The sequence below is a fragment of the Rhizobium sp. 01L419 genome (genome assembly GCF_056400025.1).
Genome location: NZ_JBFTSM010000001.1, coordinates 729,982 through 784,277, shown reverse-complemented (window position 1 = coordinate 784,277; position 54,296 = coordinate 729,982). Strand labels below are relative to the sequence as shown.

Below are 54,296 nucleotides of genomic sequence, written 5' to 3'. Positions count from 1 at the left end.
CCGCAACAGCCCTCCGGAAGATCGACGGATGGATCGAAGACTATAATGAAATCCACCCACACTCAGCGCTGAAAATGGCCTCCCCAAGGGAGTTCATCAAAGCATTGTCTCAATAGCTGATCTGTCCGGCGAAATGGGGGGCACTCCAGTGTCCAGTTAGCGTGATTTATCGAGAGCGGATAATATCCGGTAACCCCGAGAGCATCTGTGCCTTGGGTACAATATCCGAGACTAACCCCGTTATCGGCGTTTTATCCTACGTAAACTTCGCGACCGCTGATGTTTGGATCAGTAGGCCTCGCCCTCGAACAAATCGACGACAGCAGTGTTTTCTGTCGTAGCTAGGGGTTCCGCTGCTCGTCGTCCATCTCCTCGTCCCAGACTTCACGCCAAATGAGAAAAGTCAGGAGCGGATTCTTGCGTATAAAGTCTCTCTTTACTTTATCCTTGCGTATTTCTCGCCATGACTGGGTTTGCATGTAGCTAATTGGGCCGAGGGGAAATAAGGCAATAATAAAGATCGACAGTATGTTACACAGATACCTGAGAACTCCATGCAGGTTTGCTACCCCGCCGCTTAGTAGCTGCACAACATACGCTCCTGCCAAGCAGACAAAGAACGCGACTAGACAGATCGTGTTCAGGCGTTTTGTCACGTCGTCCTCCGGCAAAACCCACACTCAGGTATGCGAATCACCACGCCCCGTGAAAAAGAGCGCACGCCCCAAGGGGCGAGTTGCAGCACTTGAAGGTGTTACCACTTCCCCCACATCGATCGAAGAGGCGCAACGCTACTTCTTCAAGATAGTTTCCCCTCTCGATATAGAAAAAATATAGAACTGGAGCACTCCGCAATCTGCGCCGACACGAAAGCCCGCCCAGCTCTTCGAGCCGGGCGGCTTTTGCGCTTTGTCGGCGCACTCCTCTTGCCGTTTGCCTGCCGATGCGCTCAATAGGCGCCGACGCCGGCTTTCCCTCACGTGCCGCGTCATCAAAATTCTCAGGATGACGGTAACAAATGCGTGGCCCCGTGCGTAGAGGATAGTGGCGGATGAAATATTCGGCCCGTGAAGAGGAATGGGCGGCCTGGATGCGCGCGGCAATCGCCGGCGACGCGCTGTCCTATGACCGGTTCCTGAAGGCCGTGACACCCTATCTGCGTTCGATTGCGCGCAGGCGCTGCGACCAGTTCGGTGCCCCGCCGAGTGAGGTGGAGGACGTGGTGCAGGAAGTGCTGCTGGCAGTTCACCTGAAGCGCGCGACCTGGGATACATCGAGGCCGATCGGCCCGTGGCTGTCGACCATCGTGCGCAACAAGCTGATCGACAGCCTGCGCCGGCGTGGCCGCCATGTCAGCGTGCCGATCGAGGATGTGATGGAAACGCTGGAGGCCGACCATCAGGAGGACGGCGCCGATCGCATCGATGTCGACCGCATGCTGGACGGTCTGCGCGACCCGCAGCGCGAAATCGTCCGGTCGATCTCGCTCGGCGGCGCCGGTATTAGGGAAACGGCCGAGAGACTACAGATGACGGAAGGCGCCGTGCGAGTGGCGCTGCACAGGGCGCTCAAAGGATTGGCGGCCCTCTATCGGAGCAACACGCGTGAAAACGGATGACCTGATCAACATGCTGGCAAAGGATGCGCGCGTCCGCCTCCGCTTCGGCCGCGTCTTCCTGATCGCGCTCGTGATCGGCGTTGTGATCTCCGCCGTCCTGCTCATCTCGACCATCGGCATCCGCAGAAACATGGCCGACATGATCGAGACCCCGCGCGTTCTCTTCAAACTCGGCATCACCCTTCTGCTCGCCGTCACCGCCACACGCCTCGCCTTCCGGATCGGCAAACCGGGCGTCTCGCTACGCTCCGCGGCGATGGCGCTTGTGCTGCCGCTGGCGGTCCTCGTCATCGGCATCGTCACCGAATTCTTCGTCGTGCCGCAGGCGGACTGGGGAAGCCGTATGGAGGGCCATTTCTCCGCCTTCTGCCTGTTCTTCGTGCCGACCCTTTCGATCGCCCCGCTTGCCGCCATCCTCTATTCGGTCCGCCAGGGTGCTCCGGAAAACCCGGGCACGGCCGGCGCGGTGGCAGGCCTTGCCGCCGGCGGCATTGCAGCCGCCATCTATGCCTGGCACTGCCCCGACGACAGCCCGCTGTTTCTGGCGACATGGTATTCGATCGGCATCCTGGTCGCGACGGCAGCCGGCTTCCTGCTGGGCCGAAAGATCCTTCGCTGGTGACGGCGCGACTTCGACATCAGCCGAGCCGGCGAGACAGCCGCAGAAATAGTCATCAGCGCCGGGAACTTTTGGCGTCGACCTCAGTCTGGCATGCGGACCGTACTGCGCGCTTCATCTGATTAGAACCATGCACCACAAGGCGCGTCGTGCGATCCGGCCTGTTATTTCCCAATAATTTGGCCCGCTTCGGCGGGCCTTTTTGTGCCTCGGCCGCCGGTAGCGATTGCGACACGCTTTAACGCGTCCGCTTTCCCGTCAGCGCCTGCCAGGCGAGCCGCAGCGTATCGAGGCGGGAGCGAATGCGCTCCTGTTGCGGGATGGCCAGCCGGTTGCGGAAATCGGCAAGCGCCTGGGCTTCAAGCCTGCTTCCCACTTTTTGCGGCAGATGCGGCACGGGTGCACCCGTCAGTCGGTCGATCACAGTCCAGTCGTCGTCGGTCCGACGCTCGATATCGTAGCGGTTCATAGCGGTCAGGATATCTCTGAATTAGAGGTGCGGAGGTCAAGAAAAGCGGCTTTCCCGTACACATGCAATCAGCAAAATGTGAGTGAACGTCAGAAAGTCCGTTCATGGTCAAAATTGCGTTGCCAAAGCCGTCGTCACGCGTTCGGTTTCGTGGTTCTCGTCTTGCCGAGACGCTTGCGAACCTTCGGGGGCCTGACCTTCAGTTGGGCCTGCGCATATTTCAAATCCAGGAGCGGCAGGGGACGGGCATTGATCGCGGCAATCTCGGCCTCAAGAGCGGCCAGTCCCACCATGATCTCATCGAACATTCTTGCTTCCATATGCCCATCCTCCGCTGCGGCTCATTTCCAGCCGCTACGGTAGCATCCGATAAAATGGCAGGCCAATGCCACATTGGAGCTAGCCCGAATGAACCTCGATTGCCGTCTTTTCGCCATCGCCGCGACATGCATTCATAGCAATACGGATTTAAGATGCTGCAAGCGTCGGAAAACCAGTCCCTGGAGGATAACCATGCACGAGATGACCCCATCGGAAATGCTGAAAGATCCGCTGATCCGCCAGATGCTTCGCGCCGACAAGATCAGCCTGGCAGCCTTTGCCGCCCTGCTCGACGCTGCCGTCCGTCAGCACGCCCGTCCCTCAAACGACGGCACCTTTGCGACGTCGAGGATGTCGGACGCCTGGACCGTCGATGCCGCGGCCTTTATCTGATCGACCGTTTTTTGCCGATGCCCGTCCGACTCCGGGCACCCCTGAGGCCCGCTCCAAGTGAGCGGGTCCTTTTTATTTGCGACGACGTGAGCCCCGGCTTACCTTCGCATTCCCCCTGGACCCCCGATTTGCTGGAATAGGTCGATGAAGGCGGCAGGCCCTCATGCACGCCTGCCGCCTCCCACCTCCGAGCGTCCGCCGCCCAGCGCTCAAGGAGGGAGGGCCACAATAGCCGGGCATTGTGGCCTTTAGGGGCAGTTGCCCGGAAGATATTCCCGGTGTCATCGGGCGGTAACATCACCCATCTGGAGCAGCCCGATCGCTTTCAGACATATGTCGTTGAAAGCGTTGGGGGAGATCGGACCGCGCCTGTGGATAAGCTGTGGAAACACTGTGGATCAGAGGCCGCATGCGGGCGCAGGTCCGGTGCCGGGCGTTGCCATTTCGTTCCAAATGCAGTCTTCTGATCAGGCCTGCCGTCGGCCTCCGCCGCACCTGAAGCCGACGCAGCCACAGGGCGCTCCGACATGAGTCGTGGAGCGCCCTTTCTTTTGCCGCGGCAAATAAGTCACGTGATCAACATTCACGCATTCCGCAATTCCGAATTTCATAATTCACGCGTATAGTGTGTTCGAGGGTCTCAATCTCCGTGCCTTGAGGGGTCGAGGACAATGAGCTGGAACACGTCATCGGCATTCGCGCCGGTCGGCCTGGTTTTGCGCGGTCGGGAGACGCACACTGTCGTGCGTACGCTCGGCGATGCCGCATACCTGCTGATCCGGGACTGGCCTTTCGATGATGGCGAGGAATATATGATCGCCGTCAAAGCCTGCATCGACGCCATCTGTGGAGACGTTGCCCCGGAACAATTCCGGGAGGCGTTTTTGCGCGCCGCAGACGAGGCTGGTATCGCCGCGTTGACCATCGTTCATTGATGGGCGTCCATTGATGGGCGTCCATTGAGGCAAAAGGCACAGACCGCATTGATTTTCTCGGAAAAACCGTCATCTGCTGCCGGCGGCGCGATGATGCGCGCAGGCTGAAACATCCGAGAAGCAATGAAGACAGCAGCAATCATCGGCGCAATCGCCTGCATGGCCCTCGCGGAGGTCGCAGTCGCCCAGTCGGATCTCAATGCCGCCCCGATCCAGCCGGATTACGTCGCCGCCATGCAGGCGCTCGACAAGGACGGCAAGCCGGTTGATCCGACTGTCACCATTATCCATCACGACGGCATGTTTCTGAGCGAGACGCTGCGCGACGACCGGGCCAGCATCGGCTTCGGACCGGACAGGGACAGCCCCGTCCTGCGCTGGAGCAGGCAGGCGGATGGCGAGGTGACCTTCCTGGAGCTTCTTCTTCTCTACCGCAAACCGGATACCGCGAAAGCCGAAACGCCTCAGGCGCTCGCCGAGGTTTCAACCGTTGCCGGCGAAAACTGCATGTGGCGCGAAACGGCGAGCAACCCGCCCTCATCAGGAACGTTCATTGCGCGCGAGCAGAACTGCATCACCGACGACGGCATTGTTATCGAAACAAAGCTGCTGACGCCGAACGACGCGCCCATCTATCACACCCGCCTCGCCAGACTGGACCGCCGCACCGTCGCTCCCGAAGAGATCTACCCGCCATCGGAGATCCTGACCCCGGAATTCTGGCTGAGACCGATCCGCAGCCACAGTACCGATCCTTCCCAGCCCGATTTCGACATCGCGCTGGAAAGCGTCGGCGGCTCGACGATCCGCTTGCTGCGGCATTATCCCTGGCACTTTTGGGAAAAGCGGGACCGTGGAGGCTCTGTTCGCATCAAGATCTGGAACATACTCGACGAGGCTCAGGGCATCTCCTATCAGCAGTCTGGCAGCTATCGCAGGCTCACGGCCGGACGTCTGGCAGCCGATGGCTCTACCTCTCTCAAATTCGATGAGACAACCGGAAAGGTCTCGCTCGGCAAGAGCGAAACCATCCTCGGCGAGACCTGCGAATGGTTTGATCTGATGCCGGGAGTTGACGATGCCGAAAACAGCGAGTGCCTCACAGGCGACGGGCTGCCGCTCAAGCTTGATATCAGCGGGATGAATCTGGCTTTCCCTTACACGGCCACATCATTCCGCCGCCGCCCTGTCGCTCTCTCGGAGATGCGCTTGCCAGCCGAAGCATTTTCGCTGGAAGAATGGGGATTGCCCGCGGTGCAGTGATGCCGATGCGGGATGTCCTCTTTTACGTCGTGCCGCGGGATATCCCCTATTGCTGCGTTGTAAAAAACCAACAAAGCAGCCTCTTCCCACACACACACACCCAATTTCCATGCGCCCGCTACAAATCGCCTTGCATCCCAGCGACAGCATAAAGACATAGGAAATACGCATACCCGGTGTCGCAATTAGCCCGGCACTTTCGTCTTAAGGCAGAACTCCTTCTTTCAGATATGGATATAGGAACGCCATGACCAGTGAACCTTTGCTTTCAGAGATTGAAGAACAGGCCGAATTGCCGGTCGAGGACCATAGCGCCCGCAACAGGCTGGTGATCGGCCTGCTGCTCGTCTCCGCCTTCGTGGTCATCCTCAACGAAACCATCATGGGTGTGGCGATCCCGCATCTGATGACGGATCTGAAGATTCCGGCGAGCTCCGCCCAGTGGCTGACCTCGGCCTTCATGCTGACCATGGCCGTCGTCATCCCCGTTACCGGCTATCTGCTGCAGCGGCTGAACACGCGGCCGGTCTTCATTCTCGCCATGTCGCTCTTTTCCGCCGGCACGCTGGTTTCCGCTCTCGCGCCCGGTTTCCAGGTACTGCTCGTCGGCCGCATCGTCCAGGCATCCGGCACGGCGATCATGATGCCGCTTCTGATGACCACGATCATGAACCTCGTGCCGCCGCATTCGCGCGGCAAGACGATGGGCAATATCTCGATCGTCATTTCCGTGGCGCCGGCAATCGGCCCGACGATATCAGGCCTCATCCTCTCCTCGCTCGACTGGCGCTGGCTCTTCCTGCTGGTGCTGCCGATCGCGCTGGCCGCCCTTGCCCTCGGCGCCTCGAAAATCGAGAACGTTACCGTCCCGTCAAAGGCGCCGCTCGATATCCTTTCTGTCGTGCTCTCGGCGATCGGCTTCGGCAGTTTCGTCTTCGGCGTCAGCGAACTCGGCGCCCCCGAAGCCGGCGTGACACCTCTCGATCCCCGCGTGATGCTCGTCGCTGGCGCCGCCGTCATCGCCATTTTCGTCTGGCGGCAGATCCATCTGCAGAAATACGAAAAGGCGCTGCTCGACCTGCGCACCCTGCAGACGACGACCTTCACCATTGCCGCGGGCATGATGGCGATCCTGATGATGTCGATGTTCGGCGTCTTTATCCTGCTGCCGATCTATCTGCTCTCGGTGCTCGGCCAGACGACGCTCACGACCGGTCTGCTGCTTCTGCCCGGCGGGCTGATCATGGGCCTCTGTGCCCCCTTCGTCGGCCGCCTCTTCGACCGCTATGGGCCTGCCCGCCTCGTCATCCCCGGCGCCATACTGTTTAGCGGCGTGATGTGGAGCCTGACCTTCATCTCCACGACGACCCCGGTCTGGGTGGTGCTCGCCATCCACATCGTCCTCAGCATCGGCCTTGCCCTGATGTTCACGCCGCTCTTCACCGTCAGCCTCGGCTCCCTGCCGCCGAAACTCTATTCCCACGGCAGCGCCATCATCGGCACCACCCAGCAGGTCGCCGGTGCCGCCGGCACCACGCTCTACGTCGCCATCATGACCTGGCGCGCCGGCATCCTGACTCAAGGTGAGGCAGATGCCGCTACGGCAACCGTTGGCGGCATGCAATCCGCCTTCTTCGTCGGCGCGCTGATTTCGCTGGCGGCCGTGGTGGCATCCTTTTACGTCCGCCGCCCGCCCGGCCGGCCCGAGGGACAGCCGATGGGCGGGCACTGAAGTCATTCACCGAAGCTGGAGCAATTCCGGCAAAACTGTCCGGCGGATTTGTGCCGGAAATTATGTGAAAACAAACAGATAGAGGGTTTCCTTAGTTCGGAGAAAACGGAAATCCTCTAGCGCGCGTAATAGCCGGGCTGATCGAGATCATCAATCAGGCCTCGGCACGTCGGCTGCCAGCCGAGCAACCAGCGTGTATGGGCGCTGGAGGCCGCCATGTTCGTCGCCGCCATATTGGCAAACCAGCCGAAATGTTCGCGGGGGCGAGACTCCACCGGCAGGCCGAGCTGGCGTCCGATCACCTCGGCGATCTCTCGGAACGGCACTGCCTCGTCGGCGACGGCATGATAGGCGGCTTCGGTCACCCCGCTTTCGAGCGCCAGCCGATAGAGGCGTGCGACATCCAGCCGGTGCACGCCCGACCAGCAATTCCTTCCGTCATCCGGATAGGCGGATACACCGGTCTCCCGGGCGATGCGCACGAGGATCGGGACGAAACCGTAATCACCGATACCGTGTACGCTGGGGGCAAGGCGCATCGTGGCCGCGCGTATCCCCTGCCCGGCAAGTGTGCGGGCGGCAACTTCCGATTTGCGAGGAGATGCCGGGTTCGGCAGATCCGCTTCCGTTGCACCGAGCGGAAAGCCCAGCAGACCTGATGTGACGATGAGCGGACGATCCGATCCGGCAAGCGCAGTTCCAAGCGCAAGGATTGCGCGCTCATCCTGTGCGGCATTGTCCAGAAACTTCGAGAAGTCATGGTTGAAGGCGGTGTGGATCACTGCATCAGCCTTGGCGGCCGTCTCGCCGAGAAGGTCGAGATCATCGAGCGAACCCGGCACGAGCCTTGCGCCGATGACCGCAATGGCCTTGGCTTTTTCGATCGAACGGACAAGCCCGCTGACCTTGTGACCGGCGCGGACCAGTTCCTCGACGATGGCGGTGCCGACCCAGCCGGTCGCACCCGTTACGAATATGTGCATTGCTGCGATCTCCATTGCGGGCGCCCAATCGGGCAGCCCGTGTTGACGTTAGGGTGTTGTGCGGGAAGTAGTCGAAGTCAGGCCACGCGCATCGACAGCTCGATGTCGTCGGCAAACGGCGTGGACATGTATCCACCTGCGGGCGAACGGACATGATCCAGATATTGGGGGCAGTAATCGGCATCGTCGGCAATGACGAGCGCACCGGGCCGAAGCCGGCCTTCGACCAATGCCAGCACTTCGGGATAAAGCGACTTCGCGCCATCGAGCAGAAGCAGGTCGATATTGTCAGGAAGATCGGTGCTCAATGTCTTGAGCGCATCGCCTTCCCGGATTTCGACGAGATCGGCAAGGCCGCCTTCGACGAGGTTCTGGCGAGCCCGCGCAACCTTCGAAACCTCGAATTCGCTGCTGATCAGCCGCCCGCCGCCATTGTCGCGGAGGGCCGCTGCAAGATAAAGCGTCGAAAGGCCGAAGGACGTACCGAACTCCACGATGGTCCTGGCATCGGTGCTACGCGCCAGTATGTAGAGCAGCTCTCCCGTCTGGCGGGAAACCGGCAGCCACAGGTCCTTCATGCGTCCGTAGAAATCGAGATATTCGGTCTTGCTGTGCATGAGCCGTTCCCGCTCGTCGCGGGAGAGCGCGGCCATGGCCGGGCTGGTGGCCTTGTCGGCCTCGGCAAACAGTTGATCGAGAAGCGGCGCGAGCGGTGCGCTTGCGAGGGTGTTCATCAGAGAAGTCCTTCATTTCGAGATGGCTTGCTTTCGAAATGAAAATACGAATAATCCGTCGCATTCGCTAATCGCATTTGCGGAACACCTCGATGGCCGATCGCCCAAGTCATGGAATTTCTTCGAGAAAATCGCCCAGACAGGCGCGCTCCAACGAGCTCGTAAACGCCATTCTACAAGCTGCTGTTCAGGTTTTGGCGCAGGAAGGCGCACAGCGTTTCACGACCGCCCGGGTGGCTGAAAGAGCGGGCGTCAGCGTCGGCTCGCTCTATCAATATTTCCCCAACAAGGCCGCCATCCTATTCCGGCTGCAGAGCGACGAATGGCGGCAGACCTCTCATTTGCTGGGCGAAGTCTTGAACGACACCGCCCGCCCGCCCCTCGACCGGCTGCGATCGCTCGTCCACACCTTCATCCGCTCCGAATGCGAGGAGGCAGCCGTCCGTGTGGCGTTGAACGACGCGGCACCTCTCTATCGCGACGCCCCCGAAGCCCAGGAGGCACGGCAGGCCGACGACCCCATTATCGAACAGTTCATGCGGGAAGCACTGCCCGATGCATCGGACGCAATCCGCACCATGGCCGGAGACCTGGTCACGACGACGATGAGCACGGTCGGAAAGGAATTTTCGGAAACAGCGCACAACGAGAGCGAGATCTCGGCCTTCGCAGACGCCATGGCCGACATGTTCTGCGCCTACCTCCGCAGCCTGGGCTGAGTGAGCCGCTCACCGGCTTAATGATATGTCACAACGGGCTCGAACATCCTTTGCAGAAAGGAGCGCTGCGCCGCCTGCGCATATTCCCGGGGAATGTGGTGCCCGCATTCGAAGACGTGGAGCATGACCGGCACTCCGGCATCCGACAGCGCATCCGAGAACCGTTCGGCCTGGACAACGGGAGCACGCTCATCGAGCCTTCCGTGCAGCAGCAAGGTTTCCGCCCGGATTTTCGGTGCGTGATGCAGGGCCGAGCGGGCCAGGAAGGCTTCGCTCGACAGGCCCGCTTCCTGCTCGATCGCCCGCCGCAAACCTTCCCAACTGGCCTCATAGGCAGCTTTGAGATCGTAGACCCCGCTGCGCAGAATGACGGCTCTGAGATCGGGAACCTGGGCTGCGACCATGGCCGAGGCGACCGCTCCCCGGCTGTTGCCGTAGAGGAGGATGCGGCCAGGATCGACGCAAGGCTGTTCCCGCAGGAAGGAGAGCGCGGCCAGGATCGCCTGCTGGGTGTTGGGGCCGCAGAAATCCGCCGGTCCATCCGAAGCCCCGAAGCCCGGCTGCGAGACCGCCGCCGCGGTGACATTCAAACCGGAACAGAACCGAAGCAAGGCGCCTGTATCGACGGCCTCTTTCGCGCCAATGAGACGGCCGCCCTGATTGCCGTGGACGAACAGGATGGCTCCTGCAGGCGTTTTGCTCTCAGGCTGAGCTTGAAAAAGCTCCACACTTGCCCCGTCGCCTCTGTCGATGAGATGTCGTGTCACATCAGGCATTTTCACCCTCGAGTTCCAGCAATAACGTGCAATGAAACTCGCATGTGCGGACAGGCAAGTCTCCTATAAATTTCTGCGGAATTTGTCGGTGCGATGTACCCTTCTTCGTCCTTAGGCCGAGATCCGGCCCTACTGGCCGGATCGCCAAGAGGAGAGACAAACATGAGAAAGATCATCGCCTCGACATTCGTCAGCCTCGACGGTGTCATGCAGGCACCCGGCGGCCCTGAAGAGGATCCCGTCAATGGTTTCAGGTTCGGCGGCTGGGTATTCCACTACTGGGACGACACGCTGGGCGGCGTGATCGGCGAGCTCTTCGCAAAGCCCTTTGCGCTGCTGCTCGGCCGCAGGACCTACGACATCTTCGCCGCCTACTGGCCCTATCAGAAGGATCCGATCGCCGACGCCTTCAATCCAGCAACCAAATATGTCGCGACGCACCGGCCTGAAACCCTCACCTGGCAGAATTCGCAGGCGCTCGGACCTGACGTCATCGCGGCACTACAAAAAATCAAACAGGAGAACGGGCCGGACCTGCTCATCCAGGGATCGGGCAATCTCATCCAGACCCTGCTTGCCAACGACCTGATCGACGAAATGACGGTGCTGACCTTCCCGCTGCTGCTCGGCAAGGGCAAGCGGCTGTTTGCCGACGGCGCAGCAACGCCGGGCGCCCTCAAGCTCATCCGATCGCTTGTATCGAGCACGGGCGTCATCGTCGCGACCTATGAGCGGAACGGCGAAGTCCAGGCAGGCTCATTCGTGTCTGATCAACCGTCCGAGGCCGAGCTCGAACGCCGCCGGAACTGGCAATAGCCGTGCTGTCATGGTCGCCGCGGCCTCCGGCGGCGGGACCCAAGCTTATGCCGATTCCGCCGCCGTCATAATGATGCCGCTGCCTGCCCGGTATCCAGGCCGCTCGGTGCTGCCGAAAAAGTGATTTCCTTCCAACGGCTTCTGTCCTCTATGGGCTTGCCAGAAACGCTTTACGCCCATCTTCTGCCCGAATGTTGGCGTTCTAGTCAGGCTTCACCCTAGACGGGCTGCCCATGCGGACTGAATACGCGCCACGACAGTATTTTTTATCAGGTTTCGAGGACATCAGAATGCCACTGAGAACATCTTCCCGCTGGATCGCACCGCTTGCCGGCCTGCTGGTGCTCTCGGGAAGTGCAATTGCCGTGCGCGCCGAGCCGCAGCCGGCACCGCCGGTCACACAGGCCAGCCCAAGAATCGGCTACACGGTCCCCGCCCGCCGGCCGGCCCATATTTCCAGGCAGGATACGAGCTCCTCGCTGTCAGCACTCTTTGATTCCGCCAGCGGCAATCAGGCCAAGGTGTTGAACGAAATGGGCGGACTGTCGGTCTCGATGAACAATGACATCGCCGATGCGATCGAAGCCTATTACGCCCAGCCGAAGGCAAAGCTCATCTGGATCGATGGCAGGGGGCCCACCCCCAAGGCAGCACAGGCGCTCAGCCTTCTGAAACAGGCCGACGACTGGGGATTGAATGCCGGCGACTATGCCGTTGCCCCTCCTCAGAGATCGGACGCGAAGGCGCTGGCCGAGTTCGAAGTCTCCCTCTCGGCCAAGATGCTGATGTTCCTTCAGGACAATTTCCGGGGCCGCATCGATCCCAACAAGCTGTCGAACTATTATGATTTCAAGCGCAAGCCGGTCGATCTGAAGGGCACGATCGCCCAGCTCTCGGCCACGCCTGATCTGATGGTGGTCTTCGACCGCCTGCTGCCGAGCAACCCGAAATTCGCCCAGCTCGCCGCCGAGCTGCACTATCTGCGCACCTCTGGCCAGGGCGGCGATAGCGCCGCCAACATCAACAAGGTGATCGTGGCGATGGAGGAAATGCGCTGGCTGCCGCAGGAATTCCCGGAGCGCTACGTCTTCATCAACCAGCCGGCCTACATGGCCTACTATTATGAAAACAGCACGCTGACGCTGTCGATGAAGGCCGTGATCGGCCAGCAGGACCACCAGACGAATTTCTTCGACGCCTCGATCAAGACGGTCCAATTCAACCCCGACTGGGGCGTGCCGCAATCGATCATCCGCAACGAGATGCTGCCGCACCTGAAGCGCGACCCCGCTTATCTGGACAAGGAAGGTTATGTGGTCTCGGTCAAGGGCAAGACGATGCCGTCCGCCAAGGTCGACTGGTCGCAGCCGCTCGAAAATATCGGCGTCGTCCAGCCGCCCGGAGCGGACAATGCGCTCGGCCAGCTGAAAATCCTCTTCCCGAATTCGCACGATATCTACATGCACGACACCCCTGCCCGCGGCAAATTCGCCTCGCAGGACCGCATGTTCAGCCATGGATGCGTGCGCCTGGAAAACCCGAAGGCGATGGCAGCCGCAGTCCTGAAAACGTCGGTCGAGTTCGTCGATCAGCAGATCGCCGACGGCGCCAAGAAGGATATGCCGGTTCCGGAACAGGTTCCGGTCTATGTCTCCTATTTCACCGCATGGCCGACCGACGATGGCGTCATCCACTATTTCGACGACATCTATGGCCGCGATGCGGAAACGCTGACGGCAATTTCGGCGACGACCGCAAGCCGCGCTCGATCGTAAATCGGCCGGGGCTATGCAGCCCCCGCATCCTCCATCGCCCTGTCTATCGGTCCTCCGCCGCCACCAGATATGTGCGCTTTACACATATTTGTTGACGGCGTTTTCCGCTCCTGATATATGTGCATTATACACATAATGGAGCGGATATGGCACAGGAAATCTCAACCGGCGCACGGATGTGCGGTGCCGGCGCGGCAGAACCGCGCCTGGCGATCAGGCCGATGGACACGATCATCCGGAGTGGCTCCGATGGCCGCTAGGCTCACGACACGCAGCTGGGCGACACCGCTGACGATCGGCTCCTTCCTGCTAATGGCAGGTACGGGCGTCATGATGTTCTTCGAGTGGGAACGAGGCCTGATGACCGTCGTTCACCAATGGTTTTCCTGGTTCTTCGTGGCAGGCGCCATCGGTCACATCGTCGCGAACATCAAGCCCTTCAAGTCGCATCTGAAGGCACGATGGGGCCGCTACAGCATTGCCGTTTTCATGATCGTGCTTATCGCCTCCGTCTTCAGCTGGGGGCAGATCACCGGGCCGCAGCTGGAGCGGCCGATCGAACAGGCGCTGATCTATGCCCCGCTCTCGGCCCTTGCTGATGTCACCGGGCAGTCATATGCAGAGCTCATCGCAAAGCTCCGGGAAAAGGGCATAGAGGCCGAGGCACATCAATCCGTCGCAGACCTCGCCCGCCTGCACGACATCGATGAGAACCGCGCGCTCGCAATAATCTTCGGCGTCGATGGATAGGCCTTGATCTTACCGCTTATTGCCGACGGCACCCTCACCTGTGCGGCGCCCGGAAACTGTGGCATAACTAGCCGATGGCGATACATGTCTTGGCAGTCCATCGTGATACTGTCGGGACGGAACAGGCGGCAGGCGGTTCGCTTGCAGGGGCCTATTCCGTGGGCGTGCTCTGCTGGCTCCTGTCGGCCGGCATCTATATCGCTGCCAAATGGGTCTCCACGGAAATGCCGCCCTGGGCGCTCTGCTTCTGGCGCGTGCTCATCGCCTTCGCGATCCTGCTGCCGATCGTGCGCCACCATTTTTCCGAGATGCTCGCACTGGTCCGGGCGCGCGGCCTGGAACTGCTTTTCATCGGCGGCATGGGACTGGCCGTCTGTCAGGGCCTGATCTTCGTCGGCCTCGAACATGCCGATGCCACCACCGCCGGCATCATCATCGCGCTGATCCCGATTATCACCATGATCCTCGCCCGCCTGATGCTGGCAGAGCCGATGGGAAGCTGGCAGGTCGCCGGCTCGATCCTCGCCTTCCTCGGCATCGTCGTCATCATCGTTAAGGGCAGTCCGGCAGCACTTCTGCGCCTCGACCTCAATCCCGGCGAACTCTGGATCGTCGCCGGCGCCTTCTGCTTCAGCCTCTACACCGTGCTGCTGCGCCGGGCGAAATTCGATCTGAACCGCCTTGCCCTGCTTGTCCTGCTGCTCGGCGCCGCCGCACTGACCGCACTGCCCTTCTATCTCTACGAACTCGCCTCCGACGAACGCACGACGCTGAATACGAGCGGCCTCATAGCGCTCGCCTATGTCGCGATCCCCGGCGGCGCGCTCATGTATTATCTCTTCAATCGCAGCATCGAGGCTCTTGGAGCCGCCCGCGCCGGCGTGCTCCTCTACGTCCAGACGATCTTCATCGCCGTACTCGCTTACCTGATACTCGGCGAGAAGCTGCAGACCTATCACCTCGAAGGTGCGGCCCTCATCATCGCCGGGCTGTTGCTGATCATCCTGCTGAAACCGAAGGCGAAGACCGCAGCCGCCTAACGCGGCGGGCAAAGAAACCTCAGCTCTTCACGTCAGCCCCATAACGCAGCCCATCCACCAGCAGCGCGATCATCCGCCGGGTCTTGGCCGGATCATCCCCTTGCCCGAGATTGGAAAGCTGTGCGCCGGCGCGGATGAGTTCACTCGCCTCGACATCGCCGCGCGCTGCTCCCGCTGCAACGGCTCTATCCAGCAGGCCCTGCAATGCCGGGATCATGCGCTGATCGAAATAGACCGGCAGCGCCTGATAGGCCGGGTCGCCGGAATGCAGCGCTGCAGCAAGGCCGCGCTTGGCCATGATGAAATCAGCAAAACGCTGCATCCACAGCGAGAGCGCCTCGCCCGGCTCATGCTCGGCGGCAAGCGTCACTGCCGCATCGGCGCAGGCATCCACCTCGTTGCGCATGACCGCCTTGATGAGATCCGAGCGCTGCGGAAAATGGCGATAGACAGTGCCGACGCCGACACCTGCTTTTTCCGCAATTTCACGCACCGGCGCATCCACGCCCGAGGTCGCAAACACCGCCAGGGCAGCTTTCAGCAGCAGATCGAGGTTGCGCCGCGCATCCGCGCGCACCGGCCTTTCATGGCCGCTATTAGCCTCGCGCGCCTCGCCCGGGCTGTCGGTCCCGTCAGTCACATCAACACCTCTTGCAAAACGGAACATTGTTCCGTATAAACGGAACCGCGTTCCGGATGCGCCCTTATACCCTGTTTTCCAGGACTTTGCCAACAGCAAAGCCTGTCCGTCAGGGCTTTTGCCAGATTCAAAACCTGCCCTTATGGGCAGCGCAGGTTCAAGCCTGCCCTCGCGGGCAGCTCAGATTAAAAGAGGAAACGAAGATGCAATACCGTCCCCTTGGCCGCACCGGCATCAAGGTCAGCCCCTATTGCCTTGGCGCCATGATGTTCGGCGCCATCGGCAATGCCGATCACGACGATTCCATCCGCATCATTCACAAGGCACTCGATACCGGCATCAACTTCATCGATACCGCCGACATGTATAGCCATGGCGAATCCGAGGAGATCGTCGGCAAGGCGCTGAAAGGCCGGCGCGACAACATCGTGCTCGCCACCAAATGCTTCATCCCGATGGGTCAGGATCCGAACCAGCAGGGCAGCTCGCGCCGCTGGATCTACCGCGCCGTCGAAGATTCGCTGCGCCGCCTGCAGACCGATTATATCGACCTCTTCCAGATGCACCGCCCCGCCCCCGATACCGATATCGAGGAAACGCTGTCGGCCCTGACCGACCTGATGCGCGAAGGCAAGATCCGCGCCATCGGCTCCTCCACCTTCCCCGCCTCCGATATCGTCGAGGCACAATGGGTGGCCGAAAAGCGCGGCCTCGCCCGCTTCCGCACCGAGCAGCCGCCCTACTCCATCCTCCATCGCGGCATCGAACGCGAGGTCCTGCCGACGCTCGAACGTTACGGCATGGGCGCGCTGGTCTGGAGCCCGCTTGCCATGGGCATGCTCACCGGCCGTTACCGCCGTGGCGCTGCCCAGCCGGACAGCACCCGCGTTGCCTATTTCCCCAAGCAGATGTCGAATGAAAACAGCCTCGATGCCGTCGAGCAGCTCATCCCGCTCGCTGAAGGTGCAGGCATCTCGCTCACCCATATGGCGCTTGCCTTCGTCATCGCCCATCCGGGTGTCACTTCGGCGATCCTTGGGCCGCGCACCATGGAACAGCTCGATGATCTCCTGGCCGGCGCGCAAGTCCGTCTGAGCGACGAACTGCTCGATGCCATCGACGCAATCGTACCATCCGGCACCGAAACCGGTCCACTGGAAGCCAACTACAAGACCCCGGCGATCCAGACCGCGAGCTTGCGCCGCCGTCCGCCCGCCGAACGCGCCGCCGCTTGATCGACAAAGCAGCCTCCGAAGGCTCCGCTATGCCAGCGGAGCCTTCGGCACGACGGCGGATCAACGCTCTTCGGCAGGCAATTGCTGCAGCCTGCGCTGCGCTTCCTCCACCTCGATGGCGAGCTCGTCCAGAAACTCGTCCCACATATCGAGCGCCCTCAAGCCCTCACGCGTGCGAAAAAGATAGTCGGCCGAACTGCCGATGCTGCCCGAAGCCGTTGCAAGCCGTTGAATAGTCGCCTCGCGGGAAAGCCCGCCGGCATAGGTATTTGCGAGCGGGTTCATGGTGAAAGTGATGCCGCTTCCAAAGCGGATACCCCCTTCATCGAGAAGGTCGACCCACCGAGGAATATAGGCCTCGGCCACCATCTCCCGCCGCCACAGCAGCTCGAGTTCGTGCAGAAGATCCTCTTCCTGCAGCCGCAGCGCGACGCCATCGCAGGCTCCGCCCGCATCAAGGCCGAGCACGAGACCTGGATTGTCGGGCGAACCCCGACCGGACGTTGTGGCAAGGCAAAAGGAGCGGCGCCAGCCTTCGATACGGGCTTTCCGGCTTTCGACGCTGAGAATGATCGGATTCCAGATCAGCGAACCATAGGCGAAAATCCAGACATCGCCCGCCGGCCGCTCCGCAAGTATCGATGCGAGAGATGCCTGTCGCTCCTCGTCGCTGAGAAGTTTGAGCGACGGCGCCTCTCCGGCAATCAGGTTTGCGAATGTGCCGCTCAGCAGCAGCTCGCGCGACAGGATTTCCTCGCCACAGCAGGCGATCGCATCTGAGCTTCTATTGTTGATGGTCATGACGCCCCCATTCTCGGCCATGCATATCAGCAATGGCCCTGTTTCGCCGCCATCATCCACGGCTAGCGCGCCGGATAAAGCCTGCCAGCGCAGACACAGTGTCTCCGCAGCCGCAACAATCGACGCATCATCATCCCTCTTTCCGCCACGGAAATGAGCACCACATCGTTTGAAACACACCCTAGGAAATGGGAGCCCGACATGAGCGAAATTGGCCGTCTGCTTGGCGCCGGTAAGGAAGCGGAAGTCTATGAACATGGCAGGCTGGCCCTGAAGCTCTACAGGCCCGGTCGCCCAAAGGCCCCGGCCTTCCGCGAGGCCGCCAATCTGGCGATCGTCGAACGGCTCTCCCTGCCCGCGCCCAGGGTCCACGTCGTCGGCGACTATCACGGGCGCTGGGGCCTGCTGATGGATCGCGCAATCGGCACAAGCCTTGCCGACGAGATGTTGCCGGAGCCGCCGCTGTCAGCCATCAAGGAGATGGCAGCACTCCACCAGTGCCTGCACCGCGAGCCCGGCACCGGCCTTCCCTCATTGAAATCAAGACTGTCGGCAAATATCGAGCGCGCCGAACCTCTGACACCGGACCTGCGCGACCGGTTGCTTCTGGCGCTTGCCGCCCTGCCAGATGACGACAGGGTCTGCCACGGCGACTTCCATCCCTGGAATATCCTGGGCTCCGGTGACGACGCCATGATCGTCGACTGGCTGGACGCCTGCAGCGGCAATCCGGCCGCCGATGTCTGCCGCACCTATCTCCTGATGCGTCGTGTACTTCCGGCGATCGCCGAAGCCTATGTCGTCACCTATGCGAAGGCGGCCGAACTGACACCGGACGAAATCTTCACCTGGCTGCCGGTCATCGCCGCCGCCCGGCTTGCGGAGGATGTGCCCGAAGAAAACGAGGATCTGCTGCATCTTGCAGCACTCGCTCCCGCGGAAGCATAGGCTGGATGCCCCTCACAGACGACTTGGCGTCAGGCCGGTGAGGAATGTCTCGAAATCATCCGCGACATGGCCGATCTGTTCCCACCCATAGCCCCGATCGCCGAAGGTCTTCGCCTTTATGACGATGTAGAGAATGCGGCCATAGCTCTGCGCATTGAGGTCCAGCAGGCAATGCCCGTAGCCGGCGTCGAAGGTGAGCGGGTAGAGTGCCGCGGGCAGCCGCGGACCGGAATTTCCATAGAGCGGGTCCATGTAGCGCTGCCGCGCTTCGATCATGGTGCGTGGATCGGCAACCACGCCGACATCCACCCTCTTTCGCTTGCCGTTCGGGAACGTGGCTTTCGTCTGGAAGCTGAAGACCGTTTTGCTGTTGAACTGCCGCCCGCCGTAGCGCTGCCAGTATTGTTTGAGCGCATCCGGCAACGCCACACCCTCTGAATGTTCGAAGCCCTCGACCTCCTGCGGTGCTACCGGCTCCTCCGGCCGGCCCCATTCATCCGGCGCTTCGAGAAAACGGTAGATTGCTGCATTGGCGACATCCATTCCGCGTCCGGCCTCCTCATGCCGTTGTAGACGGCATGGGAGATAAGGCGGGAAGGCGCGTTGCAAAGCCCCTGCCCGTTTCAGACGCCCGTCTGACAGGACTGCTGATTTCAGTTTCGAAATATTCGTATTCAGTTGCGAATAATTCTCAATTATGCTTTGCTAATGCAAGTGATTAGCAATTGCATTTCAGTCGGCCTCTAGAATCGTTGGTGCGGTCGTGTCCAAGACAAAGGGAATCGATGAAATGACGAGGGACGAGATCGAGCAGCTGCTGCATAAGCTCAGCGACACGCTCCATCTTTCCTCACCGTTCGCCAGCCGGCAAGGTGGCAGCCTCTCGCAGGCGATGGAAAACCTTGCTGATCTGCTGCAGAATTACGAGACCATTTCCGGCGATCCGGACGAAGTCGCAAACCGCATCGCCGAAGCGATCAAGATGGTCGGACAGGCCCGATTTAGCCGCCCCGACGAAGGCACAGTCCACTAAGCAAGGCCAAAAAGCCCTGCTGCCGCTGTTGGTTCACGCAGCACAGGCCTCGCAGGTGCCGCGGATTTCGATCGTCGTCTTCGCCGGCTTGAATTTTTGGCTGCGCACCCAGCCCATCAGGCGGTGATCCACCTCATGGTCGTGGAACTCGATCACCTGGCCGCAGCTTTCGCAGATCGCGAAAGCGACGATGCCATGGCTGTGGCAGTCCTCGCCGGGATGGGCGCAGGCGACGAAGGAGTTGATGCTCTCGAGCCGATGCACCACGCCGAATTCGAGCAGCTTTTCCAGCGCCCGGTAAACCTGCAGAGGCGCGCGGAAACCCTGGTCGCGCAGCTTGTCGAGGATCGTATAGGCGCTGAGCGGTCCCTCGGCCTTTTCGAGCACATCGAAAACGAGTGACTGGTTGCGGGTGAGTTGAGGTGCGTTCATGAGCCTTGTCCTTGCAGGTCCCTGCGCCCGCGCCAGGCGGGAAGCAGGCTCAGAATGAAGAGAATGAGAGCGGCGACGACAATCGACGGCCCGGATGGCGTGTCATAAGTCAGCGAGCCAAAGAGCCCGCCGACGACTGCGACTGCGCCGATCAGCGAGGCGAGAACCGCCATCCGTTCCGGTGTCGAGGAGAAGCGCCGCGCCGCTGCCGCCGGAATAATCAGCAGCGAGGTGATCAGCATGATGCCGACGATCTTCATGGCAATGGCGATGACGACGGCCATCAGCAGCATGAAGAACAGCCGCGCCCGCTCCGGCTGCAGGCCCTCGGCCTCCGCCAGTTCCGGATTGACGGTGGCTGCAAGCAACGGCCGCCACAGCCAGGCGATCGCCACTAGCACCAGAATGCCGCCGCCCCAGATCATCGCGATATCCGTGGTTGAGACTGCCAGGATATCGCCGAACAGGAAGGCGATGAGATCGATGCGCACCCATGTCATGAAGGCGACCATGACGAGGCCGATCGCCAGCGTCGCATGTGAGAGAATGCCGAGCAGCGCATCGGCCGACAGCGCCTGCCGCTTCTGCAGGAGGAGCAGCAGGATCGAGACGGCAGCGGCGACGACGAAGACGGCCAGTGTCAGGTTGAAATCGAAGAGCAGCGACAGTGCGACGCCAAGCAGCGCCGAATGGGCAATCGTATCGCCAAAATAGGCCATGCGCCGCCAGATGATGAAGCAGCCCAGCGGCCCTGTTGTCAGCGCCAGGCCGACGCCGGCCAGGATCGCGCGCACGAAGAAATCGTCAAGCATGGCGGCCCTCCCCGCTCTGGGAGTGGGAATGGGCGTGAGCATGGGCCTCGGCATGCGCATGCCCGTCGTGATGGTCGTGAGCATGGTCATGCCCGTGCTCATGATGATGGCCATCGTCCGGGTGGCAATGGTCCGTTACCGAACCGTCCTCATGCAGAACGCGCCCGTCGGGCAGATGCGTATGATCGTGGTGATGGCTGTAGACTGCAAGCGTCGGCGCCGCGCGGCTGCCGAAGAGGCGCACATATTCCGGGCTCTGGCTCACCGCCTGCGGCGTGCCGCGGCAGCAGACATGGCCGTTGAGGCAGATGACGGTATCCGTCTCCGCCATGACGACATGCAGGTCGTGCGAGATCAGCAGGATACCGCAGCCGGTGGTATTGCGGATCGACTTGATAAGTTCGTAGAGCGCGATCTCGCCGGCGAAATCCACACCCTGCACGGGCTCGTCGAGAACGAGCAGATCGGGCTTGCGGGCAATGGCGCGTGCCATCAGCGCACGCTGGAATTCGCCGCCCGACAGATGCTGTACCTGTGCATCCAGCATATGCGCCATGCCTGATGCTTCGAGTGCCACCATGATATCGGCCTCGGGCAGAGGCCCGGTCAGCGTCATCAGCCGGCGCACCGAAAGCGGCAGCGTCCAGTCCACAGCAAGCTTCTGCGGCACATAACCGACCTTGAGGCCGGCCTTTTTCGTCACCCTGCCCTCATCCGGCTTCAAAACGCCGATCGCAGCCTTGGCGCTGGTCGATTTGCCGGAGCCGTTCGGGCCGATCAGCGTAACGATTTCGCCGCGCGACACGGAGAAATCCACACCGCGCACCAGCCAGCGACCGCCGCGGCGAATGCCGACATTGTCGAGCGAAACCAGCGGTTCGGCCCGGATACTTGCGGCGTTACCAACGGGGTTATCTGCGGGAGAGAGCATCAATTTTTCCGAAAGTGCTGTTGCGTCCTGCTATTGCACACGTTATAGCATAACGCAATTGATGTAATAACATTACAACTGCAATTCAAGCGGAGCATGCTGATGAAACTGGCGATGGGCCTTACCCTCGCAATCCCGGCTTTCCTTTTTGCCGGGTCCCTCCAGGCTGCTGAGGCGCCCGTCGTCGTCACCTCGATCAAGCCGATCCATTCGCTGGTTTCGGCCATCATGCAGGGCGTCGGCAAACCGGAACTGATCGTCGATGGCGCCGCCTCTCCGCACACCTATAATCTGAAGCCTTCCAACGCCCGCGCTTTGCAGGCAGCCAAGGTGATCTTCTGGGTCGGCCCCGGCCTCGAAGCCTTCCTCGAAAAGCCGCTGGAATCGCTGGGTTCCGACGCCATCGTCGCCCGGCTCGACAATGCGCCGGGTCTGGTGAAGCTGCCTTTCCGCGAAGGCGGCGCTTTTGAAGCGCATGATGACGGCGACGAGGATAGTGCTTCCGCCGATGAACATGCTGAAGCTGGTCACGATCATGCCGAAGCAGACCATGACCACGACCACGGCGCCTTCGACACCCATCTCTGGCTCGATCCGGTCAACGCCAAGGCGATGGCCACCGAGATCACCACCACGCTGGTTGCCGCCGACCCCGCCAATGCGCTGACCTACGAGGCCAATGCCAAGGAGCTGGATGACAAGCTCGACGCGCTCGACAAGGAAATCGCCGCAACCGTGTCGCCGGTGAAGGACAAGCCCTTCATCGTCTTCCACGATGCCTACCAATATTTCGAGCATCGCTACCATATCCGCGTCGCCGGCTCGATCACCGTCAGTCCCGAGACCATACCGGGTGCGGAGCGCGTCTCGGAGATCCACAAGAAGGTCGGCGATCTCGGCGCAACCTGCGTCTTCGCAGAGCCGCAGTTCGAACCGCGCCTCGTCGATGTCGTCATCGAAGGCACCAGGGCGAAATCAGGCGTGCTGGACCCGGAAGCCGCCACCCTGCCCGCCGGCCCCGATCTCTACTTCACCCTCATGCGTGGCATCGCCGACAGCATGAAGAACTGCCTCGCCAGCGCATAAGCGGAGGATCGGCAAGGCGTCGGCACTGCTTGAACAATCACGGGGCGTTACCAGCGCATCCCGTCGGACTTGCAGCCCTCCCGCGAGGTCTGCGGCGAAAGAAGGCGGCGACACCCCCGTTCCGCCTTTTTTTGTGAGTGCATCTGTTACGTTATAACATAATAGGATGATATTATGGACAAGAGACTTCCCGTCACCGTGCTCTCGGGCTTCCTCGGCGCCGGCAAGACCACGCTGCTCAATCATGTGCTCGGGAATCGCGAGGGCATGCGCGTCGCCGTCATCGTCAACGACATGAGCGAGGTGAATATCGACGCGGCACTTGTGCGCGATGGCGGCGCCAATCTCTCTCGCACAGACGAGCAACTGGTGGAAATGACCAACGGCTGCATCTGCTGCACGCTGCGTGACGACCTGCTCAAGGAGGTGCGCCAGCTTGCCGACCAGGGCCGCTTCGATTACCTGCTGATCGAATCCACAGGCATTGCCGAGCCCCTGCCCGTTGCCACCACCTTCGAATTCCGCGACGAAAATGGAAGAAGCCTCTCGGATGTCGCCCGCCTCGACACGATGGTGACCGTGGTCGACGCCGCCAACCTGCTTGCCGATTACGCCTCCGTCGATTTCCTCGCCGATCGCGGCGAAACATCAGGCGATGGTGACAACAGAACCATCGTCGACCTCCTGGTCGAACAGATCGAATTCGCCGATATCGTCGTGTTGAACAAGATCGGCACGGCGAGCGAAGACCAGCGCGATGCGGCCAGAAAGATCATCACCGGCCTCAACCCGGATGCCCGCATCATCGAAACCGACTTCGGCAAGGTGGCGCTGAAGGATGTGCTCGGCACCAACAGCTTCGATATCGACAAGGCCGAGACCCATCCGCTCTGGTACAAGGAACTGCATGGCTTCAAGGACCATGTGCCGGAAACCGAGGAATACGGCATCCGCTCCTTCGTCTACCGCGAAAGGCGCCCCTTCCATCCTGGGAAATTGCAGGCCTTCCTCGACCGCACCTGGCCGGGTGTGGTGCGCGCCAAAGGCTTCTTCTGGCTGGCGACCCGCCCGCACCATGTCGGCGAAATCAGCCAGGCCGGCGCCCTCGTCCGCACCGGCAAGATGGGCCTCTGGTGGTCCGCCGTGCCGCGCGAACAATGGCCGGAGGAGCCGGCCTTCATGCGCGGCATCGGCCCCTATCTCGACCCCATCTGGGGCGACCGCCGCCAGGAAATCGTCTTCATCGGCGCCAACCCGATGGACGAGGCCTGGATCACGCGGGAGCTCGACGCATGTCTGGTGGAAAGCAAAACATTCACGCCTGAGCGCTGGCGCAACCTGCCTGATCCCTTCATCAGCTGGAACCGGCAGGCGGCATGAAGGCGGCGGCAATCAGACCCTATCGATGCCTGTGCATCGAATGCGAGCCCCTGCCCCCAATCCAGGGCTTGCATCCGCTGACCTATGGAGATCAGGCCGACGGTGAGACGCGAAAACCGAGAGGAATTCTTGCTTTCATCACCGAACGCGTGATGCCGTCGCGACGGCGAGACTAGGTGTGTCACACATAGGCCCTTCGGCATGCCGGAGGGCCACAGCGCTAAAGATGAATTATGATGCAGATCTATCTTCTGATTGTTTTTTCATCACCCTGAATGCAATAAATGGGCACGGAGGCACGAAGCTCGGCCCTTCGCCGCCCAATCCCCGGCAGCCACAGAGCTCCGCGACAATTCCCCAACTGGCACATGGCTTGCACCGGCTTTAGCAGAAACCACCGGGTCCACCATGCCACCTATCCTGACTGACCTTCTGCTCGCAGTCACCCTCGCCCTCAGCCTGCGGCGCTTCATTCTTCCTTATGTTGTGGAAGATGACGTCCTGCGGGCTTCAGCGCCGGTGACGATGGTGGCGAGCGCCGTGTTTCTTGCCGCACTCGCCCTCACCTGCTCGGACAAGACATTCTGGAGCGCGACCATCACGCTTTCAGGCGGAGCGCTGATGGCCTTCTTCTTCGATGACAGATGGCCGAAGCTCGCCATCACCGCTGCGGCGGCCTGCCTGCTTGCCTATCTCGGCATGCGCTGATTGTCTTCAGGCCGCGTCATCGGTCCGCTTGCCACCCTTGGGTAATGCCCGCGCAACAGCGCTCAGCAGATCCGTCTGCGAAATCAGCCCGACAATACGCCTCGCCTCATCGACGATAATGACGGCATGGGCGCGCCCATCCGTCAGATCCGGCAGCAAAGCCATCGCCACATCGCCAGCACGCGCCGTCGTTGCCGGCGAGACCAGCCGCTCCACCGAACCCGAGGCGACCGCAAGCTCCCGAAGGCCCACCGTCCCGATCAGCTTTCCGGCCTCATCGCGCACCGGCAATGTCCGGATATTGTGGTTTAGCAGCAGCCACCGCGCCTGCTCAACCGTAGCATCCGCATCGATCGCAATCACATCGCGCGACATGATATCGGCGCAGCGGATCTCCGCGTTGGAGCGGGCTACCGCCTCGAACTCTACCTGACGCAGGAGCCGGGCCAGATCGGCGCGGTCGATATCGAAAGTCTCGTTGAGCTTGGCGAGTGCCGCATCGATATCCTCTTCCTGGAAACCGGCGCGCTCCGCCGGGGGGCGGTCTGCCGTCAGGTGTGTATTGACGGGTGCGGCCACCACATGCGGGTAATTGTGCCGCGACAGCTTGTGAAAGACGAGGCCGAGCACCACCAGCAGGCAGGAGTTCAGGGCGACGGGCACGAAGGGAAAGAGCATGCCCCAGCTGGCAACGACAGGACCGCCGAGCACCGCCGTCAGTGCCGCCGCTCCACCCGGCGGATGCAGGCAGCGGGTAAAGGACATGGCGGCGATCGCCAACGACACGCCGACACCCGTCGCGATGATCGGATCACGGATCAGGCTTGCAGCCACAACACCCATGATCGCCGAGATCGTGTTGCCGCCAATGATCGACCAGGGCTGCGCAAGCGGGCTCGCCGGCACCGCGAAAAGCAGCACGGCCGACGCCCCCATGGGCGCCACGATCAGCGGCAGATGCGAACCCTCACCGAGGAGGGCACCGCAGAGAAGGCCGGTGAGCGCAATGGAGACGAGTGCGCCGAGACAGGCAAGCATCCGGTCGCGCAGCGTCGCACCGGCAAGAATGGGATGGAACAGCCGCGAAATGGAGGACCGGCGGGGCGTCTCGTCGGGATTTGGCATGCGCATGGAATACTCTTTGAAGAAGGCTGTGAGCGATGTTGGAAGGCGCTGCTATTGCAACATGGAGAGCGGATGGGCCGACATGAGCATGATCTGCTCGAAGGCCTGCAGCGGATCGGAGCGCTGCTGCCGCCTGGAAATCAGCAGCGTATCGACGGCTCCGAGCCGGTGGACATTGACCTCGGCTCTCCAGGGCAGCATGTCGAGCACCGAGCGCGGCATGACGCCGACGGCATTGCCGGCGATGACCTGCGCAAGGATAGCGTGATAGGACGTCATCTCCACTGTCGGCAGACTGGCGCCGCCGCGGATCCAGCGCTCGGCAATCTGGCGGTAGGTACAGCCGGGCTCCAGCGCAGCAAGCGCCGGAAGGCGGATATCCTGAGGTGCTGTGACCGAGGCATGATGAGGCGGCAGCACGAGCAGCAGGTCTTCCTCGTAGACACGCGCGGAATGGAGATCATCGGCGTCGAAACCCGCAGACGACAACCAGCCGGGCTCGCCCTGCGGTGTGGCGATCAGCGCGCAATCGAGCTCGCCGGATAAAACGGCCCTGGTCAACTCACGCGTGGCGCCGAGCGTCAGCTTCAGGGCAATATCGGGGTTCTGGCCGTTGAAGCGCGCCAGCACCGGCGGAAGACGGCTCGCCGCCGTGCTCTCCATCGTGCCGAGACGTAAGCTCGGCTGCGGGCGGGCGCCCTTCAGGGCAAGCTGCGCCTCCCCGGCAAGCGCCGTCAGTCGTCGCGCATAGGAGACGAAGAGCTGTCCCTCTGATGTCAGCGTCATGCGCTTGCCGTCCCGGCTGAACAGAGCAGCATCCATCTGCCCTTCCAAAGCCTGAATGCGGGTCGTGACATTGGACGGCGCGCGCGAAAGCCTCTTGGCCGCGCGGGTGACGCTGCCCTCTTCGGCAACGACGAGAAAAATTTCCAGAGAAGACAGATCCACATCGATCTCGCTTGATGAACGAACTTGTCTATTATTCTAAATCAGAGAATGATCGCAATCGCCGAAGCGTTCAAAATCGTCGCATGAACTGAAAACTTCTTCCGATCGGACCGCCAGATGCAGAAAGACGAACCAGACGATTATGCCTCGCCGGCATGCCTGATGCACGAAGTCGATCCCGCCTATATGGGCTTGGAGGAGCCATGGGAGCTGGTGCGGGAATGGCGCCGCGGCGAGCGCATGCGGCTGATCGACGCCCGCAAACGAATAGAATCGGCCGAGCGGGAGCGGAAGACGGCGCTGATCTCATCGCATCTCGACCGGCTCCTGGGTCCCGTCATCACGGGAAAACCTGTCAGCATCTACTGGCCATTTCAGGGAGAGCCAGATCTTCGTGGCTGGATGGCCGCAATCGCCGGGCGTGCGACATGCCTGCTGCCGGTCGTGGCAGAGAAAGCAAAGCCCCTGACATTCCGGGTCTGGACTCCGGGCGTGAAGCTGGAACGCGGCGTGCTCGGCATTCTCATCCCCACCGAGGGCGAAGAGCGACAACCCGATATCGTGATTGCCCCTGTCGTCGGCTATAGCAGCGGCTGTTATCGCCTCGGCGTCGGCGGCGGTTATTTCGACCGGACGCTGGCGGCGCTCTCCCCCAGGCCGCTCGCCGTCGGCATCGGATTTTCGCAACAGCAGATCCGTACGATCAAGCCGCAGCCGCATGATATCCCGATGGATGCCGTCGTCACCGAGGATGGGGTGATCAAGCGCTCAGCCGGCCCCTTCGCCTGACGACAAGGATATCATGTCCACACTCCCCAAACAAAAAGAGCGGCCGAAGCCGCCCTGTTTCTGGTGCACCTGAACTCAGCGATTACCGGCAATGATGCTGGAAATCAGGCCGGAAGCGACGCCGACGAGAAGGTAGTCGTTATCGGCCTTCACCCAGTGATAGCCACGCGGCGGCGGTGCGAGGCGATAGCGGCGGTAGTCGCGGACTTCGCGGTAGCGGCCGCGCTCGGCAGCCGACATGCGATAGCCCCTGGACCAGCGATGCTGACGGTCGACCTTTTTGTGGATGACGACCTTCTCCTTAACGACAACCGGCGGACGACGATGATCGGCGGCGCTGGCTTGCGATGCAACGATCGGCGAAAGCAGGAAAGAAGCGGAAAGAAGAGCTGCGAAAATCTTTTTCATGGGGGTTCCTCGTGTTGAACACGCCCCGAAACTACGTCCGCGAAAATGAACGAAATCTGAAAATAAAATTAAAGATTTGTAATGGAATCGGGCACTTATGCCAGATTCCTAATGTCTTAACCCGGACCTAACGCAACGTTGCAAGATCATGGCAGCGGCAATCACGTCTGCGTAATCGGTCGTGATGAAGACGGCAGTCGCCTACCGCAAGATTAGCGCCATATTGATCACGTCCTTGTAATCGCCATCGACATGGAAAGCATCACGGCTAACCCCCTCTTTCACGAAACCGACCGTCTCATAGAGCCGGATCGCTCGCGCGTTATCGGCATGTACGCCGAATTCGATGCGGATCATGCCGGCCTCGCGCGCCGCCGATATCGCCGCCTCGATCAGCCGACGGCCAAGCCCCTGTCCGCGAAAGCCGGGAAGCAGGCCCATGCCGAGCGAGCCGCGATGGGCATGCGAAGGAAAGAAATGCCGGCGGATATCGCACCAGCCAATCACCTCGCCGCCATTAAGGGCGACGAGATTTACATTGCCTGATGCGATCGAAGAGAGCGCGAACTGGCGCGTCTCCTCAAGCGGCCGAGCTTCGAGAAGGCTCAGATATTTGCGTTCGCGCGCCACCGTATCGAGCACCAGGTGGAAGGCTTCTATATGGTCTGGGGCCATTGGCTCGATGCGGATATCAGCCATCGCCCCGTCTCACAGCTCGTCGTAGTTGAACCAGTCGAAATCGGCCGTCTTTGCCCGCCCCGACGTATCGAAGGCGAAGACGCCGGCAAAAGCGCCGGTAAACGAGCCATGCTCGCCGCGCCCGCCCTCATCGGAGACGACACCGGCATCGAGAACCGGGCCGATCGGCTGCCACGCGCCCTTGCCTTCCGTCTGCCAGAAGAATTGCAGGTCGTTATCGCGGATCTCCATGGCTAACTGCACACGGCCATCGGCCGGGATCGCCACGCCGGCCTCGGCGGGGAAACTCATGCGGCCGTTCGGATAATCGCCGTTGCAGGAAAAGATCGTGACGCAACGGCCAAGCTTTTCATGCAGTGTCACGACGACGGCATGGAACTTGTGGCGGTTATAGTAGTGGGTCAGACCGGCCACCTGCTGATAGGTGTCCGGCGTAAACTCCACCACCGTCTCGGCACGGAAACTGTGATGCTCCTGCCGGCGGGCGACGAGCGCCTGCTCGAACCAGGAACCGACGCTTTCACGGCCGATCAGCCTGAGATGGCCGGGGCGGTCAGTCAGGTTGAAGATGCGTTCCGGCTGTGGCGTGCGCAGCCACTGAAAATCGGCGGGCAGTTTACCGCCATCGAAATTATACCCGCTACGAACAGGCTTTTCCGCCCGCGTAGCACCATCAAGGCCGGGCACCTCTACATCGGGGACCGTGGTGCCGTTTTCGAGGTAGAGCCAGCCATCCTCGCGCCAGACGCATTTCTGCAGCGCCGTTTCGCGCCCCAGCGTGCAGCGGCGCTTCGGCGGCAGCGGCCGGCCGCAGAGATGGGTGTGATAGACTTGGCCATCCGGCGTTTCGACATATTGCCCGTGCCCTGCCCGCTGCAACACCGCTTCCGGATGGTCCTTGGAAGTGATCAGGTGCCGGTTGGGATGCAGTTCATAGGGGCCATCGATAGTGCGCGAACGCGCCATCGTCACCGCATGGTCGTAGCCGGTGCCGCCTTCCGCCGTCGTCAGATAATACCAGCCGTTCTTCCGGAAGAGATGCGGTCCCTCGACGAGGCCGAGCGGGCTGCCAGCGAAGATATTCTTGATCGGCCCCTTGAGCGATCTCGTCTGTGCATCCCATTCCTGCAGCAGGATGCCATCGAAGGCCGGCGATTTCGGCGAGCCGCCGTAGCTTTCCGTCCGGTGGTTCCACTGCATGTTGACGAACCACTTGCGGCCGTCCTCGTCATGGAAGAGCGACGGGTCGAAGCCCGAGGAATTGACGTAAACAGGCTCGGACCACTCGCCCTCGATGGTGGGCGCGGTCACGATGTAGTTATGCGCATCCTTGAAGTTGCCGTCGAAGCGCTTCACATCGGTGTAGACGAGCCAGAACTGGCCATCGGCATAGGAAAGACATGGCGCCCAGACGCCGCAACTGTCGGGATTGCCGCGCATGTCGAGCTGCGAGGCGCGCTCGAGAGGCCGGCGCACCAGCGTCCAGTTCACCAGATCGCGCGAATGGTGGATCTGCACGCCCGGATACCATTCGAAGGTGGACGTCGCGATGTAATAATCGTCGCCGACGCGGCAGATGGACGGGTCGGGATTGAATCCGGGCAGGATTGGATTGCGGATCATGGCGGCTCCTCCTTTGAGCAACAATTTCTGCTGCACGTACATCAGATTATATCAGAAAAAAGCCCGGGGTTTTGCCCCGGGCGGTGAAACTTATTCCAGCTCTGCGGACTTCGCCCAGAGATTGATGTCGGCCTCCTTGGCATAGACATCGATCTGCTTCAGCTCTTCGGCCGTGAACTCGAGATTGTCGAGGGCGGCAACGCAATCGACGATCTGCGACGAACGGCTGGCGCCGATCAGCGCCGACGTCACGCGGTCGCCCCGCAGCACCCAGGCGATCGCCATCTGCGCCAGCGTCTGGCCGCGCTTTTCGGCGATCTCGTTGAGTTTCCTGATATTGTCGATGATCTGCGGGCGGATGAAGTCCTTCTTGAGGAAGTGGTTCTGCGCCGCACGGCTGTCAGCGGGAATGCCGCCGAGATATTTCGTCGTCAGCATGCCCTGGGCAAGTGGCGAGAAGACGATCGAGCCCATGCCGACCTCATCGAGCGCATCGAGCAGCTTGTCGTCCTCGACCCAGCGGTTGAGCATGGAATAGCTCGGCTGGTGGATGAGGCAGGGCGTGCCCAGATCCTTGAGAATGGCGGCCGCTTCGCGGGTGCGCTGCGAATTATAGGAGGAGATGCCGACATAGAGCGCGCGGCCGGAACGCACGATGTAGTCAAGCGCGCCGCAGGTTTCTTCCAGCGGGGTGTCCGGATCGAAACGGTGCGAATAGAAGATATCGACATAGTCGAGGCCCATGCGCTCAAGGCTTTGGTCGCAGGAAGCGATCAGATACTTGCGGCTGCCCCACTCGCCGTAGGGACCCGGCCACATGTCGTATCCGGCCTTGGAGGAGATGATCAGCTCGTCGCGCAGGCCGGCAAAATCGGTGCGCAGGATTTCGCCGAAAGCGGTCTCGGCGCTGCCGGGAGGCGGGCCGTAATTGTTGGCAAGGTCGAAATGGGTGATGCCGAGATCGAAGGCCGTGCGGCACATGTCGACCTTGCGGTCATGCGGGGTGTCGCCGCCGAAATTGTGCCACAGGCCGAGGGAAACGGCCGGCAGCTTCAGGCCGGAACGGCCCGTGCGGTTATACTTCATCTTCGAATAGCGGTCTTCAGCCGGTTGCCAGCTCATCTGAGGTCTCCTCAACCTGTAAAAAGTGCTTCTCTTTCGTATCCGCACCGAGCGGCGGTCGAAAGCTAATAACGTCGCAGCCCTCATGTCGGCCGCGCGGCACTATTGGAGCAAGCGCCCCGTTACGGCAAGCGCGTGGCGCATGTTCTCGACAACTTCACATACTGACGTTGTTTGATAGGCCCTGCCCTCAAACACCGTCATCCTCGGGCTTGTCCCGAGGATGACGACGTTAGCGTGGTGCCTCACGGCAATCCGGAGCCGACCGTACCGACCCCGGAAAGCTCTCTCGGCTTACTTCAACAGCGCCAGTGCTTCCTCGATGCCCAGCGCCGCCGGCTGCGTGCAGGTCGTCGTCAGATCGACGAAACGGCCTTCCGCACCCGACTTCAGGATCGAGGTCATGATGTCGACACCGTGCAGCGTGCGGTCGAGCGAGCAACGCGCATCGCGGCCGTCGATCAGCGACATGGCCATGTCGGCAAGGCCGGCCGTGCGGTAGTTGGCGCGCGGGCCGTTCGGGCTTTCCTGGTTGAACTTGCCGAAGGGATGATCCCAGGCATCCAGCGCCTTGATCTCCTTGTCGCGGCCGCTTGCCTCGACGACACCGCCGAAGAAGTTCGGGTCCGGCACGTAGAGCGAACCATCAGTGCCATAGAGCTCCATATTGGCGTGGCGGTGCGACCAGACATCCCAGCTTGCCGTCAGCGTCACGGTGGCGCCGGAGACGAATTCGAGCAGCGCCTGGATCGTCGTCGGCGTCTTGACCGGGATGGACTCGCCATTGCGCGGCTGGCTGGTGATGGTGCGGGTTTCCGATGCCATCGAGGTCATGCCGGCAACGCGCTTCACCGGCCCGATCAGGTTGATCAGGTTGGCGATGTAATACGGCCCCATGTCGAGGATCGGCCCGCCGCCCGGCAGGAAGAAGAAGTCCGGGTTCGGGTGCCACATTTCCATGCCCGGGCCCATGACGTAGCACGCGCCAGACGTGATACGGCCAACGCCGCCGTCATCGATGAATTTTCGGGCAAGCTGATGCGCGCCGCCGAGGAAGGTATCGGGAGCGCAACCGACGGAAAGCCCCTTCTCCTTGGCGATACGGCGAAGCTCTTCGCCCTGCTCCAGCGAGAGCACCAGCGGCTTTTCCGAATAGACGTGCTTGCCGGCTTCAAGGGCCGCCTTCGATACCGGATAATGCGCATCCGGGATCGTCAGGTTGACGACGACGTCGATCTCGTCATTGGCGAGAAGCTCGTCGATCGTCTGTGCTGTCACATTGTATTCTTCGGCGCGCTGCTTTGCCGCCTGCACGTTGATATCGGCGCAGGCCAGCACCTTCAGCCCCTTGAAGAGCGGTGACAGCGAGAAGTAGGTGGTGGAGATATTGCCGCATCCGATGATGCCGACGCCAAGTTCCTTGGTCATGGTCTGCCTCAGTAGGTCTTGAAGGAAGCGATCGAGCGCGTGATGTTGCGGTCGATATCATTGGGATTGTCGTGCTCAACGACGAAATGCTTGGCCTTGGTGCCGGACTTGACGGCCGGAAGCAGCTTTGCCCAGCCGATCGTGCCGTGGCCGACATCGGCCCAGCCGCCTTCGTCCGTCGCCTCGCCAGCCGGCGCGATGTCCTTGACGTGGACGGCACTGATGCGCGAGCCGAGTTTTTCGACCCAGGCGTAGGGGTCTGCACCGCCGCGGACGACCCAGGCAATGTCAGCTTCCCAGGAAATGTCGGGCGCGCCTTCGAAAATGCGCTCGATCGGCAACGAGCCGTCGGAGAGCTTTACGAATTCGAAGTCGTGGTTGTGCCAGCCGAATTCATAGCCCGCATCCTTGTAGGGCTTGCTCATGGCCTGCAGGCGCTTGCCGAATGCGAGCCATCCGGCTGCATCCGTCGGGCGCTGGTCGGGCATCAGGTGCGGCGCATAGATGGAATCCATGCCAAGGATCTTGGCGATCTGCAGCGACTTCTCGACGCTGCCTTCGAGGAAGTCGGGGCTGAAATGGCCGGTCGCCATCACGAGACCGTTCTTGTCGAGATCGGCGCGCAGGCTCTTGAGGCCCGCCTCGTCGAGTTCGGCATAGATGCCGCCGAAGCCTTCGACTTCGCCATAGCCGGCCTTGCCGAGCTTTTCAAAGATCGCCGAAAGCGGCGGGAAATTGCGGGCGCTATAAAGCTGATAGCTGAGCTTGGTCATGTCATCCTCCTCGGGCCTCGTGCCCGTTCTCACGTAAGATCAATCTGCCGACTGGCAGGAATGCAGGTCATAGAAGCGGAATTCCGGCAGTTCGCCCTTTTCGAGCGGCTTGGCCGGGGTGAAGGTAATGCGGCGGCTTTCGCCGGCCGCAAGGTCGAAGGCATTGTCGGAATATTTGCCATCGGTGTCAGTCTCGATCATCACGAAGAGCGCCAGGCCATTGGCGGTGACGTCAAGGTCGATCGAGCCGTCCTCTTCGACGAATTCGCGGATGACGGAAAGACCCGCCGGCTCCAGTTCCAGCGCCTTGTAGGTGCCGTTGACATGATGCCCCTCGCCGCCCATGCCGTTGGACGCGGTGAAGCGCCAGGCGAGCAGCGTACCCTCGGGGATCTCGGACATGTCGAGCGTCGCGGCGGTGCAGGCCGCATCGGGCGCGCACATGGCCTGCACATTCCTAAGGTTCTTGCGCTCGCCCTTCATAGTCAGGATCGAGATCGACAGATCGACGCTGACATTGGCAAGCGTGTCGTTGACCAGCGAGAAGCGGATCGACTTGCCGTCGTCAGAGGGGATTGCCGCCACTGCCACCGGCTGGAAGAAGCGCTTGACGAGATAGTGCATCGCCTTCCAGCGGCCGCCGTAATCGAGGCTCGACCAGGACGCGACCGGCCAGGTGTCGTTGAGCTGCCAGTAGATCGTGCCCATGCAATGCGGCTTCAGCGAGCGCCAGTATTCCACTGCCGTCTTGATCGCCAGACCCTGCTGGATTTGGCTGAGATAGACGAAATTCGGGAAATCTTTCGGAAAGCGGAAGTAGCGGAACATCGTGCCGGCAATGCGCTCGTTGCCGCCGGCATTCTTCTGATGCAGCTCCATGACGGGCGACGCCACGTTCATGTCCTTGGCATCAGCATAGGTCTTGATGACAGGCAGCGACGTATAGGACTGGAAGCCGAATTCCGAGCAGAAGCGCGGCCGCACCGAGCGGTAATTATCGAACGACTTGTTCTCGTGCCAGACCGACCAGTAATGCATGTCGCCGGAACCATCGGCATGCCAGGCATCGCCGAAATCGAGATAGCCGGAAGCCGGGCTCGACGGCCACCAGAGAGCACCCGGCATCGCCTTCTTCACCGCCTGTTCGATCGTGCGGTTCAGGCGGTCGTAGGAGACGAGATAGCGGTCACGATCCCTACGGGACTCCTCGAACCAGGTGAGCGCGCCGACGAGCTCGTTGTCGCCGCACCAGAGTGCGATCGAAGCATGCGAGGAGAGCCGGCGGACCTGGTAATCCACTTCGACCGCGACATTCTCGAGGAAATCCTCGGTCGAGGGATAGAGGTTGCAGGCAAACATGAAGTCCTGCCAGACCATCAGGCCGAGCCGGTCGCAGATGTCATAGAACCAGTCGTGCTCGTAGAAGCCGCCGCCCCAGACACGGATCATGTTCATGTTGGCGGCCTTGGCCGAGACCAGCAGGTCCTCTGTCTTCTCCTCAGAGGATAGCGAAAAGAGCGCATCGGCCGGGATCCAGTTGGCGCCGCGGCAGAAGATTTCACGGCCATTGACCTTGAAGGCGAAGCGGCTGCCGGCGGCATCAGGCGTGGTGATCAGTTCAATGGTGCGAAGGCCGATCTGTTTCGTCACGCTCTCCGAGGGCAGTTCGACCGAAAGCGTATAGAGCGCCTGCTCGCCGCTGCCGGACGGCCACCAGAGGCGCGGATTGTCGATCTGGAAGACATGGTTGACGTGGGTCTCGCCGGCATTGACGCCGACATCGAGCCGCACGCGCTCGCCGTCGAGATCGAAATAGATCTGAGCGATGCCCGGATCCCTGGCAAACAGTGACGCCGTGACCTGCAGCTCGACAGAACCGTCGGCATTATGCGTCTGGCGCGTCTGCACATGCTCGATGCGCGCCGTCTCCAGCTTCTTCAGTGCGATCGTGCCGTAAAGGCCGAGCGGAGCAATGGCGATATTCCAGTCCCAGCCGAAATGGCACTGCGGCTTGCGCAGCATGTTACCGTCAGGGATCGGCGAGTTGCCCGTGCTATAGGGAATGTAAAAAGGCTGCTGCTTCTGCCGCGCAGCACCGACAGCGACGTTGGAGGCAAAAACGATGCGGATCGTGTTTTCGCCCTTCTTCAGCATGCTGGAAACATCCGGCCGGTAGCGGCGGAAGCTGTTATCGGCCTCGAGCGCCAGGAAGCCGTTGACATGAACGCTTGCGACCGTGTCGAGATAGTCGATGTCGAGATACCAGTCGCCCTCGGCATCAGGAAGCGTGAAGCTGCGCTCGACCACCCATTCGCGCTGGGCAACCCACTGCACCTTCTCCTCGTTGCGGCCGAAATAGGGATCGGGGATCAGCCCCGCGCTGTGAAGCGCCGTGTGTACGTCACCCGGCAGCGTGATGACGCTGCGGATCTCGCCATCGGCGGAGGCAAGCTGCCACGAACCCGAAAGCTCGATGTTGAAACCGTTCTTCGGCAAGGATGTCATAGTCTTATCCTGATCGGGCCGCTCCTGGGAATGCCGGACAAGCCGGACCGCGGCCGAATTTGGCTGGCCTGACGGCCGATTGGAGGACCGGGCGGCGCCGTTTTCGGCACCGCCCGCAGAACTTTCTAGAGGCGCAACTCGCTTTCGGCATCGAAGACCGAGGCGAGCGACATGTCGAAGCTGAGCTTGACCTTGCTGCCGACGCTGAAGCGGCGCGCACCGTTGATGCGTACCGACATCGTGTGACCGGCATGTTTCAGCCACAGAAGATTGTCCGCGCCCATCGGTTCCTCGATATCGACGGTGGCGTCATGCTCTTCGCCACCGGCATTCTCGTTGACCTTGATGTGTTCGGGGCGAACGCCGAGCACCACCTTGCGGCCCGGCTGCAGCTTCTCGTAGCCATCATAAGCGGCAAGCGAGAAATTCACGCCGTTGGCGGTAAAGGCGATACCGTCGCCTGATTTGACCAGTTCGCCGCGCAGGAAGTTCATCGACGGCGAGCCGATGAAGCCGGCAACGAAGAGATTGCGCGGCCTGTTGTAGATCGTCGTCGGATCGTCGAGCTGCTGGATAATACCGCTCTTCATGATGGCGATACGGTCGGCGAGCGTCAGTGCCTCGATCTGGTCGTGCGTGACGTAGATCATGGTATTCTTGAGCGACTGGTGCAGGCGCTTGATTTCGACGCGCAGTTCCGATCGCAGCTTGGCGTCGAGGTTCGACAGCGGCTCGTCGAAGAGGAAGACGTCGACATCGCGCACCAGGGCACGACCGATCGCCACACGCTGACGCTGACCACCGGAAAGCTCAGCCGGCTTGCGCTTTAGAAGCGGCTGGATCTGCAGGATCTCGGAGGCACGCGCCACCCGCTTGTCGATCTCGACCTGCGGCACCTTGGCGACGCGAAGGCCGAAGGAGAGGTTCTTTTCAACGGTCATCTGCGGATAAAGCGCATAGGACTGGAAGACCATGCCGATGCCGCGGTCCTTCGGCTCTTCCCAGGTGACATTTTTGCCCTTGATGAAGATCTGCCCTTCCGAGGCGTCGAGCAACCCGGCGATGCAGTTCAGCAAGGTCGACTTGCCGCAGCCGGACGAGCCGAGCAGCACCAGGAATTCGCCGTCGTTGATGTCGAGGTTCAGATCCTTGAGCACGCTGACCGCACCGAAGTTCAGCGACAGGTCCTTGATGGAAACACTTGCATTCATGTTCATGGGATCAACCCTTCACTGCGCCAGCGGCGATGCCACGGACGAAAAGCCGTCCCGACACGAAATAGACGACGAGCGGTACAAGTCCCGTGAGGATCGTTGCCGCCATGTTGACGTTGTATTCCTTCACTCCCTGGACGGAATTGACGATGTTGTTGAGCTGCACGGTCATTGGATAGGTATCCGGCCGGGTGAAGACCACGCCGAACAGGAAGTCGTTCCAGATGCCGGTCACCTGCAGGATCATCGCGACGACGAAGATCGGCAGCGACATCGGCAACATGATCTGCAGGAAGATCTGCCAGAAGCCCGCCCCGTCGACGCGCGCCGCCTTGAAGAGTTCCTCCGGCAGAGACACGAAGTAGTTGCGGAAGAGCAGTGTCAGGATCGGCATGCCGAAGATCGAATGCACGATGACGAGCCCCGTGAGCGACCCGTAGATGCCGATTTCGCGCAGGATGATGACGATCGGATAGATCATTACCTGATAGGGAATGAAGGCGCCGATGATGAGAACAGAGAAGAAGAATTCCGATCCCTTGAAGCGCCAGTTCGCCAGCGCATAGCCATTGACCGAGGCGATCGCGATGGAGACGATGACCGAGGGAACGGTGATGCGGACCGAGTTCCAGAAACCGCGCGAAAGACCGTCGCAGTTGAGGCCGGTGCAGGCCGTCGCCCAGGCCTTGACCCAGGGTTCGAAGGTGATTTCTATCGGCGGCGCAAAGATGTTGCCGAGCCGGATCTCCGGCATCCCCTTTAGCGAGGTGACGACCATCACGTAAAGCGGGATCATGTAATAGACCGCGGCCACGAAAAGCGTGCCGTAGACAATGATGTTGCGGCCCGAAACGACCGGCCGCGGCTTTGGTCCGGCCGGGCCGGAAACCGCCTTCTTCTCGAAGGGAATRCCGCCGCCATCGACGGCCTTGAGAGCGATCTTGTCAGCCACGTTTGCGCCCTCCGCCAAATTCCAGATATGCCCAGGGAATGACGATGATTGCCACTGTCAGCAGCATCATGGTCGAAGCTGCAAAGCCCTGACCGAGATTCTGCGCCTGGAACATGTAGTCGTAGACGTATTTTGCCGGCACTTCCGACGATATGCCCGGACCGCCGCTGGTCTGGGCGACGACGAGATCGTAGACCTTGACGATGCCGCTGGCGATGATGACGAGCGTGGTGATGAAGACCGGCCGCATCATCGGAATGATGATGAAGAAATAGGTCCGCCACATGGGAATGCCGTCGACACGGGAAGCCTTCCAGATATCCTCGTCGATGCCGCGAAGCCCTGCGAGCATCAGGCACATCACGAGGCCGGTGCCCTGCCAGAGGGCGGCGATCAGCACGCCGTAGATGACGATTTCAGACGTATAGAGCGGATCGAAACTGAAGCTCGTCCATCCCAGTGACCGCACGACCGCCTGGACACCGAATTCCGGATTGAGGATCCACTGCCACACCAGACCGGTAACGATGAAGGATAGCGCGAAAGGATAGAGGAAGATCGTGCGGAACGTGTTCTCGAAACGGATCTTCTGATCCATGAGAGCCGCCAGCATGAAACCGATGACCAGGCTGAAGATCAGCGACAGAATGCCGTAGATCGCCAGGTTCTCGATGGACACGACCCAGCGCGGGGCAGCCCAGAGACGCTGATATTGCTCTATGCCGACGAAGTTCAATCGCGGCAGGAGCTTGGAATTGGTGAAGGAATAAAACACCGTCCAGATCGTGCCACCGAGAAAGATGACCATGGCGGTGAGGATCATGGGAATAGAGGCAATCTTCGAATTCAGATTGCGAAACAATTTAAACGGTCGGCCTGCTTTCGCTTGACCTGTCATTGAGTTCCTCCTGAATCATAGTCGCTTCGGTGACCGGGGCTCCATCCGAAGACGACCGCCCTTCCCGTCTCTGCCGCAACCGCCATGCGGTCTTGGCGCGACCGCAGCCGGTGTGACGTGCCGTCGCCGCAGGGGATCAGAGATCCGGCGGCGCGATCCGGCCCTGCAACACGCAGGACCGGACCTGATGGGCTTGAGGACCGAGGATCAGTCGGCGGCGGCGATGATGTCGGCGAAGCGCTTCTGCGCTGCGTCGGGCGTCATCGTGGTATTGGCGAAGAACTCGGCGAAGAGGTCTTCGATCTGCTTTGTCGTATCGGGCGATACGAGCTGATCGGAGCTTGTGACGATATTGCCCTTGGCGAGAATATCGAGACCCTTCTTCATGCAGTCGTTGGCGGCCGAGATATCGACGTCGCCGCGAACCGGCAGCGAGCCCTTCTTCAGATTGAAGGCAACCTGGGTCTTCGGATCGAGAAGTGTGGCGGCAAGCACATCCTGAGCCTTCGCCTTCTCGGCATCCTTCTGGAGCGGGAAGTAGAAGGCGTCGCCGCTGGTCGAGATGATCTCATTCACGCCGAGGCCAGGAAGGCAGGTATAGTCCTTGCCGGCAACCTGCTTGGCAACCTGGAATTCGCCCTGCGCCCAGTCACCCATGATCTGGCCGCCGGCCTTGCCGGTGATGACGAGGTTGGTGGCCTGGTTCCAGTCCTGCACGTTGCTGCCCTTGGACATGCGCCGTGCATCGTCGGCAGCCTTGAAGACCTTGGCGATCTCGGGGCCGGCAGCCAGTGTGGCATCCTTGTCCTTGAAGACCTTCAGGTAGTTGTCCTTGCCGCCGATAGCGATCATCAGAACGTTGAAGGCGCCGCTTGCCTGCCAGCCCTGACCGCCGACCGCAAGAGGAACGATCCCGGCCTTTTCCAGGGCCGGAGCGGCAGCGACGAATTCATCCCAGTTCTTCGGAACCGCAACGCCGGCCTTCTGGAAGGCGGCATTCGACAGCCACAGCCACTGCCAGGAATGGATGTTGACGGGTGCGCAATAGATCTTGCCGTCGATCGTGCAGGAATCGAGCAGGGTCGACGGACGGATGATTTCCTTCCACTTGCCTGCGGTCGCCACATCGGTCAGGTCCTTCATGAGGCCGGCCTGGACGAGTTCCTCGGCCTGACGGCCGTGGTTGAACTGGGTGGCACCCATCGGGTCGCCGCCGGTGATGCGGCTGATCATGATCGGACGTGCGGTGCTGCCGGAACCGGCGATTGCGCCGTCCACCCAGTGGTTACCGGTGGCATCGAAAGCCTTTGCCAGCTCCGCCACAGCGGCAGCTTCACCGCCCGAAGTCCACCAATGGGTGACTTCGAGATCGGTCGCATTGGCGGCGCCGAACGGAATGGCTACGGTAGCGGCAAGCACGGCCGCCATCATACGGATTTTCATGAGTTCTCCTCCCTCACTGAAACGTTGCCGGAAAAACTTAGAGCAATCGATTTATCCGCGCAACCGCCCGCTCGTAAAATTTTCTGTGACTGACGTTATTACAGCTTATAAGAGCATTCTTCGGTTCCGCCATTGCGCTATGAGAAGAGCGTAAGCAAGCGGTTTCGCAAGTGCGGCATGTCGATATATATCTGATTTTGCTATTTAATTTTTAATTAATCTGACAATTTCGGCTTTTCACCATTTCGCGGTCGCAAAAAAACACGGGACGAACAGCGGATTCAACCAGAGAGAACCACTCCGCAACGTTGATCAGAAAAAGGGCTCGACATTTCTACTGTATCGTTACAGATTGCCCTACTCAGGGAGGAGAGCTTTTTGAGCGGCGGCATACTTACAGTGCGCCAAAAAGCCTCTATAAGGCGAAGCAAATCGCGTGAGGCGGGCCTAGAGGGATGGAAAACAACGGAAATTTCGGCGGAGCGGCATCCGGTTCCGTTCAGCGTGAGCGCCCGACACTGAAGACGATCGCCTTCATGACGGGCCTCGGCGTGACGACCGTGTCGCGGGCGCTGAAAGATGCACCGGATATTGGCGCTGAAACGAAGGAACGGGTGCGTATGGTTGCCCGTCAACTCGGTTACCAGCCGAACAGGGCCGGCGTGCGCCTGAGAACCGGCAAGACGAACGTCATTGCCCTCGTGCTCAGCATCGACGAGGAGATCATGGGCTTTTCCAGCCAGATGGTCTTCGGCATTTCCGAGGTGCTGACCGGCACGCCATACCATATCGTCGTCACCCCGCATTCGCACAGCAAGGATCCCATGCTGCCGGTGCGCTATATCCTCGATACCGGCTCCGCAGATGGTGTCATCATTTCGCGCGTCGAGCCTGACGATCCGCGCGTGCGCCTGCTGGCCGAAAGCGGCATGCCCTTTACCACCCACGGCCGCACGGATGGCGGCCTCGCGCATCCCTATCACGATTTCGACAACGAGGCTTACGCCCATCAGTCCGTGCAGAAGCTCGTCCAGCGCGGCCGCAAGCGCATCGCCCTGCTGCAGCCGCCGAGCAAGCTTACCTATTATACCCATACCCGCATCGGCTTTCAGACTGGTCTGCATGACTACGGCGCCGAGGAAGTGCCGCTGCGTGTCAACATCGATGCCCCGCTCGCCGAAATCCGTGACGCCGTGGAGCAGCTGATGCTTTCGCCCGGCGCGCCCGACGGTATCGTCTCGTCGGCCGGCAGCGCCACCATCGCCGTCAACGCCGGCATCGAAGCCGCCGGCAAACGCCTCGGCCACGACGTCGACCTCGTCTCCAAACAATCCGCCCCGATCCTCAACTGGATCCGCCCGGAGATCATCACCGCCTACGAAGACGTCCGCCACGCCGGCCGCGAGATGGCGAAACAGGTGATCGCGCGGATCGATGGCGTGGATGCGGAGCTGCTACAGAGCATCAGCAAGCCGGAATGGCCGGCAGGGCGGTAGGAGCTTTCCTGCGGGATAGCATCCACGAGAAGCACCAGTCTATGCCTGCGCCGGAAAATCCGTCTCCAGCAACCCCATCATCATGTCGTCGTGCCACACACCGTTCACAAAGGCGGCTTCCCGCTCCCTGCCTTCGATCGTGAAGCCGCATTTCTCATAGGCCCGGATCGCCCGCGTGTTGTAGGCAAGTACCCTTATCCCGATCCGGTGCAGCCGCAACTCCGTGAAAGCATGGTGCAGGACGAGGCAAATAGCCTCGCTCCCCAGCCCTTTTCCCAGCAATTGCGGATCGTAGATGCCGATTGCCATCAAGGCGCGGCGATCGATGACATTGAGCCTGTCCAGCCGGATATCGCCGATCAGCCGGCCTTGAAAGGCGATGATCCAGGCATTCGGATGATCGATGAGATTTTGAACCCAGCGAATGGCTCCATCCCTGGTCAGCGGCTTCACATCGTCCTGGCCAATGCCGAACATCTCGACAATCTCTGCAGGGTTTCCGAGAGACAGGCGGGCATCGACGTCACCGAAAGACGCCGGCCGCAGCTCGATATTCCGACCGTTCAAACGCACCATGCTCGCTGCCAACAACCCGGACTGTTTTACCATCAGGCAGTTTAGAGCCTATCGCAACGACCGCAACTGACACATGGCGGAACCGGGAAACACATTGTCTACCGCGCATTCTCCAGATCCGCCCGCGTAAACACCGGAAACACCGCAAGCCCCGGCACTCCTTCGATCCGCGCTGCACCCTCGCCGCGCCAGATCGCGCAGACGACACCAAGCACCTCCGCCTTCTCGCCGATCGCCATCCGCCAAGCGTCCGCCACCGCCCCGCCGGTGCTGATCACATCCTCGATGAAGGTCACGCGGCGGCCTGTCACATCCTGGCCCTCGATCGCCCGGCAGGTGCCGTAGGTCTTGGCCTCCTTGCGGATGAAGGCGGCGGGCAGGCCTGTCTCCAGCGAGATCGCGGTCGCGAGCGGCACGCCGCCGAGTTCCAGCCCGGCGATGACATCGGTATCCGCAGGCAGAAGGGCGGCCATTGCCTGCGCCAGCGGCTTCAGGAGAGCCGGCGTGCCTTCGAAGCGGTATTTGTCGAAATAGCGGTGCGACACCTGGCCGGAACGGAGCACGAATTCGCCCTCCAGCGTGGCGATGTCAGCGATTTGCCGGGCCAGAGCCGCATGGTCGATGGATGCCTTGATCATTTTACCCCCTGCCAAAATAAGTCCAGACGGCGCTTGCTCGCCGTCAGCCACCAGATCCTGGCCCTGCCCTTCCAGAATCGGCGGCGTGCTGCAAGAGACGAGATACGGAAAGCCGTTCAGCCCCCGCACTTGTGCTGCGCATCGGGCAGTATCCAGCTTTCCCTCGTCCTGCCATTGGTGACGAGGAAAAGCCGGCCACCCTCATCCGGCTCGCAGTCGCGATCTATCTCGACCAGGCATAGGGCGACGGGATCGCCGGGCTTTGAGCGGATCAGCATCTCCTCGCGGTTATACGAGACCTGGTAGCCGTCATTGGCATAATCGATGCCCGTGCCATTGCCAAAATCCTCATCGGTCGCGGGTGCGTCGCCACTCTCGACGCGCGGATGCACCGCCAGGATCGTGGTTGCAGCGCATTGCCCGGCCTTTGTCGGGATGTCCGAAGTCCCGGGCTGCTTGCCGCCCGTCAGCGACTTCGCGGAGATGCCCCGCATGAAGCTGCTTTTGTCCGGCGAGATTTCCCAGAGAATGGCGAGATAGGCACTGAGGATACAGGCCCGGTCGCTACCGCAATCATGCCGGTCGGCCAGGAAATTACGGGCCGAGTGGACGACATCATCCTCATCGGGAGCTGTCTTCCGTGCCGCGCCATAGCCGGCATTGAAGACATCGTCGAGGTGGGAAAGCTGAGTATCGCCGCAGACGATCTTTTCGTCGGCGCTGGCTGCCTTGGCGCAATCGAAGCCCGCGGCTTCTGCTGATGCGGTGAAGAGGATGCCGAGGCAGAAGGCGATGAGGAAGGTGGAAATGGATCGCATGATGGTCCCTCGGTCCGGCAGGTCGGCCTCAACCTAAATGCGGCGGCGAGCTTGTGTGAGTGTTGTGCAGCGTCGTTCGAATGTCTGGCGGGGTATTCCACGTCACAACGTGAACTGAGGAATACCGGATATACGTCCGCTCAACGCTATTCCAATCGGCCCGCCAGCCTCATTCCACCTGATTGAAAACCGCCTCGATACGATACCCATCGGGATCGATGACAAAGGCAGCAAAGTAATTCGGCCCGTAATGTTGTCTTAGCCCCGGCGCACCGTTATCGACGCCACCCTGGGAAAGCGCTGCGGCATGAAAATCAATGATCGACTGCCGATCCGGCGCCGCAAAGGCCAGATGGAAGCCCGCACCCGGCGCACCCTGCCCCGCCTCGATCGATTTGATCGCCAGCTTATCACCGCCGCCGGGCACACCATAGCCGACGGCTTGTCCTGCCTCGCCGGGGCGCAGATCCTCCCAGACGCGGATATAGCCAAGCGCGCCGAGGGCGGCATCATAGAACCGCGCGGCTCGTTCGATATCGGCCACCCCGAAAGATGCATGGTGGAGCATAATATGGACCTCCCGATTGCAATCACCCGCTTCGCGGCAGGATAACAAAAAGCCCGGCGCAGTGGCCGGGCTTTCAACTTTATTTTCGCAAACCTCAGAAGGTCGATGCACCGCTGCCCCAGGGGCCGTGGTGGAAGTCCTTGCCGTCGAGGCGGTCGAAGCCGTGGGCGCCGAAGAAGTCGCGCTGCGCCTGGATCAGGTTGGCAGTGCCGCGGCCCTGGCGGTAGGCGTCGAAATAGCTGAGCGCCGAGACCAGCGCCGGAACCGGCAGGCCGGCGGCCAATGCTGCGGTTACGACGCGACGAAGCGCCGGGATCGATTCCTTGACCATGGCCGAGAAGGCCGGCGTGACGATGAGGTTTGCCGCGTCAGGCGCATCGGTAAACGCCTTGGTGATCTCGTCGAGGAACTGCGAACGGATGATGCAGCCAGCGCGCCAGATACGGGCAATCGTCGGCATCGGCAGCGACCAGTTGAACTCCTTGGAAGCTTCCGCCATGACGGCAAAGCCCTGCGCATAGGCACCGATCTTGCCGGCAAACAGCGCCAGTTCCAGATCCTTGTTGAAGTCGGGGCCGTAGGCGATCGGGAAGGCAGCACCGAGATCACCGAAGATCTTTTCGGCGGCGACGCGCTGGTCCTTCATCGACGACAGGCTGCGGGCAGCAACGGCGGCTTCGATACCGGTTGCCGGAATACCCATGTTCTGCGCTTCGATCGCCGACCACTTGCCGGTGCCCTTCTGGCCAGCCTTGTCGAGGATCATGTCGACCATCGGCGTCTTGGAGATCGGGTCCTGTGCAGCCAGAACCTTCTCGGAGATTTCGATCAGGTAGGAGTTCAGGCGGCCCTTGTTCCACTCGCCGAAGATGCCGGAGATTTCCGAGGCGCTCTTGCCGAGGCCGTCGCGCAGGATGCCGTAGATTTCGGCAATCATCTGCATGTCGGCATATTCGATGCCGTTATGGATCGTCTTGACGAAATGGCCGGCGCCGTCATTGCCGAGCCAGGCGACGCAGGGGTCGCCATCATATTTGGCGGCGATCGAGGTCAGCACCTTTTCGACGCGCTTCCAGGACTCTTCCTTGCCGCCGACCATGATCGACGGGCCGTGGCGGGCACCTTCCTCACCACCGGAAACACCCATGCCGATGAAGGTCAGGCCGGTATCCTTGAGGCGGTCGAAGCGGGCGACCGTGTCGCGGAAGTTGGCGTTGCCGGCATCGATCATGATGTCGTTCTTTTCAAGATGCGGGCGCAGCGCCTCCATCTGCTGGTCGACCGGCTCGCCGGCCTTGATCATGATGATGATCGGACGCGGCGGGCGGATTGCATCGACGAACTCCTCGATCGTCTTGCAGGGAATGATCTGCTTCTTCAGATCACCGGCGCTCTCGTAGAACTCATCCGTTTTTTCAGGGGTGCGGTTGAAGACCGCGATCTTGTTGCCCTTTTCTGCAATGTTGAGCGCCAGGTTGGACCCCATGACGGCAAGGCCGATCAGTCCGATTTCTGCCTTTTCCACGACAAACCTCCGATGAGTGAAATGGTGCGATGTTGTGGCACTCTCTCGCCCAAACGGCAAGGTCGAAGACCGCGATTCGGATCGAAAAAAGGCTGTCGGAACAGGCTTTTCGAATGGCCACGGAAGCACCATATGCATAGGTTTGGGAGGCCTGAATGACTGCTACCGCGGCAAGGCAGAGCGATATCAAGCCGCTGCTCGCAAAGAGAGCCGGCCGCTACCGCGAATATGCGCCCTCACCGGTACTCGCACCGCATTTCCGCTGCCTCTGGTCGCATGAAATTCGCACAGCGAGCCCGGTCGCCATCGTCCCTGATGGTTATTGCGACCTGCTTTTCGCAGACGGCCGCCTCTTCGTTGTCGGACCGGACCGCACCGCCGCCTTCCCGCCGATGACGCCGGGGATGCGCATTATCGGCGCGCGTTTTGCACCGGGCGCCGGCGCCGCCTGGCTGAAGCTGCCTCTGTCGGAGATCACCGGCCTCTCCATTCCCTTGAGCGATCTCGCGCCTCGAAAGGCTGCCCTTCTCGAACCGCATCTGTCCGACTGTCCCGATGGGGCTACCGCCCTCTCACTCTTCGCCACCCTGTTGAGTGAACTGGCAGGGGAAGAAGCGGAGCCGGCCCCCGAGGCTCGCCTGATCTTTGCCGCCGCCGACCATGGGCCGGGCCGCATCGGCGATCTGCAGCAGAAGCTCGATATCGGCGAACGGCAATTGCGCCGCCGCGCCCACCACCATTTCGGCTATGGCATCAAGACGCTGGAGCGCATCCGCCGCCTGCAGCGCTTCATGGCGCTCTGCCGGGCGGATGAGGCGCTGCCGCTGGCTAGCCTCGCCCTCGAAGCCGGCTTCTCCGATCAGCCCCATATGACCCGTGAGATCGGCGAACTGACGACGCTGACGCCATCCGCCATGGTCGATCAACTGACCGGCCGCTGACCGTTTCGTTCAAGACAGTCCGTGCCGGCCTGCTAGTCTGGCACAAAGCAAAAGGACAGACCGATGACCACAATGCCCGCCCGCATCGTCAACATCACGATCAAAAGAGACTGGCGCGATGTCTATGATTTCGCCGGCAGACCGGAGAACATGCCGCTCTGGGCCTCCGGCCTCGCGAGCGGTCTGGAACCCGATGGCGAGGACTGGATCGCCCACGGCCCGCTCGGCAGCGTCCGCGTGAGCTTCGTGCCGCCGAACGAATTCGGCATCATCGACCATACCGTCACCATCGAATCCGGCCTGCGCGTCTATAATGCGTTGCGCATCGTGCCGAATGGCGATGGCTGCGAGGTGATGTTCACGCTGTTGCGCCTGCCGGGCATGACCGACGAGCAATTTGCCGCCGATGCCGCCCATATCCAGAAGGATCTGGCGGCGCTGAAATCGCTAATGGAGAAATAAGATGGCCGACAACGACGCTGAAAATGACCGCCGCATCGACTATGTCGAGTTCAACGTCGCCGACATCGGCGCGGCAAAAGCGTTCTATGGCGCGGCCTTCGGCTGGCGCTTTACCGACTACGGGGAGAACTACTGCGAGTTCGACGATGGAAGGCTGAAAGGCGGCTTCACCAATCTCGGCCCGGTGCGCACATCGGGCGGCCCGCTCGTTATCCTCTATGCCGAGAAGCTGGAGGACGTGCTCGAAAGCGTCGAAAAGGCGGGCGGCACCATCGCCAAGCCGATCACGCCCTTCCCCGGCGGCCGCCGCTTCCATTTTGTCGACAAGGACGGCTACGAACTCGCCGTCTGGAGCAAGGACTGAGCTCAGGCCGGTGCGTTGGCGCCGAGATTCTGGATGGTGATCAGCGCCCCGATCACCTTCTTCGATGCGTCACACAGCGGCACCATGCGGCAGCGATTGTGCCGCTCGTCCCGCGCGTAGGTGTAATCCGCCGACATGCCGTCGAAGCAGGCGTCGAGCTTTTCCTTCACCTCGTTTGCAAAACGCTCCTGGCCGATGAAATCGACGATATGGCGGCCGATGAGCTGCATGGCAGTCTTGCCGAGATGGGCGCAGTTGACGGGATTGGAATAAAGGTAGCGGTAATCCTTCGTCAGCACCGCCACGCGGTCCGGCAGCGTCTGCAGGATCGCCGCATTGAGGAACTGCCCGTTATCGGTATCGGGAACATAGGCGGGCGGCTGGCGAAGTTTCCTATCCGCCGGCAGCGGCACGCGCCAGTCCGGCGCATGGGCGCCGAAATAGCGGTCGAGCAGATAGGAGAGCACGGCGGCATATTGCGTCACGAAAGCCCCGTCATCGGCATCTTCAGCGATGAGGTAACTTACAAACTGAAGTTGCATATAGACTTCGACGAGACTGTACGCCCTGCATGCGAGGATTGCCTCTGCCAGCGGCTGGATATCGCGGTCGAGCGCGGCCACGCGCTCATCATCCCCTAGCCTTATCGCTTCCTCGATCTGCGCGCACCGCAAGGAAAAGGCCCTGAACAACTCAAGCAAGATACCCCCAATATCAATTTCCTGAGAAACGTTCCGAAGACCGGTCGAGGCCTATGTTTATGAAAGATTACGCGCTCCGGTAGGTACTTTGCGCGCCCTAGTAGAGACGCGTAACATGAACTCTGCTCAGTTTCAACTGAAGCGGACCTGTCGCTTCTCACCGATTATAAATCAGGAGCAAAATCTTACAGACAGAATCTTACAGACTGACGGAACGCTTTATATCCCAACGGTCGTGATACCACAGCCACTGGGCCGGGTACTCGCGCACCCAGCTCTCAACCTTGTCGTTCATCATCTGCGCGGTGGCGGGAAGATCGAGATTACCCTTCTCGTCGCGCGGCATCTCCATCTTCGGTTCGATCTCCAGCCGGTAGCGATTGCCGGGAAGGCGGATGCAACGGGCCGGATAGACCTCGCAATTGAACTGCCGCACGAGCTTTGGCAAGAGCGGATTGGTCTTGGTGTCGAGCCCGAAGAATTTCGTCTTCAACCCGCGGCTGAACTTCTGGTCGACGAGAACGCCGACCCCTTGGCCCGCTTCGAGCTGGCGCGCCAGTGCAAAGGAGGAACCGGCATGCGAAGGCACCAGCTTGCCCATGCGGCCGCTGCGGAAATCGAAGACCTTCTGCGCGATGTAAGGATTGTTCGGCGGCCGGAAGAGCACCGTCACGCTGAGACCGAAGGCATTGCCGGCGACGGGCAAGAGCTCGAAATTGCCGGTATGGCCGGTAAAGACGATGAAGGGGCGCGGATTGTCGCGCAGCTCCAGGAAGATCGGAATGCCCGAGACTTCCACCCTGCCCGGCTCGGCGCTTTCAGGATCGAAATCGAAGAGCTGGTCGAGGAAGACATATTCGGCCGCAAGCCGGCCCATATTGCCCCAGCTTTCCAGTGCGATTTCCTCAAGCTCCGCGTCGCTCTTTTCCGGAAAGGCCCGGCGCAGATTGTAGAGCATCAGCTTGTGGCGCTTCAGTCGCCGACCGACCTGGCGGGTCATCCGGTCGGCAAAACGCATGGCGCCATCAGCGGGGAAAAGCTTCAGGAAGTTCAGGAAGCCGAACATCAGCTGCGCCACCAGCCATTGCTGGAAACGCCTGAGCGCCAGAACGATCCTGGTGATGAACAGCTTCAATCGGTCAGTCCATCTTCAGGATGATCTTGCCGAAGATCTGACGGGATTCCATGCGCTCCAGGGCGCGGTCGATATCGTCGAAGCTGACTTCGGTATCGATGACGGGATGAACGAGGCCGCGGCCCATCTTCTGCATGGCGTCTGCCATGTTTTCCATGCGGCAGCCGAAAGAGCCCAGGAGCTTCAGCTGCTGCTGGAAGAGCATCATCAGGTTCATCTCGGTCGAAACACCCGAAGTGGAACCGCAGGTGACGAGACGGCCGCCGCGCTTCATGCACAGCATCGAGCCAGCCCAGGTATCCTTGCCCACATGTTCGAAGACGACATCGACGCCCTTCTTCTTGGTGAGCTTGCGCACCACGCCCTCGAAGCGGTCGGTGCGGTAGTTGATGACGTGATCGGCGCCGAGCACCTTCGCCCTCTCGATCTTGTCGTCGGAGCCGACTGTCGTGATGACGGTACAGCCGATCTTCTTGGCAAGCTGGATCGCCGCCGTGCCGATGCCGGAGCCGCCGGCATGCACGAGAATGGTTTCACCGGGTTCGAGCTTGGCATTGTCGAAAAGCATATGCTCGACGGTGCCGAAGGTGACGGGCGCAAGCGCTGCACCGATGGCATCGACGCCGGGAGGCGCCGGAACGAGCAAGCGGGCCGGCAGGTTTACCTTCTCCTGCGCGAAGCCGTCGAGATGAAAGCCGTGGACGCCGGAGACATGTTCGCAGAGATTGTCGCGGCCTTCGCGGCAGGGACGGCAGAGGCCGCAGGTGCGCGCGCCATAGATCGCCACGAGCTGACCGGGCAGAACATTCGCCACGCCGGGGCCTATCGCTTCGACGACGCCGGAGGCTTCCGCGCCGATGACGAGCGGCATCTTGCGCTTGGCGAACGCCATGCCGCGCCAGCCCCAGACATCGATATGGTTCAGCGCAACCGCCTTGACGCGCAATGTCACCTCGCCGGCACCAGGGGCGTCCGGTTCCGGCAGGTCGGTGATCTCAAGCTTGCGGTCATCGATCAGTTGCAAAGCGCGCATGGCAAAACCTCTCGCGTTTAAGGCGTTTTTCTTATTGCTAAAACATGTCGCGCAAAAGTGTGCAGCGGTTTTGCGGCGACGACATGCGTAAAGACAAAGACCTAAACCGTGTCAAGCGAATCCGAACGATCGCGACACGGTTTAGTGTTGTCGGGAACCGCTTAAGCCGGTTCGAGCGCCATGACAAGGCTGGCATTCTGTCCGCCGAAGCCGAAAGAGTTGGAAAGCACGGCCGAGACCTGGGCTTCCCGCTTCTTGTTCGGCACGACATCGAGAACGATCGACGGATCCGGGTTGTTGTAGTTGATCGTCGGCGGCAGCGTGCCTGTCAGCATCGTCTGCAGCGAGAAGACTGCCTCGACAGCTCCTGCCGCCGTCAGCGTATGGCCGATCATCGACTTGTTGGACGAAACCGGAATGCCGACCAGCTTTTCGCCGAAGACGGCGGACATGGAGCCATATTCCATCTTGTCGTTTTCAGGCGTCGAGGTGCCGTGAGCGTTGATATAGCCGATATCGCCTTCGCTCATGCCGGCATCCGCAAGTGCCGCGCGGATCGTCGCGATCGCCGGCCCGCCATCCGGCGAGGAGCGCGTGCGGTGGAAGCTGTCGGCCTTGTCGCCCGCCCCCTTCATGATGCCGAGAATCTTGGCGCCACGGGCAATTGCCGATTCCAGCGATTCAAGCACCAGCGTCGCGGAACCTTCGGCGATGACGAAGCCGTCTCGATCCTTGCTGAACGGCTTGGAGGCCTTGGTCGGCGGGTCGTTCTGGGTGGAAAGGGCTGAGAGCAGCGAGAAGCGGATCAGCGCTTCGGCACTCAGCGAACCGTCGGTCGCGACCGTCAGCGCCCGGTCGGTACGGCCCTGGCGGATCGCCTCGATGCCGAGCTGGATGGCCGTCACGCCCGATGCACAGGCCGTCGACAGCGTGATCGGCAGGCCGCGTGTACCGAAACGGTCGGAGAGACGCTCGGAAATCGCGCCGAAAAGCGCCGCCTCATGGAAGGCCGGATCGGGACGCTGGCGCATGGCGGCGAGGAACCGCTCATAGGCGTCACCCGGATGGTCGGCTGCCGGCGAACGGTCGGCAAGTTCGAAGCGGGCGCTCCATTCCGGCTCGATCGGCGGCGCGGCCAGAAACAGCGGGCCGTTGAAATCGCCGGAAATACCGGCATTGGCAAGTGCCTCGATGGTCGTCTCGCGTGCAAAGGCAAAGGAGCGCTCGACCGCGTTCGGCACGGGAATGTCGATGAAATCGACCGTGCCGGCAATGCGCGTCGAAAGGCCGTCCGTCGGGAAACGGGTGATCTCGTGAATGCCCGATGTGCCGGACGAAAGAGCCGCCCAGTTGTCTTTCAGGCCCTGGCCGAGCGAGGTCATGATGCCCATGCCTGTTACCGCAACGATCGGCCGGCCGAGATGATCCCTGTAAGCGGAAGCTGTCATTTCAGTCTCTCCTCACGCTTCTGCGGAAAGAACGGCGACGCCTTCGCCGCGCTGGTGTCCAACGGTGGTGACGACGGCCGCTTTCGTGCCCGCCTTCATCGGCGCTTCGTGCGCGGCATCGAAGGGCGGAACCTTGGCCGTTGCATCGATGGCAAGGGCGGCAAGCGCGAGGCCGAGCGTGAAATGCGCCTCGATCGCGTGGCCCGAAACGCCACCGAAGCCGCGGATCGCAGCGCCCGGAAGCTGATGCTCCAGCACCGCCTTTTCGCGTCCGGCAATCTCATGCATGCCGGTCGAGCCGGAGAAGATCGCCGTGGTCTCAGTCGCAAGCGCAGCCGCGGGCTTCAACAGCCGCTCCATCCGAACTTCGAAATTGCCAGCACCGCGATTGCCGCGATCGCCTTCGACGGCGTTGATGGTGGCATAGATATGCGCGCCCCGCGCTTCGGCATGCTTGCGTGATTCAAGCACCAGGAAGGCGCCGGCCGAACCGGTGATCATCCCGCCGCCTTCGAGGCCGGAGCGCGACCAGAGCGGTGCCCATTCGCCGCGCGTATGTGCGCCGATCGCCTCGGTGAGCAGGATCATGTCCGGACGTTCGGCCGCAAAGGCGCCGCCGACCAGCGCGTGGGTGGATTCGCCCGACTTGATGCGCCAGAAGGCCGTCTCGACGGCGGAAACGCCGGAGGCTTCTTCACCCATGAAAGTGCGCGAGGAACCGGTGACCTTGTGAACGATGGAAATATTGCCGGCGAGCAGATTGGAAAGCTGCGCCAGGAACAGCGTCGGGCGCAGCTCCGTCGTCAGCTTTTCGTTCAGCAGCAGCTCGCGGTCGTTGCGCTTCAGGCCCTCGTCGACGATCAGCGTATCGACATTGATGTCGCGCTCGCCGCCGCCGGCTGCCACGATCATGTCCATCGTGCCGCAGGCTTCCATGTCGTCCTTGAAGCCGGCATCGTCGAGTGCCAGGCCCGCCGTGAAGACGCCGATGCGCTGCCAGTTTTCCATCTGGCGCTGGTCGCCGCGCTTGGCGATCTGCTGCGACCAGTCGATCTCAGGCAGCGGATGAACCGGATAGGGTTTGAACTTCTCGGTCTCGACGACGGTCTGGGGCGCAGCATCGGCGGTCAGGAGGGCGATATGCGCATCCTTGCCGACACCCTGACAGGTCACGATGCCGATGCCGGTGATGACGACATCATTGGCGGCCTTGCTCATCTATTCACTCCCCTGGGCCTTCGCCCCCTGCGCGGCGATGGCATCCATCAGGCCCACCTCCTCAGCACGTTTCTTCACGATATCGCCGAGCGGAATTTCGCTGAAGGGCATGGTGCGCAGTTTGAGCTGCGCATCGCAGACCTTCTTGCCGCCGCTGGTGATCTTTGCCTTGGTAACGGCAAAACCGGAGCCGTCATGTTCGAGGAAAGCCTCGATGTCGAGCACAGCTTCCGGCTCGACGAAGGTGCGCATCTTGGCGCCGTCGACCGACATCAGGAAGGGCATCGACGCAAAATTCGTGGCGGCCAGCACCAGCATGCCGGAGGCCTGCGCCATGGTTTCGATGAGAAGCACACCCGGAACGAGCGGCATGCCCGGGAAATGCCCCTCGAAAACGGGGCTCTTGGCCGGCACGACCGAGCGCGCAACGAGCGTGCGCTTCTCGAGGTCCACCGCCTCGATACGGTCAATCATCTGGAAATATTCCAGCAGCATCA

59 protein-coding genes are annotated in these 54,296 nt (G+C 61.2%); 24 read left to right on the top strand and 35 right to left on the bottom strand.

Translation table 11 applies throughout. The annotated features are described in order from the left end of the window. The 3 genes from AC1DUP_RS03905 to AC1DUP_RS03895 form a co-directional block, all read left to right on the top strand. On the top strand, positions 1-116 hold a 116-nt coding region (locus tag AC1DUP_RS03905; RefSeq protein WP_477832141.1), incomplete at its 5' end, for an integrase core domain-containing protein. A 935-nt stretch (positions 117-1,051) separates the two neighbouring features. After that, the gene (locus AC1DUP_RS03900) at positions 1,052-1,618 is read left to right on the top strand and encodes a sigma-70 family RNA polymerase sigma factor (protein WP_115034505.1); all 567 of its coding nucleotides are present in this window, start codon (positions 1,052-1,054) and stop codon (positions 1,616-1,618) included. Continuing rightward, positions 1,605-2,240 (top strand): NrsF family protein, encoded by a 636-nt coding sequence (locus AC1DUP_RS03895; RefSeq protein ID WP_477832128.1) that lies wholly within the window; start codon positions 1,605-1,607, stop codon positions 2,238-2,240. Before AC1DUP_RS03900 ends, AC1DUP_RS03895 begins: the two co-directional genes overlap by 14 nt. Positions 2,241-2,475: 235 nt before the next feature. On the opposite strand, the gene AC1DUP_RS03890 is transcribed toward AC1DUP_RS03895, so the two are convergent. Together AC1DUP_RS03890 and AC1DUP_RS03885 are read right to left on the bottom strand one after the other, a co-directional pair. Next, a complete protein-coding gene (locus tag AC1DUP_RS03890) occupies positions 2,476-2,706 on the bottom strand; it encodes a hypothetical protein (protein ID WP_113299298.1) in 231 nt (76 codons plus the stop codon). A 134-nt stretch (positions 2,707-2,840) separates the two neighbouring features. Continuing rightward, on the bottom strand, positions 2,841-3,026 hold the full coding sequence (locus AC1DUP_RS03885) for a hypothetical protein (RefSeq protein WP_477832127.1): 186 nt from the start codon (positions 3,024-3,026) through the stop codon (positions 2,841-2,843). A gap of 193 nt (positions 3,027-3,219) precedes the next feature. Here AC1DUP_RS03885 and AC1DUP_RS03880 point away from each other — a divergent pair, with 193 nt between their 5' ends. From AC1DUP_RS03880 to AC1DUP_RS03865, 4 genes are all read left to right on the top strand, one after another. Then, on the top strand, positions 3,220-3,420 hold the full coding sequence (locus AC1DUP_RS03880) for a hypothetical protein (RefSeq protein ID WP_113311085.1): 201 nt from the start codon (positions 3,220-3,222) through the stop codon (positions 3,418-3,420). Positions 3,421-4,091: 671 nt separating this feature from the next. Continuing rightward, positions 4,092-4,355 carry a DUF982 domain-containing protein gene (locus AC1DUP_RS03875; RefSeq protein ID WP_113299301.1) on the top strand — a complete coding sequence of 88 codons (264 nt, stop codon included), beginning with the start codon at positions 4,092-4,094 and terminating at the stop codon, positions 4,353-4,355. A 123-nt stretch (positions 4,356-4,478) separates the two neighbouring features. Next, the gene (locus AC1DUP_RS03870) at positions 4,479-5,618 is read left to right on the top strand and encodes a hypothetical protein (RefSeq protein ID WP_477832126.1); all 1,140 of its coding nucleotides are present in this window, start codon (positions 4,479-4,481) and stop codon (positions 5,616-5,618) included. 247 nt (positions 5,619-5,865) lie between these two features. Then, on the top strand, positions 5,866-7,350 hold the full coding sequence (locus AC1DUP_RS03865) for a DHA2 family efflux MFS transporter permease subunit (protein ID WP_477832125.1): 1,485 nt from the start codon (positions 5,866-5,868) through the stop codon (positions 7,348-7,350). A 116-nt stretch (positions 7,351-7,466) separates the two neighbouring features. Here AC1DUP_RS03865 and AC1DUP_RS03860 read toward each other — a convergent pair whose 3' ends face one another. Beyond that, positions 7,467-8,333 carry an SDR family oxidoreductase gene (locus AC1DUP_RS03860; RefSeq protein WP_115034501.1) on the bottom strand — a complete coding sequence of 289 codons (867 nt, stop codon included), beginning with the start codon at positions 8,331-8,333 and terminating at the stop codon, positions 7,467-7,469. 77 nt (positions 8,334-8,410) lie between these two features. Next, positions 8,411-9,067 carry an O-methyltransferase gene (locus AC1DUP_RS03855; protein WP_477832124.1) on the bottom strand — a complete coding sequence of 219 codons (657 nt, stop codon included), beginning with the start codon at positions 9,065-9,067 and terminating at the stop codon, positions 8,411-8,413. 92 nt (positions 9,068-9,159) lie between these two features. Between AC1DUP_RS03855 and AC1DUP_RS03850 the strand changes: the two genes are divergently transcribed. Beyond that, on the top strand, positions 9,160-9,786 hold the full coding sequence (locus AC1DUP_RS03850; RefSeq protein WP_113311089.1) for a TetR/AcrR family transcriptional regulator: 627 nt from the start codon (positions 9,160-9,162) through the stop codon (positions 9,784-9,786). A gap of 17 nt (positions 9,787-9,803) precedes the next feature. Here the strand turns inward: AC1DUP_RS03850 and AC1DUP_RS03845 are convergent, their stop codons facing one another. After that, positions 9,804-10,562 carry an alpha/beta hydrolase family protein gene (locus AC1DUP_RS03845; RefSeq protein WP_477832123.1) on the bottom strand — a complete coding sequence of 253 codons (759 nt, stop codon included), beginning with the start codon at positions 10,560-10,562 and terminating at the stop codon, positions 9,804-9,806. Positions 10,563-10,724: 162 nt separating this feature from the next. Here AC1DUP_RS03845 and AC1DUP_RS03840 point away from each other — a divergent pair, with 162 nt between their 5' ends. The 4 genes from AC1DUP_RS03840 (at position 10,725) to AC1DUP_RS03825 (ending at position 14,943) form a co-directional block, all read left to right on the top strand. After that, the gene (locus AC1DUP_RS03840; RefSeq protein WP_477832122.1) at positions 10,725-11,378 is read left to right on the top strand and encodes a dihydrofolate reductase family protein; all 654 of its coding nucleotides are present in this window, start codon (positions 10,725-10,727) and stop codon (positions 11,376-11,378) included. Between the two features lie 290 nt (positions 11,379-11,668). Further along, a complete protein-coding gene (locus AC1DUP_RS03835) occupies positions 11,669-13,153 on the top strand; it encodes a L,D-transpeptidase family protein (protein WP_113299309.1) in 1,485 nt (494 codons plus the stop codon). A 249-nt stretch (positions 13,154-13,402) separates the two neighbouring features. Next, positions 13,403-13,903, top strand: a complete 501-nt coding sequence (locus AC1DUP_RS03830; protein ID WP_162748604.1) for a DUF4405 domain-containing protein — start codon at positions 13,403-13,405, stop codon at positions 13,901-13,903. 74 nt (positions 13,904-13,977) lie between these two features. Further along, the gene (locus tag AC1DUP_RS03825; protein WP_113311094.1) at positions 13,978-14,943 is read left to right on the top strand and encodes a DMT family transporter; all 966 of its coding nucleotides are present in this window, start codon (positions 13,978-13,980) and stop codon (positions 14,941-14,943) included. Between the two features lie 19 nt (positions 14,944-14,962). Here the strand turns inward: AC1DUP_RS03825 and AC1DUP_RS03820 are convergent, their stop codons facing one another. After that, positions 14,963-15,583, bottom strand: a complete 621-nt coding sequence (locus AC1DUP_RS03820; protein ID WP_477832121.1) for a TetR/AcrR family transcriptional regulator — start codon at positions 15,581-15,583, stop codon at positions 14,963-14,965. 203 nt (positions 15,584-15,786) lie between these two features. Between AC1DUP_RS03820 and AC1DUP_RS03815 the strand changes: the two genes are divergently transcribed. Beyond that, positions 15,787-16,818 carry an aldo/keto reductase gene (locus AC1DUP_RS03815; RefSeq protein ID WP_113299312.1) on the top strand — a complete coding sequence of 344 codons (1,032 nt, stop codon included), beginning with the start codon at positions 15,787-15,789 and terminating at the stop codon, positions 16,816-16,818. A gap of 60 nt (positions 16,819-16,878) precedes the next feature. Here the strand turns inward: AC1DUP_RS03815 and AC1DUP_RS03810 are convergent, their stop codons facing one another. Next, on the bottom strand, positions 16,879-17,619 hold the full coding sequence (locus AC1DUP_RS03810; protein WP_477832120.1) for a gamma-glutamylcyclotransferase: 741 nt from the start codon (positions 17,617-17,619) through the stop codon (positions 16,879-16,881). Between the two features lie 201 nt (positions 17,620-17,820). Between AC1DUP_RS03810 and AC1DUP_RS03805 the strand changes: the two genes are divergently transcribed. After that, positions 17,821-18,567: a phosphotransferase family protein gene (locus AC1DUP_RS03805; protein ID WP_477832119.1), complete on the top strand. Its 747-nt coding sequence runs from the start codon at positions 17,821-17,823 to the stop codon at positions 18,565-18,567. Positions 18,568-18,579: 12 nt separating this feature from the next. Here the strand turns inward: AC1DUP_RS03805 and AC1DUP_RS03800 are convergent, their stop codons facing one another. Further along, positions 18,580-19,110: an SMI1/KNR4 family protein gene (locus AC1DUP_RS03800; RefSeq protein WP_115034493.1), complete on the bottom strand. Its 531-nt coding sequence runs from the start codon at positions 19,108-19,110 to the stop codon at positions 18,580-18,582. Between the two features lie 247 nt (positions 19,111-19,357). Between AC1DUP_RS03800 and AC1DUP_RS03795 the strand changes: the two genes are divergently transcribed. Further along, positions 19,358-19,600, top strand: a complete 243-nt coding sequence (locus AC1DUP_RS03795; protein ID WP_113299315.1) for a hypothetical protein — start codon at positions 19,358-19,360, stop codon at positions 19,598-19,600. A gap of 33 nt (positions 19,601-19,633) precedes the next feature. Here AC1DUP_RS03795 and AC1DUP_RS03790 read toward each other — a convergent pair whose 3' ends face one another. Genes AC1DUP_RS03790 through AC1DUP_RS03780 form a run of 3 tightly spaced genes read right to left on the bottom strand, consistent with a single transcriptional unit; the run spans position 19,634 to position 21,775 of the window. Beyond that, positions 19,634-20,032 carry a Fur family transcriptional regulator gene (locus AC1DUP_RS03790; protein ID WP_113299316.1) on the bottom strand — a complete coding sequence of 133 codons (399 nt, stop codon included), beginning with the start codon at positions 20,030-20,032 and terminating at the stop codon, positions 19,634-19,636. Beyond that, complete coding sequence (znuB, locus tag AC1DUP_RS03785; RefSeq protein WP_113506828.1) at positions 20,029-20,844, bottom strand: zinc ABC transporter permease subunit ZnuB; 816 nt, start codon at positions 20,842-20,844, stop codon at positions 20,029-20,031. Before znuB ends, AC1DUP_RS03790 begins: the two co-directional genes overlap by 4 nt. Then, entirely contained in the window at positions 20,837-21,775 is a 939-nt protein-coding gene (locus AC1DUP_RS03780; RefSeq protein ID WP_113299318.1) for a metal ABC transporter ATP-binding protein, read from the bottom strand. The genes znuB and AC1DUP_RS03780 overlap by 8 nt, the downstream gene beginning before the upstream one ends. A gap of 102 nt (positions 21,776-21,877) precedes the next feature. On the opposite strand from AC1DUP_RS03780, the gene AC1DUP_RS03775 reads away from it, so the two are divergent. The 4 genes from AC1DUP_RS03775 (at position 21,878) to AC1DUP_RS03760 (ending at position 24,949) form a co-directional block, all read left to right on the top strand. Continuing rightward, entirely contained in the window at positions 21,878-22,861 is a 984-nt protein-coding gene (locus AC1DUP_RS03775) for a zinc ABC transporter substrate-binding protein (RefSeq protein ID WP_113506829.1), read from the top strand. A 174-nt stretch (positions 22,862-23,035) separates the two neighbouring features. After that, positions 23,036-24,241, top strand: a complete 1,206-nt coding sequence (zigA, locus tag AC1DUP_RS03770) for a zinc metallochaperone GTPase ZigA (RefSeq protein WP_113311100.1) — start codon at positions 23,036-23,038, stop codon at positions 24,239-24,241. Then, positions 24,238-24,417, top strand: a complete 180-nt coding sequence (locus tag AC1DUP_RS03765; RefSeq protein ID WP_113311101.1) for a hypothetical protein — start codon at positions 24,238-24,240, stop codon at positions 24,415-24,417. The genes zigA and AC1DUP_RS03765 overlap by 4 nt, the downstream gene beginning before the upstream one ends. A 232-nt stretch (positions 24,418-24,649) precedes the next feature. After that, positions 24,650-24,949 (top strand): hypothetical protein, encoded by a 300-nt coding sequence (locus tag AC1DUP_RS03760; RefSeq protein ID WP_113299322.1) that lies wholly within the window; start codon positions 24,650-24,652, stop codon positions 24,947-24,949. A gap of 6 nt (positions 24,950-24,955) precedes the next feature. Here AC1DUP_RS03760 and AC1DUP_RS03755 read toward each other — a convergent pair whose 3' ends face one another. Continuing rightward, on the bottom strand, positions 24,956-26,080 hold the full coding sequence (locus AC1DUP_RS03755) for a CBS domain-containing protein (protein WP_113299323.1): 1,125 nt from the start codon (positions 26,078-26,080) through the stop codon (positions 24,956-24,958). A 45-nt stretch (positions 26,081-26,125) separates the two neighbouring features. Beyond that, entirely contained in the window at positions 26,126-27,022 is an 897-nt protein-coding gene (locus AC1DUP_RS03750) for a LysR family transcriptional regulator (RefSeq protein WP_113299324.1), read from the bottom strand. A gap of 117 nt (positions 27,023-27,139) precedes the next feature. Here AC1DUP_RS03750 and AC1DUP_RS03745 point away from each other — a divergent pair, with 117 nt between their 5' ends. Further along, positions 27,140-27,811 carry a 5-formyltetrahydrofolate cyclo-ligase gene (locus AC1DUP_RS03745; RefSeq protein ID WP_477832118.1) on the top strand — a complete coding sequence of 224 codons (672 nt, stop codon included), beginning with the start codon at positions 27,140-27,142 and terminating at the stop codon, positions 27,809-27,811. A 75-nt stretch (positions 27,812-27,886) separates the two neighbouring features. Here AC1DUP_RS03745 and AC1DUP_RS03740 read toward each other — a convergent pair whose 3' ends face one another. From AC1DUP_RS03740 to AC1DUP_RS03690, 11 genes are all read right to left on the bottom strand, one after another. After that, positions 27,887-28,219 carry an RcnB family protein gene (locus tag AC1DUP_RS03740; RefSeq protein ID WP_113311105.1) on the bottom strand — a complete coding sequence of 111 codons (333 nt, stop codon included), beginning with the start codon at positions 28,217-28,219 and terminating at the stop codon, positions 27,887-27,889. 201 nt (positions 28,220-28,420) lie between these two features. Then, on the bottom strand, positions 28,421-28,918 hold the full coding sequence (locus AC1DUP_RS03735; protein WP_115034486.1) for a GNAT family N-acetyltransferase: 498 nt from the start codon (positions 28,916-28,918) through the stop codon (positions 28,421-28,423). Between the two features lie 9 nt (positions 28,919-28,927). Continuing rightward, the gene (locus AC1DUP_RS03730) at positions 28,928-30,541 is read right to left on the bottom strand and encodes a glycoside hydrolase family 43 protein (protein ID WP_477832117.1); all 1,614 of its coding nucleotides are present in this window, start codon (positions 30,539-30,541) and stop codon (positions 28,928-28,930) included. 90 nt (positions 30,542-30,631) lie between these two features. Continuing rightward, the gene (gene mgrA, locus AC1DUP_RS03725) at positions 30,632-31,663 is read right to left on the bottom strand and encodes an L-glyceraldehyde 3-phosphate reductase (RefSeq protein ID WP_477832116.1); all 1,032 of its coding nucleotides are present in this window, start codon (positions 31,661-31,663) and stop codon (positions 30,632-30,634) included. Between the two features lie 294 nt (positions 31,664-31,957). Then, positions 31,958-33,091, bottom strand: a complete 1,134-nt coding sequence (locus tag AC1DUP_RS03720) for a Gfo/Idh/MocA family protein (protein WP_113311108.1) — start codon at positions 33,089-33,091, stop codon at positions 31,958-31,960. 8 nt (positions 33,092-33,099) lie between these two features. After that, on the bottom strand, positions 33,100-33,864 hold the full coding sequence (locus AC1DUP_RS03715) for a sugar phosphate isomerase/epimerase family protein (RefSeq protein ID WP_113311109.1): 765 nt from the start codon (positions 33,862-33,864) through the stop codon (positions 33,100-33,102). A gap of 39 nt (positions 33,865-33,903) precedes the next feature. After that, complete coding sequence (locus AC1DUP_RS03710) at positions 33,904-36,369, bottom strand: beta-mannosidase (RefSeq protein WP_477832115.1); 2,466 nt, start codon at positions 36,367-36,369, stop codon at positions 33,904-33,906. Between the two features lie 125 nt (positions 36,370-36,494). Next, positions 36,495-37,586: an ABC transporter ATP-binding protein gene (locus AC1DUP_RS03705; RefSeq protein ID WP_477832114.1), complete on the bottom strand. Its 1,092-nt coding sequence runs from the start codon at positions 37,584-37,586 to the stop codon at positions 36,495-36,497. Between the two features lie 4 nt (positions 37,587-37,590). Continuing rightward, the gene (locus AC1DUP_RS03700; RefSeq protein WP_113299387.1) at positions 37,591-38,523 is read right to left on the bottom strand and encodes a carbohydrate ABC transporter permease; all 933 of its coding nucleotides are present in this window, start codon (positions 38,521-38,523) and stop codon (positions 37,591-37,593) included. 4 nt (positions 38,524-38,527) lie between these two features. Continuing rightward, positions 38,528-39,433, bottom strand: a complete 906-nt coding sequence (locus AC1DUP_RS03695) for a carbohydrate ABC transporter permease (protein ID WP_113299333.1) — start codon at positions 39,431-39,433, stop codon at positions 38,528-38,530. Between the two features lie 207 nt (positions 39,434-39,640). Beyond that, positions 39,641-40,876: an ABC transporter substrate-binding protein gene (locus AC1DUP_RS03690; protein WP_113299334.1), complete on the bottom strand. Its 1,236-nt coding sequence runs from the start codon at positions 40,874-40,876 to the stop codon at positions 39,641-39,643. A 455-nt stretch (positions 40,877-41,331) separates the two neighbouring features. Between AC1DUP_RS03690 and AC1DUP_RS03685 the strand changes: the two genes are divergently transcribed. Further along, on the top strand, positions 41,332-42,372 hold the full coding sequence (locus AC1DUP_RS03685; protein ID WP_113299335.1) for a LacI family transcriptional regulator: 1,041 nt from the start codon (positions 41,332-41,334) through the stop codon (positions 42,370-42,372). A 39-nt stretch (positions 42,373-42,411) separates the two neighbouring features. On the opposite strand, the gene AC1DUP_RS03680 is transcribed toward AC1DUP_RS03685, so the two are convergent. The 5 genes from AC1DUP_RS03680 to gndA form a co-directional block, all read right to left on the bottom strand. Then, positions 42,412-42,948, bottom strand: coding sequence for a GNAT family N-acetyltransferase (locus tag AC1DUP_RS03680; protein ID WP_113311111.1), 537 nt, complete (start codon positions 42,946-42,948; stop codon positions 42,412-42,414). 98 nt (positions 42,949-43,046) lie between these two features. Further along, positions 43,047-43,586, bottom strand: coding sequence for an orotate phosphoribosyltransferase (pyrE, locus tag AC1DUP_RS03675; protein ID WP_477832113.1), 540 nt, complete (start codon positions 43,584-43,586; stop codon positions 43,047-43,049). Between the two features lie 116 nt (positions 43,587-43,702). Further along, positions 43,703-44,404: a lysozyme inhibitor LprI family protein gene (locus AC1DUP_RS03670; RefSeq protein WP_477832112.1), complete on the bottom strand. Its 702-nt coding sequence runs from the start codon at positions 44,402-44,404 to the stop codon at positions 43,703-43,705. A gap of 169 nt (positions 44,405-44,573) precedes the next feature. Beyond that, a complete protein-coding gene (locus AC1DUP_RS03665) occupies positions 44,574-44,972 on the bottom strand; it encodes a VOC family protein (RefSeq protein WP_113299339.1) in 399 nt (132 codons plus the stop codon). Positions 44,973-45,066: 94 nt separating this feature from the next. Then, a complete protein-coding gene (gene gndA / locus AC1DUP_RS03660; protein ID WP_113299340.1) occupies positions 45,067-46,497 on the bottom strand; it encodes an NADP-dependent phosphogluconate dehydrogenase in 1,431 nt (476 codons plus the stop codon). 155 nt (positions 46,498-46,652) lie between these two features. On the opposite strand from gndA, the gene AC1DUP_RS03655 reads away from it, so the two are divergent. The 3 genes from AC1DUP_RS03655 to AC1DUP_RS03645 all read left to right on the top strand — a co-directional run bounded on the left by AC1DUP_RS03655 (position 46,653) and on the right by AC1DUP_RS03645 (position 48,264). Beyond that, positions 46,653-47,438 (top strand): AraC family transcriptional regulator, encoded by a 786-nt coding sequence (locus AC1DUP_RS03655; protein WP_477832111.1) that lies wholly within the window; start codon positions 46,653-46,655, stop codon positions 47,436-47,438. 63 nt (positions 47,439-47,501) lie between these two features. Further along, a complete protein-coding gene (locus AC1DUP_RS03650) occupies positions 47,502-47,900 on the top strand; it encodes an SRPBCC family protein (RefSeq protein ID WP_477832110.1) in 399 nt (132 codons plus the stop codon). A 1-nt stretch (position 47,901) separates the two neighbouring features. Further along, positions 47,902-48,264: a VOC family protein gene (locus tag AC1DUP_RS03645; RefSeq protein WP_477832109.1), complete on the top strand. Its 363-nt coding sequence runs from the start codon at positions 47,902-47,904 to the stop codon at positions 48,262-48,264. Positions 48,265-48,266: 2 nt separating this feature from the next. Here the strand turns inward: AC1DUP_RS03645 and AC1DUP_RS03640 are convergent, their stop codons facing one another. The 6 genes from AC1DUP_RS03640 to AC1DUP_RS03615 form a co-directional block, all read right to left on the bottom strand. Next, positions 48,267-48,965 carry a PAS domain-containing protein gene (locus AC1DUP_RS03640; protein WP_477832108.1) on the bottom strand — a complete coding sequence of 233 codons (699 nt, stop codon included), beginning with the start codon at positions 48,963-48,965 and terminating at the stop codon, positions 48,267-48,269. A gap of 199 nt (positions 48,966-49,164) precedes the next feature. Beyond that, complete coding sequence (locus tag AC1DUP_RS03635) at positions 49,165-50,100, bottom strand: lipid A biosynthesis lauroyl acyltransferase (RefSeq protein ID WP_113311116.1); 936 nt, start codon at positions 50,098-50,100, stop codon at positions 49,165-49,167. 4 nt (positions 50,101-50,104) lie between these two features. Next, a complete protein-coding gene (locus AC1DUP_RS03630; protein WP_477832107.1) occupies positions 50,105-51,133 on the bottom strand; it encodes a zinc-binding dehydrogenase in 1,029 nt (342 codons plus the stop codon). A gap of 161 nt (positions 51,134-51,294) precedes the next feature. Then, positions 51,295-52,581 (bottom strand): beta-ketoacyl-ACP synthase, encoded by a 1,287-nt coding sequence (locus AC1DUP_RS03625; RefSeq protein WP_113299347.1) that lies wholly within the window; start codon positions 52,579-52,581, stop codon positions 51,295-51,297. 12 nt (positions 52,582-52,593) lie between these two features. After that, on the bottom strand, positions 52,594-53,799 hold the full coding sequence (locus tag AC1DUP_RS03620; protein WP_115034477.1) for a beta-ketoacyl-ACP synthase: 1,206 nt from the start codon (positions 53,797-53,799) through the stop codon (positions 52,594-52,596). Further along, entirely contained in the window at positions 53,800-54,294 is a 495-nt protein-coding gene (locus AC1DUP_RS03615; RefSeq protein WP_477832106.1) for a 3-hydroxyacyl-ACP dehydratase FabZ family protein, read from the bottom strand. Positions 54,295-54,296: the final 2 nt, after the last annotated feature.

Bases quoted from the DNA above. Each gene is read 5' to 3' on its own strand.
- AC1DUP_RS03900 (WP_115034505.1), top strand. From the start codon at position 1,052: ATGAAATATTCGGCCCGTGAAGAGGAATGGGCGGCCTGGATGCGCGCG.
- AC1DUP_RS03890 (WP_113299298.1), bottom strand. From the start codon at position 2,706: ATGAACCGCTACGATATCGAGCGTCGGACCGACGACGACTGGACTGTG.
- AC1DUP_RS03885 (WP_477832127.1), bottom strand. From the start codon at position 3,026: ATGGAAGCAAGAATGTTCGATGAGATCATGGTGGGACTGGCCGCTCTT.
- AC1DUP_RS03880 (WP_113311085.1), top strand. From the start codon at position 3,220: ATGCACGAGATGACCCCATCGGAAATGCTGAAAGATCCGCTGATCCGC.
- AC1DUP_RS03875 (WP_113299301.1), top strand. From the start codon at position 4,092: ATGAGCTGGAACACGTCATCGGCATTCGCGCCGGTCGGCCTGGTTTTG.
- AC1DUP_RS03870 (WP_477832126.1), top strand. From the start codon at position 4,479: ATGAAGACAGCAGCAATCATCGGCGCAATCGCCTGCATGGCCCTCGCG.
- AC1DUP_RS03865 (WP_477832125.1), top strand. From the start codon at position 5,866: ATGACCAGTGAACCTTTGCTTTCAGAGATTGAAGAACAGGCCGAATTG.
- AC1DUP_RS03860 (WP_115034501.1), bottom strand. From the start codon at position 8,333: ATGCACATATTCGTAACGGGTGCGACCGGCTGGGTCGGCACCGCCATC.
- AC1DUP_RS03855 (WP_477832124.1), bottom strand. From the start codon at position 9,067: ATGAACACCCTCGCAAGCGCACCGCTCGCGCCGCTTCTCGATCAACTG.
- AC1DUP_RS03850 (WP_113311089.1), top strand. From the start codon at position 9,160: ATGGCCGATCGCCCAAGTCATGGAATTTCTTCGAGAAAATCGCCCAGA.
- AC1DUP_RS03845 (WP_477832123.1), bottom strand. From the start codon at position 10,562: ATGCCTGATGTGACACGACATCTCATCGACAGAGGCGACGGGGCAAGT.
- AC1DUP_RS03840 (WP_477832122.1), top strand. From the start codon at position 10,725: ATGAGAAAGATCATCGCCTCGACATTCGTCAGCCTCGACGGTGTCATG.
- AC1DUP_RS03835 (WP_113299309.1), top strand. From the start codon at position 11,669: ATGCCACTGAGAACATCTTCCCGCTGGATCGCACCGCTTGCCGGCCTG.
- AC1DUP_RS03830 (WP_162748604.1), top strand. From the start codon at position 13,403: ATGGCCGCTAGGCTCACGACACGCAGCTGGGCGACACCGCTGACGATC.
- AC1DUP_RS03825 (WP_113311094.1), top strand. From the start codon at position 13,978: ATGGCGATACATGTCTTGGCAGTCCATCGTGATACTGTCGGGACGGAA.
- AC1DUP_RS03815 (WP_113299312.1), top strand. From the start codon at position 15,787: ATGCAATACCGTCCCCTTGGCCGCACCGGCATCAAGGTCAGCCCCTAT.
- AC1DUP_RS03810 (WP_477832120.1), bottom strand. From the start codon at position 17,619: ATGACCATCAACAATAGAAGCTCAGATGCGATCGCCTGCTGTGGCGAG.
- AC1DUP_RS03805 (WP_477832119.1), top strand. From the start codon at position 17,821: ATGAGCGAAATTGGCCGTCTGCTTGGCGCCGGTAAGGAAGCGGAAGTC.
- AC1DUP_RS03800 (WP_115034493.1), bottom strand. From the start codon at position 19,110: ATGGATGTCGCCAATGCAGCAATCTACCGTTTTCTCGAAGCGCCGGAT.
- AC1DUP_RS03795 (WP_113299315.1), top strand. From the start codon at position 19,358: ATGACGAGGGACGAGATCGAGCAGCTGCTGCATAAGCTCAGCGACACG.
- AC1DUP_RS03790 (WP_113299316.1), bottom strand. From the start codon at position 20,032: ATGAACGCACCTCAACTCACCCGCAACCAGTCACTCGTTTTCGATGTG.
- znuB (WP_113506828.1), bottom strand. From the start codon at position 20,844: ATGCTTGACGATTTCTTCGTGCGCGCGATCCTGGCCGGCGTCGGCCTG.
- AC1DUP_RS03780 (WP_113299318.1), bottom strand. From the start codon at position 21,775: ATGCTCTCTCCCGCAGATAACCCCGTTGGTAACGCCGCAAGTATCCGG.
- AC1DUP_RS03775 (WP_113506829.1), top strand. From the start codon at position 21,878: ATGAAACTGGCGATGGGCCTTACCCTCGCAATCCCGGCTTTCCTTTTT.
- zigA (WP_113311100.1), top strand. From the start codon at position 23,036: ATGGACAAGAGACTTCCCGTCACCGTGCTCTCGGGCTTCCTCGGCGCC.
- AC1DUP_RS03765 (WP_113311101.1), top strand. From the start codon at position 24,238: ATGAAGGCGGCGGCAATCAGACCCTATCGATGCCTGTGCATCGAATGC.
- AC1DUP_RS03760 (WP_113299322.1), top strand. From the start codon at position 24,650: ATGCCACCTATCCTGACTGACCTTCTGCTCGCAGTCACCCTCGCCCTC.
- AC1DUP_RS03755 (WP_113299323.1), bottom strand. From the start codon at position 26,080: ATGCGCATGCCAAATCCCGACGAGACGCCCCGCCGGTCCTCCATTTCG.
- AC1DUP_RS03745 (WP_477832118.1), top strand. From the start codon at position 27,140: ATGCAGAAAGACGAACCAGACGATTATGCCTCGCCGGCATGCCTGATG.
- AC1DUP_RS03740 (WP_113311105.1), bottom strand. From the start codon at position 28,219: ATGAAAAAGATTTTCGCAGCTCTTCTTTCCGCTTCTTTCCTGCTTTCG.
- AC1DUP_RS03735 (WP_115034486.1), bottom strand. From the start codon at position 28,918: ATGGCTGATATCCGCATCGAGCCAATGGCCCCAGACCATATAGAAGCC.
- AC1DUP_RS03730 (WP_477832117.1), bottom strand. From the start codon at position 30,541: ATGATCCGCAATCCAATCCTGCCCGGATTCAATCCCGACCCGTCCATC.
- mgrA (WP_477832116.1), bottom strand. From the start codon at position 31,663: ATGAGCTGGCAACCGGCTGAAGACCGCTATTCGAAGATGAAGTATAAC.
- AC1DUP_RS03720 (WP_113311108.1), bottom strand. From the start codon at position 33,091: ATGACCAAGGAACTTGGCGTCGGCATCATCGGATGCGGCAATATCTCC.
- AC1DUP_RS03715 (WP_113311109.1), bottom strand. From the start codon at position 33,864: ATGACCAAGCTCAGCTATCAGCTTTATAGCGCCCGCAATTTCCCGCCG.
- AC1DUP_RS03710 (WP_477832115.1), bottom strand. From the start codon at position 36,369: ATGACATCCTTGCCGAAGAACGGTTTCAACATCGAGCTTTCGGGTTCG.
- AC1DUP_RS03705 (WP_477832114.1), bottom strand. From the start codon at position 37,586: ATGAACATGAATGCAAGTGTTTCCATCAAGGACCTGTCGCTGAACTTC.
- AC1DUP_RS03695 (WP_113299333.1), bottom strand. From the start codon at position 39,433: ATGACAGGTCAAGCGAAAGCAGGCCGACCGTTTAAATTGTTTCGCAAT.
- AC1DUP_RS03690 (WP_113299334.1), bottom strand. From the start codon at position 40,876: ATGAAAATCCGTATGATGGCGGCCGTGCTTGCCGCTACCGTAGCCATT.
- AC1DUP_RS03685 (WP_113299335.1), top strand. From the start codon at position 41,332: ATGGAAAACAACGGAAATTTCGGCGGAGCGGCATCCGGTTCCGTTCAG.
- AC1DUP_RS03680 (WP_113311111.1), bottom strand. From the start codon at position 42,948: ATGGTGCGTTTGAACGGTCGGAATATCGAGCTGCGGCCGGCGTCTTTC.
- pyrE (WP_477832113.1), bottom strand. From the start codon at position 43,586: ATGATCAAGGCATCCATCGACCATGCGGCTCTGGCCCGGCAAATCGCT.
- AC1DUP_RS03670 (WP_477832112.1), bottom strand. From the start codon at position 44,404: ATGCGATCCATTTCCACCTTCCTCATCGCCTTCTGCCTCGGCATCCTC.
- AC1DUP_RS03665 (WP_113299339.1), bottom strand. From the start codon at position 44,972: ATGCTCCACCATGCATCTTTCGGGGTGGCCGATATCGAACGAGCCGCG.
- AC1DUP_RS03655 (WP_477832111.1), top strand. From the start codon at position 46,653: ATGACTGCTACCGCGGCAAGGCAGAGCGATATCAAGCCGCTGCTCGCA.
- AC1DUP_RS03650 (WP_477832110.1), top strand. From the start codon at position 47,502: ATGACCACAATGCCCGCCCGCATCGTCAACATCACGATCAAAAGAGAC.
- AC1DUP_RS03645 (WP_477832109.1), top strand. From the start codon at position 47,902: ATGGCCGACAACGACGCTGAAAATGACCGCCGCATCGACTATGTCGAG.
- AC1DUP_RS03630 (WP_477832107.1), bottom strand. From the start codon at position 51,133: ATGCGCGCTTTGCAACTGATCGATGACCGCAAGCTTGAGATCACCGAC.
- AC1DUP_RS03625 (WP_113299347.1), bottom strand. From the start codon at position 52,581: ATGACAGCTTCCGCTTACAGGGATCATCTCGGCCGGCCGATCGTTGCG.
- AC1DUP_RS03620 (WP_115034477.1), bottom strand. From the start codon at position 53,799: ATGAGCAAGGCCGCCAATGATGTCGTCATCACCGGCATCGGCATCGTG.
- AC1DUP_RS03615 (WP_477832106.1), bottom strand. From the start codon at position 54,294: ATGCTGCTGGAATATTTCCAGATGATTGACCGTATCGAGGCGGTGGAC.